Origin of the sequence: Nocardia sp. NPDC050630 (genome assembly GCF_044457245.1) — a bacterium.
Lineage (GTDB): Bacteria > Actinomycetota > Actinomycetes > Mycobacteriales > Mycobacteriaceae > Nocardia.
On sequence record NZ_JBITGN010000003.1, the window covers coordinates 328,958 to 384,862 of the forward strand.

The window sequence follows — 55,905 nt, forward strand, 5'->3', positions numbered from 1 at the left end:
CGGCGGCCCCCCCCCCCCCGCCCCGCGCCCCCCCCCCCCGGCCCCCGCCCCCCCCCCCCCCCCGGCCCCCCCCCCCCCACACCAGGGGGCCGCGAACACGCAGCGCCGCAGGCGCTGCAAATCAAACACAGTATCCTCGGAAATCGTGGATCTCGCGGTGACCAGGGCTGTGCTCGACGGCGTGTGGATCGCCTATCGGGATTCCGTGGTCGGCGATGGTGCGCCGGTGGTGCTGGTGCACGGTATGGGCGGGGACGGGCATACCTGGGATCGGTTCGCGCATACCTTGGTGCGGGCTGGGCGGCGGGTCATCATTCCCGATCTGCGCGGGCACGGGCGTAGTGCGCACACCGAGTCCTATTTGTTCGCCGAATTCGGCGAAGACGTGCTGAACCTGTGTGACCGCCTCGAGCTGGATTCGGTGGATCTGGTCGGGCATTCGCTGGGCGGTTTCGCGGTTTCCTGTGTTGCGCAGGAACGGCCCGAACTGGTGCGGCGGCTGGTCATCGAGGAGTGCCCGATGCCGTTGCGTTCCGGCGATGAAGAAGTGAAGTTGACTCGTCGCTTCCCGACCGTTCCGGAACTCTGGCATGCCACCACCAGCCTGATTCGGCATCCGCGTGCGGTGCTCGCCTTCGATCGCTCGATGACGCGGACCGCGCTCGAACAGTTCCGCAAGCCGCATCCGGAGTGGTGGGACCGGCTCGCTGACATCACCGCCCCCACCCTGGTGTTGCGCGGCGGTCCCGGCGGCATGGTCGATCCGGAGAAGCTGGCCATCTTGCGCGACACCATCCCGGACTGCGCTGTGACCGCCTTCACCTGCGGTCACAGCATCCACCGCGACCGCTACCGGGAATTCGAGGCAACCGTGCTGCCGTTCCTCGCGACGCTCCCACCCGCCGCTATCTAGAGTGAAGCGGTGCCCGCGCAAGACCGTCCGGTTCTGTTCTTCCCCGACGAGCAGTCGTTCCGCGACTGGCTCCTGACCAACCACGCATCGGTGGACGGGGTCTGGCTGCGCTTCGCCAAAAAGGGCTGCGGACGCGTTTCGCTGAACCATGCCGGCGCGCTGCGGCAGGCATTGTGCTTCGGCTGGATCGATGGGCAGGCGCGCGGTGAGGATGCGGAGTTCTGGCAGGTCGGCTTCACGCCGCGGCGCAAGCGCAGCCCATGGTCGCTGCGCAATATCGGCCTGGTCACCGAGCTGATCGAGCAGGGGTTGATGTATCCGGCCGGACAGGCCGAGATCGATCGGGCCAAGGCCGACGGCCGCTGGGACGCGGCGTTCGCCGACGGACAGACGTCGGGTTGATGACCGGATTCGAAGGGATGCTGTGTTCGGCGGCGGCCGCGGTCGATGTGCCCTTGCCCGGCACGGCGACTCGGGTGTCGGGGTGGTTGTGCGTCGAGCAGCCGGGCGCATGGGGCCGGGATGTGATCGGTGACGAAGTGCTCGGCCGAGAGATCACTGCCGAACTCGCCGCCCGCACCGTTGCCGCCAAGATTCGTCCGACGCTGATCCGGCGACCGGGCCGCAATGAATTCACCGGTGTTCGAACGGTTTTGATCGCTAGCTCGCGCCCGCAGGGTTTCTGGTGCGAACGCTTCGAGATCACCGACCTGAGGCAGCTGCTCGACCTGGACCTCGACCTGCTGAACGGCCCGCCGCCGGGAATCGGCGCGCCCGTGCGTGATTCGCTGGTCCTGGTGTGCGCGCACGGAAAACGCGATCAGTGCTGTGCGCTGTTCGGCCGTCCGATCGCGGCGAATCTGGCCGCCGACTATCCGGACCGGGTCTGGGAGTGCTCGCACACCGGCGGCCATCGCTTCGCGCCTGCCATGGTGTTGTTGCCCTCCGGCCTGACCTACGGCCGCGTCGATACCGCGGCCGCCATCGCGGCGGTCGAAGCTGTAGAACGCGGTGCGGTTTCCTTGGCTGGATTGCGAGGTCGCAGTGGTCACCATCCGGTCGAGCAGGTCGCGGAAATCGCGGTGCGCGAACAGGTTTCGGCAAGGCTCGATGATCTCACCATCAGTCTCGAAACCGATTCCACCGCAACCGGTTCCGCTCTGGCCCTGGTTACCCATCGTGACGGCCGCCGCTGGCGGGTGACAACTCGCACGGTGGAACTTCCACCGCGCCAGGCCAGTTGCGGTGCCGCACCGAAACCGGTCACCGCGGTCGTGGCCGACTGGATACGGCCTTTGACCACGGGCTGATCGTGGTCCAACGGGCTGGATCGCGCTGCGGACGTCTGGACTATCTGCCGGATGTGCCGGCCCGGATCGCGGTCGACGGTGTGCGCGTTCAATGTGGAGGGTGGTGCGCTGCCTCGTCCTCGTCCTCGTCCTCGTCCTCGTCCTCGTCCTCGGCCGAGAACGACGGACGGGACGTGGTTGCGGCGGAATCCACCGCAACCATGTCCCGTTCGCCGGCGACCTTTATCGCCCCCTGCGGGATGAAGGTCGCGGGCTTACCAGTGGGTGCCGGGCACCCAGCGGGCGGCGCGGCGCAGGGCGGTGCCCGTGACTCGGCGAGCCGTCGACTGATGACGCGGATTAGACTGCGGTACAGCGGATTCCGTTGGTTCTTCGGTATCGACCTGCTCACCCTTGGCGGCGGGAGAGTCGGGTATGGCCCGGTAGTAGCGGTGCAGAATGCGGTCACGCAGCTTCGGGGTGAGTAGTGCGCCGTATTCGGCGAAGGTACCGAGCGGGACATCGATGCGCTTGGGTCGCTCGCTCAGCGCGCGCACGATGGTGGCGGCCGCCCATTCGGGGGACTCCGACGGGCCCTGATCGCCGCTCGGGGTGATCATCGGGGTGCGCACCAGCGGCATGTGGATGGTGGTGAAGGTGACGCCGTCGGCCATGGTTTCGACCGCCGCGACCTCGGCGAACTTATCCAGCGCCGCTTTGCTCGCGAGGTAGGCGGCGAAGCGCGGCGTGGCCACCTGCACGCCCGCACTGCTGATATTGACGATGTGGCCGAACTTGCGCTCGCGCATCTGCGGCAGCAGCGCCAGGGTCAATCGCACGGCGCCGAAATAGTTGACCGCCATGGTGCGTTCGAAATCGTGCAGCCGGTCGGTGGAGCGGTGGATGGCGCGACGGATCGAGCGGCCCGCGTTGTTCACCAGCATGTCGACGTGGCCGTGCTCGTCCAGGATGGTTTTGACGGCGTGGTCGACGGAGTCGGAATCGGTTACGTCGCACTGATATCCGTAGGCGCTGCCGCCCTCGGCTCGGATCTCCTCGACCACGGCCGTGAGTTCGTCGGCGCGCCGGGCGAGCAGGAAGACGATGGCGCCCTTATCCGCCACGGCCAGCGCGGCGGCCCGGCCGATGCCAGAGGACGCGCCGGTAATGAGCACATGCCGCCCCGTCAGGTCGCGGTTGCGGCGATTGCGCCGGATCTGCCCGCGCAGGTCGGTCTCGTCAGCGGAAGCTCGGGTCATCGCTGCTCCTTTGCAGGTCGAGTTGGCATGAACTTACTCTCAAGTAAGTTTACTTGCCAAGTGCGCTCTGTTCGATTGGCGACATTCGCGGGCCATTCGTGGTTGCGCGAGCTACCTGCCTCCGGGTTCTTCGCTCACGCCGCCGTGTACAACGATCTGGCGACGGCGTTCGGACTCACCATCGACACGATCGGCCCGAGCTTCGACATCGAAGCGCTCCTCGTCGAACTCGCACGTCGAGCGTTTCGAATCGGGCCACGCCGAGGTGTTCGAACCGACCTCGAATCTATCGAACATATGTGCGATACTCTGCGCATGGCGGACGATCGGATGGCGGAAATCTTTGCCGCGGTGCGGCTCTCCGGCAGTGATCCGGAGGGGGCGCGGCGGATGCTGGCGGAACTGTGGGGCGAGCTCGGCGACGGCGGAGATCCGTTGCAGCGCTGTGTGATTGCGCATCACCTCGCCGATCTTCAGGGCACGGCCGAAGATGCGCTGCGCTGGGATCAACGCGCGCTGGCCGCGGTCTTCGGCCCTGGCGTTCCTCTCGATGAGGGGTTACGCGGATTCCTACCCTCGCTCTACCTCAACCTCGCCGACAGTCACCGCCGCGTCGGCGACTTCGATGTGGCTTACATGCAGCTGACCATCGCGCGCGGCCATCTCGATGTCCTCGCCAACGACGCCTATGGCGCCGTGATTCGCTCCAGTCTGGACAAGGTCGAGGCAGCGCTGGGCGAGAAGTCGACGGAACCGCTCCAGGTCGCCTGATTCGGCGGGCCTCTACACTTCCTTGCGGTTCGAATGTATGTTCGACCGTAGAGGAGGTGATGTGTCATGGGTTGGAGCAACGGCCCGCCTACCTGGGCGGAGCTGGAGCGGGTGCTGTCCGGGCGGCCCGGACCGACGAATCCGGACGCGATGTATCCGGGCGACGGCGGCGACAGTCCGGCGTGGTCGCGCAAGCGCGGGGATTATCGACCCGAACCGGTCGAACCGGCCGGTAGTCCGGTCGTGCCATATGCGGAGTTGCACGCGCATTCGGCCTACAGCTTCCTCGACGGTGCGAGTCAGCCGGAGGAGCTGGTGGAGGAGGCGGTGCGGCTCGGGCTGGAGGCGATCGCGCTCACCGATCACGATGGCTTCTACGGAACCGTTCGCTTCTTCGAGGCGGCCAGGGAATGGGGTATACCGACGGTCTACGGGGCCGAATTGTCACTCGGTACCCCGGAAGACGTACCGCGGCTCGGACACCTCGGCGCACCCGATTCGGCACCGCGCACCGGTTCGCCGGATCCGGCCGGTCCGCATCTGCTGGTGCTCGCCCGTGGTCAAGAGGGCTATCGCCGACTCTCCAGCCAGATCGCGGCAGCGCATATGGCCGCGGGGGAGAAGGGCATCCTCCGCTACGACCTGGACGCGCTCACCGCGGCGGCGGACGGGCACTGGCACATTCTGACCGGATGCCGTAAAGGCCATGTGCGCCAAGCCCTCGAGCGCGATCTGCGGGCGGGAGACACCCGTCTCGGGCGAGCCGAGGCCGCCCTGCGCGACCTGACGGAGCGTTTCGGCGTCGACCGGGTGAGTGTGGAACTCACCCATCACGGCATTCCGGAGGACGACGAACGCAACGCCCACCTCATTGCCCTGGCCGATCGGCTCGGCCTGCCCGTGGTGGCCACCACCGGAGCGCATTTCGCCGCACCAGCCCAGCGTCGCCGCGCCATGGCGCTCGCGGCGATCCGGGCGCGCCGGAGCCTGGACGATATCGCGGGTTGGTTGGCGCCGACCGGTGGCGCGCATCTGCGTTCGGGTGCGGAGATGGCGCAGTTGTTCGCCGCTTGTCCGCAGGCGGTGGCGAATGCGGTGACACTCGCCCGTGAATGCGCATTCGATCTGAAATTGATCGCGCCGAGCCTACCGCCGTTCGACGTGCCCGACGGCCATGACGAGGCTTCCTGGCTGCGTGAACTCACCCTCGAGGGTGCGGCTCGGCGTTATGGTCCGCCGTCGGGAAATCCCGAGGCGTATCGGCAGATCGAGCACGAACTCGCGATCATCGACGAGTTGAAGTTTCCCGGCTACTTCCTGGTGGTGCACGATATCGTCAGCTTCTGCAAGGAAAACGACATCCTCTGCCAGGGCCGGGGCTCGGCGGCGAATTCGGCCGTCTGCTACGCGATCGGCATCACCAATGTCGACCCGGTCGCCGCCGAATTGCTGTTCGAACGCTTCCTCACCCCGGAGCGCGATGGTCCGCCCGATATCGACATCGATATCGAATCCGATCGCCGGGAGGAGGCGATCCAGCACGTCTACGCCAAATACGGTCGCGAATACGCCGCTCAGGTGGCGAATGTGATCACCTACCGCGGTAAGTCCGCGGTCCGCGACGCCGCACGCGCACTCGGCTTTTCACCCGGACAGCAGGATGCCTGGAGTAAGCAGGTGAGCCGCTGGACCGGAGTAGGCGCCGAAATCGGTACGGATATTCCCGCGGAAGTACTGGAGTTGGCTGCCGAAATCGAGAGTCTGCCAAGGCATCTCGGTATTCATTCCGGCGGAATGGTGATCTGCGACCGGCCGATCGCCGATGTCTGCCCGGTCGAATGGGCGCGCATGCCCGGCCGCAGCGTACTGCAGTGGGATAAAGACGATTGCGCCGCGATAAATCTGGTCAAGTTCGACATGCTCGGTCTCGGCATGCTCTCCGCACTGCACTACATGATCGATATGGTGCGCGAGCACAAGGGGGAAACGGTTGAATTGCACACCTTGGACCTGAAGGAAACCGCTGTCTACGAGATGCTTTCGCGCGCCGATTCGGTGGGAGTTTTCCAGGTGGAGTCGCGGGCGCAGATGGCCACACTGCCCCGGCTGAAGCCGCGGCAATTCTATGACCTGGTGGTGGAGGTGGCGCTGATTCGGCCCGGCCCGATCCAGGGTGGTTCAGTGCATCCCTACATCCGTCGCCGCAACGAGGACGAGGAAGTGACCTATGACCATGACGCGCTGAAGAATTCGCTGAAGCGCACCCTCGGCGTACCGCTGTTCCAGGAACAGCTCATGCAGATGGCCATCGACGTCGCCGGTTTCACCGCTGCCGAGGCCGATCAACTGCGCCGCGCCATGGGTTCCAAACGCTCACCCGAACGCATGGAACGCCTCAAGGACAGGCTGTATCAGGGCATGCGCGATCTGCACGGCATTACCGGCGAAGTCGCCGACCGCATTTACGAGAAATTGTATGCCTTCGCGAATTTCGGCTTCCCGGAAAGCCATTCGCAGAGCTTCGCGTCGATCGTGTACTACTCGGCATGGTTCAAACTGCACTATCCGGCGGCCTTCTGCGCCGGATTGCTGCGCGCCCAGCCGATGGGTTTCTACTCACCGCAGTCGCTGGTCGCCGACGCTCGCAGGCACGGCGTTGCGGTGCACGGACCCGATATCAATGCCAGTCGCGCCGAACCCGCCCTCGAAAACCATGGTGACGAGGTGCGACTCGGGCTTGCGACCATCCGCCACATCGGCACCGATCTCGCCGAACGCATTGTCGCCGCCCGCTCTGCCGGTCCGTACACCTCCTTCCTCGACTTGACCGGCCGGGTGGAACTCTCCGTCGCGCAAGCCGAATCCCTCGCCACCGCAGGCGCTTTGGGTTGTCTCGGCATTACCCGACGCGAAGCATTGTGGGCGGCGGGCGCCGCAGCGGGTGAACGCCCCGACCGGCTTCCTGGTACCGGTGCCGCCACCGCCGCCCCCGCCCTGCCCGGCATGAGTGAACTCGAACTTGCGGCCGCCGACGTCTGGGCCACCGGTATTTCCCCGGGCAGCTATCCCACCGAATTCCTACGCCCGCAATTGGATGCGCTCGGTGTCATCCCCGCCGCGGGTTTGCTCGACGTGCCCGACGGCTCCCGCGTTCTGGTCGGCGGCGCCGTCACACATCGCCAACGCCCCGCCACCGCCGCCGGCGTCACCTTCCTCAATCTGGAAGACGAAACCGGCATGGTGAATATCGTCTGCTCGGTGGGCCTGTGGACTCGCTATCGTCGTTTGGCTCAGAGCGCTCCCGCCCTACTCGTTCGCGGCCGCGTCCAGAATGCCGCGGGCGCGGTCACCGTCGTCGCCGAGTACCTGCAGCGCATGGACCTGCGCGTCGACTCGAGATCCCGCGATTTCCGTTGAGACTCAGAACATTCCGTTCGCATTGGCGGCCTGCTCCGGAACCGGCTGGATGACATCCCAATGTTCGACCAGCTTTCCGTCGTCGAGGCGGAAGATATCCATGATCGCCAGCCCGCGATCGCCGGGCTCGCGCACACCGTGCACGTGGGCGACCACGTAATCACCCTCTGCCACAATGCGTTTCACCTCGACGCGCAGTTTCGGCGCGCCTTCCTTCAGGCTGGTGAGTCGGGCGAGTAGTCCGTCGAAACCATCGGCGATTTCCGGATTGTGCTGGATATAGCGCGCGCCGAAGAATTCGGCGGTGGCCTCGAAATCCTTGGCATTGAACGCGGCTTCGTAGAACGCGAGGACGGTCTGCTTATTCGATTCGAGCTTCGGGTCGACGGAAGTGCTGGTCATCAGTGTTTTCTCCTTTTCGGGCGCGCTGCGAGCAGTCGCCAGCGGCAACTGAACAGCTGTAGCGCTACAACTGTAGCGCTACATATGTCCGGCTACAATCCCCACATGACCTCCGATCCGACGACCCGACGCGGTCGAAATCCGCGCGGCCACGGTGGCCGACTGCGTGCGGAGATCGTCGACGCCGCGATCCGGCTGCTGGATGAACTCGGTGATGATCAAGCCCTGTCCATGCGTGCGGTCGCACGCGAAATCGGCAGCGCCGCAACGTCGGTCTACCTGCATTTCGCCGACCGGGACGCGCTGGTGCTGGCCGCACTGGAGCGCTATCACGGCGATCTGGTGCGCGCGATCGATGACGCGGAGGCCGCCATCGACGATCCTGTCGACAAGCTGCGCGCTCGCATCCGCGTCCTCGGCGACTGGGCCTATCGACACCCGGGCATGTACAAGGTGCTGCACGAGAGCACCATCCATCAGCGCGTGGACATGCCGTTCAAGCGGGAGCTGACCGAACGTACCGCCGCCGCGATCCGGCGCTGTATGGATGCCGGTCTCGTGCCCGTCGACGACCCGGTCTCGGTCATGCTGGACCTGCGCGCGGCGGTGCACGGTGCGGTATCGATGCGGCTCAACGAACCCGGCCAAACCTGGCCGCCGCTCGCCGAGCAGATCGAGCGATTTCTGGTGAAACTGGTTGGCGTCACTTCGGTATTCGGGAATGGTTCGCATCGGACTTCGTGACCGAATTCGCCGCAGCGGCTAACCTGCGTCCATGCGGAAGCTTGCTGTGCTGGTGATCGGCCTGCTTGGTTTGACGTTGCTGGTCGGCTGCGGTGATGACAACGACGACCATGCCGGTCCTGGCCGGTCGAGCATGGCGACCGTCGCGCCGATGGCGCCGCCGCCGAGTCTGCGCGAGGGCGCCCCGGCGAAGGGGGATACCGGCGGGAACACGGTCGAGGCGCGCAAGGAGGTCATCACCGGCAGCGTCGACATCACCGCGGACAATCCGATCAAGGCGGGTGCCCAGGTCACCGATCGGGTGCGCGAGGTCGGCGGCCGGGTCGATAGCCGCACCGAGCAGCCGGGGACCGATGACAACGACCCGCAGGCCACGCTCACCGTGCGGGTGCCGGCGGATAAGACCGATAAGTTCATCGACGGCCTCGGCGGCGTCGGCAGGGTCACCCGGATGAGCACCAACCGCGACGACGTCACCATGCAGTGGCAGGACCTCGACGCCAGGATCAAGGCGCTGCAGGCCTCGGTCGACCGGTTGCGCACGCTCATCGCCGGGGCGACCAACACCGCGGATCTCATTGCCGCCGAACAGGCGCTGTCGAGCCGGCAGGGCGAGCTCGACAGCCTCACCGCGCAGAAGCGGCACCTCGACGATCAGGTCGCGCTGTCCACACTCACCATCGACATCACCACCGAGGACAAGGATTCCGATGAGGGGCCGACCAATTTCTGGGACGGCATCGTCTCCGGTTGGCATTCGCTGGTGGATTGGCTGAAGGATGCGGTGATTTTCACCGGCAAGGCGATTCCGTGGCTCGGGTTCGTCGTGGTGATCGCCGCAGTGGTGTGGGGTGTGGTGCGGATGGTGCGGAGTCGGAAGCGGAGTTCGTCGGGGACGGGAGAATCAGAGGAGGGCAAGGCAGTTCCGGTTGCGGTCGGTGCCTCGACCGGTGCGAACACGACAGCGGTTGAAGGTGCGGGTGCAGGATCGAGTGCGGGCGCTGAGACCGGGGCCGGTGCAGTGGCTGGGACCAGTGCGGGCGCTGGGGCCGATGAGAGCACTGGGGCCGATGAGAGCATTGGGGCCGGTGCAGGCGCTGGGACTGGTGTGAGCGCTGGGTCTCCTGCGGGCGCTGGGACCGGTGCTGGTGCTGAGACCGGTGCGGGCACTGGGGCCGGTGACGGCGCTGGGACTGGCGTGGGCGGTGGGTCTCCTGCGGGCGCTGGGACCGGTGCTGGTACTGAGACCGGTGCGCGCGCTGGAAAGAGTCCAGGCGCGGGAACTGGTGCTGGCTCTCAAACAGGCGCAGGCACCGAGACCGGGAAAGGTACCGGGGCGGCGAAAGGCACTGGGACGACAGGAGATACAGGTGCCGACGGTCGTAAGGGCGACGATCAAACCGAACAGCCGTAGGGGCCCACTCGTGGAAACCCTCGACGACGGTACCCTGCGGCTGTACGTCCGCGCCCCCGCCGTCGAAGGCAAGGCGAACAAGGCCGCCATCGAACTCCTCGCCGACCACTATGGTGTCCCCAAATCCGCCGTCCGCCTCGCTGCGGGCGCAACCTCCCGCTTCAAACGCTTCGAACTGGACCTCTGAGCTCCCGAACCGGAAAGTCCACACCGACCTCGAGATCCCATCGCCGAATAGGGTTGAGCGACAGGGTCACACAGCGCCGGGAAATCCGGACTGGCGCCAAGCCTCGTAGACGGTGACGGCGGCGGCATTGGAGAGGTTCATCGAGCGGCGGCCGGGCAACATCGGAATGCGCAGTCGATCGGTGATGTGTGGATCGTCGAGCACCTCTGCCGGCAACCCCGTCGGTTCGGTGCCGAACAGCAGCACATCGCCCTCGCGGTACGCCACATCGGTATACCGCGTGCTCGCCTGGGTCGTGAACGCGAACACCCGCTCCGGCCGCACCGCCTCCCATGCCGCCGCGAGATTCTTGTGCACCGTCACCGAGGCCAGATCGTGGTAGTCCAATCCGGCCCGCCGCAACTTCGCCTCCGAAAGGTCGAACCCCAATGGCTCGACCAGATGCAACTCACACCCGGTCCCCGCGACAAGTCGAATCGCATTGCCGGTATTTCCGGGAATCGCGGGCTCGTGAAACATCAATCGGAACACAACGCATCAGCTTGTCATGTTCGCTCGGAGACTTGCATCCCGCCCGATCCACGGCGGCCCGGACTCGCCACGGCAACAGCGCGGACTCACCCGGGAGAACACCATCAAGAATGCAATGATCGCCGCGACCTATCTCATGCTCGCGGCCACCGGCGCCCGACGAAAGCGACGAAAGTTATTGTGCCTCAGCCGAGACCGGGTTCGAAGTGGTGACGCATAAGGTGTACGTGGGCCGATGGATGCCGCCTTGACTCGGGCAGTGGCCGCTGTGCAGACTGGGCCGACATCGCACCCGTCTCGGTTCGGCGGGCATTCCGGTTCATGGACGACATCGGGGGTAAGACCATGCGTATTCATCGTGCCGTATTGGCCTTCGTGCTGCTCAGCGCGGTGTTCACCGGCACAACGGCGTGCTCGGACGAGCCGACCGAGACCACTCGGGAAGTGGCGTCCACGACCACGGTGCCATCGGCACCGACCGTGCTCGGCCCGCTCGGCTTCGGCAAGCTGCGGATCGGTATGAGCCGAAGCGAGGCCGAGGCCACCGGAGAAATCGCGGCCTTCGACGACACCAACGATCCGCCCGGCTGCGGCCGCTATACCGCACGAGCCGGTTGGCAGGGTTTCACCAACAAGGGCGAAATAGTCGCGATCATGCCCGGCAAACTTCCCGTCCGTACGGCCGAGGGCATAGCCGTCGGCTCCACGGTGGACGAAGTACGCGCTGCCTATCCCGCGCTCGAGATCGGTTACAACTGGAGTTCGGCCGCGGTCCCCGATCAACCCGCGCGCTACGGCTTCCTCGGCATCTACCGGAACATGCCCGCCGATGCCAAGGTCACCCAGCTGATGCTTTACAACGACAGGGACACCTGCCACAACTGATGGGCTGTCGTGGCGATTTCAGCCGACGCCGAGCGTATTGATCGTGGCGGCGATGAAGACGATGGCGGTGCCGAGCAGGCCCAGCGCGGCGACATCGAACGGCTTGCTGCGCACCGCGAGCAGCCCGACCCTGGCCGTCGGCAGGCAGAGCCGGAAGGTCGCCGCGAGCAGCGCCGCACCGCCGAAGAACAGCGCGCCGCGTCGCCATCGGTCCCAGGCCACGAAGACGACCGCGAGCAGGATGACCGCCGTCACGACCAGCATGGGCAGGTGGCAGCGCAGGAACTGCGCACCCAGGCTGGTCCGGTCGGACTGCCGTTCGGCGGCAGACGAGTCAACGTCGGTCACGCTCCGATTCTTGCAGACGGCATACCGCCGCTCACACCAGTGCGACGCGGACGCGCACCCGCATGCCGAGCTTCGAGGCGCGGCTATTGTGCCGCAACATGTTTCGCGACACTCGATCAGGCATTGCCTCCGACTACTACTAGGCGTAGTTTCAGCAAGGAGAGATCCATCCGGTACAAGGGGTACGGACAATGCGAGCGCTTTCCCGGATTCGGCACTACGTGCAAGCGATGCGGCAGGCGAAGCGGAACCGATCCGACCTATTCGGCTGGCTCGCCCGCCGACCGCAGATCCTTTTCGGCACGCTGGGGTACGAGACAGCGCTGCTGTTCAGCAACAGACTGGATCCCAAGCTCAAGGAGCTGGCCGAACTGAAGACAGCCGGACTCGTGAACTGCGAGTTCTGCCTGGATATCGGCTCGGCGCTGGCGCACTCGAGTGGACTCACCGAACAACAACTGCGCGACCTGCCACGCTATCGCACCAGCGACGCCTACAGCGACCTGGAAAAACTCGTCATCTCCTTCGCCGAGGCCATGACCGCCACACCGGCTGTCGAACTAGCGGATCTGCGCAACGAATTGCTGAACCACCTGTCCAAAGGGCAGTTCGCCGAGTTGACAGCCACCATCGCCTGGGAGAACCAGCGCGCCCGGCATAACCAGGGGCTCGGCGTGCGCCCCACCGGAATGGCCGAGGGCATGGCGTGCGCCATCCCGGAGCTGGTCGCTGAAGAGCGCTGAAGTAGTGGCCTTGGCCGAGATCCTCGATGAGGCCGGGATGTGTCGGCTTCCAGGTGAGAAGTTTCCGGGTTCGAGCGACATCGGCACCTCTCGTTTGCGGGCATGATGCACGCCGAGCCCGATCTCGCGGCGAGGTCGGAAGAGTCGCTCCGCGAGGGGCGTCCTGAACAAGCCGAGTGACCTGGTAGGCAGCGGACTTTCAGCTGCTGCGACCCAATCGTGCCAATCGCATTGTTTCGGTCAGCAATTTCGATACCGCCGCGGCTTCGGTGAGAAAGCCGTCGTGGCCGTCACGGGAGTGCACGATCTCCAGGCCCTCGCAGCCCGGCAAGCCGTCGGCTAGTTCCTGTTGAGTTCGCAACGGGTACAGGCGATCCGAGTCGACGCCGCCGACCACGCAGGGTACCGGGGTGGCGGCGAGGGCGGCCGCGATGCCGCCGCGGCCGCGGCCGATATCATGTCGGTTCATAGCCTCTGTCAGCAGCACATAGGTGGCAGGATCGAAACGGCTGCAAAGCTTTTCGGCCTGGTGGTCCAGATAGCTCTGTACCGCGTAGCGGCCACCGTCGCGCGGATCCTCGTCGTCCTGTGCGTTGTTCTCGAAGCGGTGATCGAGTTCGCCCTCGGTGCGGTAGGTCAGATGTGCGATGCGTCGGGCTATGCCCATGCCGGTCATCGGTGCGCGATCGGTGTCGTGGTAATCGCCGCCCTGCCAGTCGGGATCGGCCTTGATGGCGGCGATTTGGGTTGTCTGCGTACCGATCTGGTCGGCGGTGGCGCGTGCGCCGACGGCGAGTACCAGTGCGGCCGCGACCCGTTCCGGCGCGCCGACCATCCACTCCAGCACCCGCATACCGCCCATCGAACCGCCGACGACGGCGGACAGGCGTTCGATGCCGAGCACATCGAGCAGTGCCGCTTCCGCGGTCACCTGATCACGGATGGAGATTTCCGGAAACCTCGAGCCCCAAGGCTTTCCGTCCGGCGCCAGCGTCGAGGGGCCGGTGCTGCCCATGCAGCCGCCGAGCACATTCGTCGCGATGACACACCATTCGTCGGTATCCACGGGTGCGCCCGCTCCGACCATGCCGTCCCACCAGCCGGGCAGCGGATGGATATCGTCGGGCACCCCGACCACATGCGAATCGCCGGTCAGCGCGTGCTCGACGAGCACCACATTGTCCAATGCGGGGGAGAGCTCACCCCAGCGCTGCACGGCCAGATGGACGTCCGGGATGACCGCGCCGCTTTCGAGACGCACATCCCCGATGGCAATGATGCCGAGACTCCCGTCCGGCGGTGGCAGGGCCACCACGGACGAACGCGTGGTACTGGGATCTGTCACGGTCACGACTCCGCCTCGCCAGCGCTCGGCTCCGTCGCGATCGCGGTATCGCTGATCCGTTCGTTCATGACGTCGTCCCCGTGCAACTGTGCGTCGCCGACGCTGGGTCAATCACGAGAGAACGCACGTCCCCGATGTTAACTACCCGGCTCAACCGGGCCGCGGTCCGGTAGATCGGCTGGGTGCGTGCGCCGGTGCTCTGCGCCCTCGCGACGAACCGATCGGCCGCGGACGCGATGGGGTCACTCATGTCGTGCTCCAAAGGGTTGTTCGCCGGCAAGTCTTATCGGAGTGCGGGTGACGGACAACAACTCATCGGAAAAACCTCCTGAAGTGCGCGCTTGCCCTCGACCATCGAGAGCCCGGTCATCACCCGGAGCACCCCACCGCTGCTGGAGGGTTGCCGTCCAGCAAGCCGGGGCTTCGCGCTGGCACTCATGACCTGACGGACATGGTAACCGGCGGGCGGTCGGCGACTGAAATCCGTTACCGGTTTTCCGCCGCGTCGGTCGTCTGTCCGGTACACACGCGCATGAACTCGTCGAACGATGTGGTGAAGCCGTTGCGGGCCGCCGCGGCGGCAGCGGCGGTGTCCTCCTCGTCGAAGATCGAGTTCTGACATTCCATGCTGAGGTGGCCGATCAGCTGCCACGCGCCGACGACCAATCGCACCGGTAGCGCGTCGGGCTCGGTGCCGAGTCGCTCGGCGATTACATCGGCGATCGCGGCGTTCTTATCGTCGGCCAGTTCCATGCTCTGCGCGCTGACCGTCGGACTACTGCGCAGGATCCGCTGCATCTGCTGGAAGCGCCGGAATGACAGTGGTCCGTCGACACTGTCCACCGCCTGGTCGACGACCTGCAGGAAGGCCTCGCGCAGCGATAGCAGCTCATTGCCGGTGACCGGGAGTCCGCGCAGGCATTCGGCGATCGCGAGTCCGAAATCCTTGACCGGCCCGAGAATGATGGCCTCTTTGCTGTCGAAATACCGGTTGATCGTGCGCGGGGACACATCCGCGCGGTCCGCGATTTGTTCGACCGTCGTCGCGTCGAATCCCTGTGCGTCGCACAGGTCGAGCGCCACCTCGATGATGCGCAACCGGGTCTGCTGCTTCTTGCGTTCACGCAACCCCAGACCCGCAGGCGCACTTGGCCCTGAATTCGCTGGGGCGCGCACAGCGTCCTCGGCTGCGGCGCTCGCGCCGATCGGCGTCGATGACTCGAGCATGGCCTCATATTAGCGCAATCGGGCCGGTTTGTGTCCTTAACAGTCAAATGTCGGAATGCGACATTTTTCTCTTGACGACAAATGTCTGTCGATGACAGGATGGCTGCACGAACTTCGGACTAGGAGACCAAGGTGAGCGAGACTGCGACAGCGGTGGAAGTTCCGGACAAATCAACGAGTTCGGCGCGCTGGTGGGCCCTGGGGGTGATCGCACTGGCCCAGCTCATGGTGGTTCTCGACGCCACCATCGTGACCATCTCGCTGCCCTTCGCCCAGCAGGATCTCGAGATCAGCGACGGCAATCGGCAGTGGATGCTGACCGCGTACACATTGATCTTCGGCGGTCTGCTCCTGCTCGGCGGTCGACTGGCCGACTACCTGGGGCGGCGTCGGATTTTCATCGTCGGCCTGGTCGGCTTCGCCGGGGCGTCGGCGGTGGCGGGTCTGGCGCAGAACGGCGCGGAGCTGTTCGCCGGACGGGCGCTGCAGGGCGCGTTCGCGGCACTGCTCGCGCCCGCGGCGCTGTCACTGCTCTCGGTGACCTTCACCGAGGCCAAGGAGCGCGCCACCGCATTCGGCGTCTTCGCCGGTATTTCCGCCGGTGGTGCTGCACTCGGCCTGATCGCCGGTGGCGCGCTGACCGAATACGCCTCCTGGCGCTGGTGCCTGCTGGTGAACACCCCGATCGCCCTGATCGCGCTGCTCGGCGCGCTGGCATTCGTGGTGAAGGATGTGCCGACTCCACGCACCGGCGGCTATGACGTGCCGGGCGCGGTCACCGTGACGCTCGGTCTGATCGCCATCGTGTACGGATTCAGCCGCGCCGCCGACGACGGCTGGCTGGCAGGTAGCACCCTCGGGCTGCTTGTCATCGGCGTCGCCCTGCTGATCGCCTTCGTCGCCATCGAGCGTCGTTCGTCGAACCCACTGCTGCCGCTGCATATTCCGGGTGAGATCAACCGCGGCGGCGCCTTCCTGGCCGCGCTGCTGATCCCGATCGCGATGTTCGCGATGTTCCTGTTCCTGAGCTACTACTTCCAGATCACCCTTGGTTACTCGTCGCTGAAGGCCGGTTTCGCCTTCCTGCCGTTCCCGGCGGGCATCGCGATCTCTGCCGGTGTCACCAGTGCGCTGCTGCCGAAGCTTGGCCCGCGGCCGCTGATGGTGGCCGGCGCCGTGCTCGGTCTGCTCGGTCTGGTGTGGCTGGCGCAGTTGAGCTACGGCGATGGCTACGCGCTCAGCGTGCTGCCGGCGCAGTTGCTGATCGCGCTCGGTATGGGCCCGCTGTTCGTCGGGATGCAGACCGTCGCGCTGCATCAGGTCGAGGAGGCGGACTCGGGTGTGGCCAGTGCGTTGTTGAATGCGGCACAGCAGGTCGGCGGTGCGGTCGGCACCGCACTGCTCACTACCATCTCGGTGCAGACGGCCAAGACCTTCGCGCAGGACAATCCCGCGGTCGACAATCTGATCGCCCGGGCTTCGATCCACAGCTACGACGTGGCGTTCTATGTCGGCGCCGGATTCTTCCTCGCGGCAATTCCGGTGATCGCGTTGATGATTCGGGACAAGCCGGAAAATCTGATCGAGGGATCCGAGGAAGACGCGCGGATTCCGGTCGCGGTCTGATCCTGAAATAGCGGTGTCCGGGTGTCCTATGGGATGCCCGGACATCGCTATTTCGGCAGGGTGTCGGCGCCGCGGACCTACTTGTCGGTAACTATTTCGGGCGGCTTCACATTGGGGGCTGCCCGCGCGGTGAGGTCAATGGCAGCAGTACGCTTGTCTTGTTTGCACCACACGTCTCGCCGACAACGCGGGACGTATACGTTGTCTGTTGGAACAGCTGGGGTCCGCTCACAAGCGTGTTTGCCTGGCCGTGCAATGAGGGCACCATCCTAGGAGGACACGAAGATCCATGTCCAAGATCAAGGTTGAAGGCACCGTCGTCGAACTCGACGGCGACGAGATGACCCGGATCATCTGGCAGTTCATCAAGGACAAGCTGATCCACCCGTATCTCGATGTGAACCTCGAGTACTACGACCTCGGCATCGAATATCGGGACAAGACCGACGACCAGGTCACGATCGACGCCGCGAACGCCATCAAAGAACACGGTGTCGGCGTCAAGTGCGCCACGATCACCCCGGATGAGGCCAGGGTCGAGGAATTCGGCCTGAAGAAGATGTGGCGCTCGCCCAACGGCACCATTCGCAACATCCTCGGCGGAACCATCTTCCGCGCACCGATCATCATCTCGAATGTGCCGCGTCTGGTCCCCGGCTGGACCAAGCCCATCATCATCGGCCGTCACGCGTTCGGCGATCAATACCGCGCCACCGACTTCAAGGTATTCCAGGGCGGCACCGTCACCCTCACCTTCACCCCCGACGACGGCAGCGAGCCGATCGTGCACGAGGTCGTGAAGATGCCCGAGGACGGCGGCGTCGTCATGGGTATGTACAACTTCAAGAAGTCCATCGAAGACTTCGCGCGGGCCTCGTTCAACTACGGCCTGCAGCAGAACTACCCGGTCTACATGTCGACCAAGAACACCATCCTCAAGGCCTACGACGGCATGTTCAAGGACACCTTCCAGGAAGTGTTCGAGGCAGAGTTCAAGACCCAGTTCGACGCGGCGGGCCTCACCTATGAGCACCGTCTGATCGACGATATGGTCGCCTCCTCCATGAAGTGGGAGGGCGGCTACGTCTGGGCGTGCAAGAACTACGACGGCGACGTGCAGTCCGACACCGTGGCCCAGGGCTTCGGCTCGCTCGGTCTGATGACCTCGGTGCTGCTCACCCCGGACGGCCGCACCTGTGAGGCCGAGGCCGCGCACGGCACCGTCACCCGACACTACCGCCAGCACCAGCAGGGCAAGCCGACCTCGACCAACCCGATCGCGTCGATCTTCGCCTGGACCCGCGGCCTCGAGCACCGCGGCAAGTTGGACAACACCCCCGAGGTGATCGGCTTCGCGCAGACGCTCGAGGATGTCGTCATCAAGACCGTCGAGGGCGGCCAGATGACCAAGGACCTGGCGCTGCTCGTCGGCGGCGATCAGGGCTACCTGACCACCGAGGAGTTCCTCGGTGCGCTCGATGCCAACCTGGCCCGCGCCCTGCGCTGAGCTCCCCGCCTCTCCGCGCCTTTTGCCGGTCGTTGGGTGCCGCTAGGTGCCGTCGCGGGCGGCGGAAGAGCGCGGGGTCGGCATGGTGTACCCGGTGAGTTACCAGTGTGCTCACAACCGCACCGCCGCTGGTCATGTGGTGCCGACAGCCCCGGGCGTTCTCGAGAATTCGGCCGACGTGCGGGTAGGGCGGTGCTGAATGACGCGGGTGTTGGTCTCGTCCGGTCGGGCCGGGGCCAGCAAGGAGGGCGGGGTGCACGGCTGAGACGGGAGCATGGGTCCGGCGTGCGCCCTCTGTCGCGGCCGGTCGTCGGTGAGGTGGGCGGGCTTCCATACGTCGGCGGACACAGTTGAGGGGCGGCACTGCTTGGCGGTGCCACCCCTCAATTCAGTTCGATACGGCGGCGCTGGAAGTACCCGGCGCGCTGCCGTCATGCTCGCGGGCCACGCCGATACCCGCCCGACCCTGACACCGGAAATCCTGAGCGCGTTCAAGCCGGACCAGCAAGGCCTACACCCGACTGTGAGAAGTCGACATCAGGCAGCCAATTCAGCTGTTGCTCAATTTGTTTGGATGGTTCGGGTCAGCCAGGGCGGGGACCGCGCCGTGTAGGTCGGGCCCGGCAATCTCACCGGTCCACGCTTGATACAAACTACCGCAGGCACGATCGTCCTCGTCGCGGGCGGGCCTGATCATCGCGATCGGCGCCTTCCTCGACGGCCTCGAGGGGTTCCGGGATGGCACGGAGGGCCGGGAGGTGAAACCCCTCCCGGCCCCTCGCTACAGCACCTTTCGCTGTCTACCGGTACACAATGCCGGAAACGGTGAATTGCCCAGGCTAGGCAGTTCCACCCCCACCTGTTTCTGGAGAGCCCTCGGGGACCTCCCCGCCACCGCCGGGTCCTTGCTCACCTGGTCCTTGCTCGCCGGGTCCTTCTTCGCCCGGTCCTTGCTCACCTGGTCCACCCTGCTCGCCCGGTCCACCCCCACCCGGTCCACCCGGAGCACCGCCACCGGGAATCGGAATGGGGATGGGAATCGGGATGGGGATGGGGACGGGGAGAACTCCGACACCGCCACCGCCACCGAGACCGCCACCGAGACCGCCACCGCCACCGCCACCGAGACCGCCACCGGGAATAATAACTCCGCCGCCGCCGCCGGGGGGGATGGGGATGGGGATGGTTGTCACCGGCGTTGTCGGCGGTGCTGTCGTCGTTGTCGTTGTCGGCGGTGCAGTTGTTGTTGTCGTTGTCGGCGGTGCTGTAGTCGTGGACGTCGGTGGGATAGTGCAGTTGGGTCGGGTGATCCTGTTGTTGTCCAGGGTGACCGAGCCGTTTCGCGCCAAGAGGCGTCCCTCCACGATGGTTCCGGTCTGCGCCGAGATCGAGGTCAACGCCATGATGGTTCCGACGAAGGTGGTGTTGGTGCCCAGTGTCGCGGAGCTACCCACCTGCCAGAAGACATTGCACGGTGAGGCCCCGTTGATGAGGGCGACCGTGCTGTTCGATGCCGTGATCAACGTAGATCCCGCTTGGAAGATCCAGACCGAGTTGGGATCATTTTGCCCATCGAGGGTGACTGTCCCGGTTAGGCCCATGGGGCCCGCCGTGTTGTACACCCCCGCGACCAGTGTTTGGCCGCCGAGATCAGGGGGAGCGGCGGTGGCGGGACCGCGACCCGCAGCATCGTTATATGCCGTAGTCAGATCCGTTTGCGCTTGCAACGCCACCGCGTCGGCAGCGTGGAAGGTTCCCGTTCCGGGGGTAATAAGTCCCGGCGGAAATCCGGTAATCGCACTCCCCGGGCTGACCCCCACATCACCGGCGATGATCGTAGGCCCCGTGTTGGTGACCGTCTGGCCCGCCAGTACCGCAAAGGACGCGGCCGTTCCCAACCCGACAGGGGGCTGGGCCGCTGACGCTATCCCATTGAAGATCAGCAGGACTGTGGCGGTCACAACCGTCACCGCAGCGATGATCAATCGTCCGACCGGACGCGCCCGGGGCGAGTTGGACGCCAATGTCACTGGTTTCCCTTCGCCGTTGAACGGCACACGTGTGAATGTCACTGTGTGTCTTCGATGCAACTCGGGTACGTGGATGGGTGGGTCATGATTTGCTCATCGATGTTCTAGCAGCGTCCAAACCGCCCCGACCACGTCAATAAGTCGAAGCCAGAAATTAACCCATCCAGGGTCGCGCGACTTACGAAGTACCTTTCGATGCCGATGTAGCGGAGCGTGGGCGATGCTCGCGTCAGTTTGCTTGCTACTGAATCGGTGTCACGGTCGAGTCTCGCCACGGGAGTATCAGCGGTTCGCGAAAACGGTGCGCGATCTCTCTTCTGGCGGGCGACCACGCAAGCGCCCTCGAGGCCCGTCCTCGGGGGCACCACCAATCACCAAACAGGAAGAGGTTAAACAAACATGGGCGGTCTCGTCAGCGGTCTGCTGCCGATCGTGGGCAACCTTCTCACCGGCGTCGTCAGCGTTCTGGTCCACGCGCTGCTCTGACACGAATGTGTGGTTGCGGTCCGACTCCCGACATCTCGAAACAGTCGGTCGGGGGTCGGGCCGCAAACAATTCACTACGCCCCATACATACGTGATCAACCGATCGAGAGGCTGTTCGAATGATCCTCCAGCCCGTAATCAACGTCATCACAGGACTTCTCGCCGTCGTGGGAGACACATTCCATTTTCTGACCGGCGGCCTGCTCTAGGGGGCAATGACAATCCGGCGGGATGAACGTGAAGTACGGCAAGTCCAAGTAGAAGCTCGAGTCTGTGAGAGGTCGGATCGTAGTGTCGAGGAAGATAGCTCGAGCACTCGCCGTAACCGGCGTGTGTGCAGTCGTCGCAACGACCGGCGCCGTCGTCGCCGAACCCGCTACCGCTGCTCCGGAATTCGATCCGACCGACTGCCCGGCCCTGTACACCCTCGGGGTTCAGGGCACAGGGCAGTCCTCTTTCAGCGCATCGCCCACCGTCGACACCGGCTTGCTGTCGGGCGTTTTCGCGCCATTGCTGGCCAGCATTTCGAAGCCCGGAGCGATCGATCGCGCATACGTGCCCTATCCCGCGGCGTTCGGCGGGATCGTGCCCGGCGCTGCCACGTCGCCGTACGCACAATCCGTCTCCGCCGGACTCGACGAGTTGCGCAGCATGGCCCGCGCGATCAGCACTAGATGCGAGAACACCAGCCTGGCTTTGCTGGGGTATTCACAAGGGGCGCACGTTGTTTCGCTGTTCCTGCGGGAAGTGGGGCTCGGATACGGGGTGGTGGCACCGGACAAGATAGCCGGCGCCGCACTCTTCGGCGACCCGACCCGTGACTCGGGGGCACCAGTGTTCCCCGGCGCGCCGGGACAGCGCACCCCCGCCCCCGCGCCCGGCATCGACCGAACAGCATTAGCGGGGCTGCCACCAGTTGCGCAGGCGATGCCAGCGGGCGGTGGTATCGGGCCGCAACAAGACATCGCGGCAGACTTCGGCGCGCTCACCGGACGCGTGGCCTCGCTATGCATCGCAGAAGACCTCGCCTGCGATGCGCCCACGGGCACACCAATACTGCATGCGTTGACGAACATCATCGGCCAGGCACTGCTCTCCCCACTCGACCCAATCACCGCACTGTCCTCGATCATTCAAGCCGTTGTCGCGACAACCGTGAAGACCGCCGCCGCCGTGGTCAGCCAGGACGTGGATGGCAATACGGTCGAAACCCTGACGCTGACGTCCGAACGGACGCTCAGTCAGCGCCTTGCCGAAGCCTCGGACCCGCGGGTACCGGTTTATGGTCCCGACGCGCAGGCAGCATTGCTCAAAGTGGCTACAGTCACGCTCAATATTTTGCTCGCCGTAGTAGGCGTGACACTCGAACCGAGCGAAGTCGCCGAAATCCTCAGCGTGGGCGAGAATCAACCTTTGGACAGCATTGCCCTCCTTACGGAAAAAGTTACTGGACCGCGATTCCCATCGGAGCCGATCGAACCCGTCGGGAACCTGGTGACACAAGCGTTCGACGCGGTGGCCTTTGCCGTCGCAGACAACGCCGCGCTCCTCGAGCCCGCAACGTGGGCGAGATATCAGGATGTTGTCGCACGCCACGGCGCCTACGCATGGGAATCCGTCACCGAAACCGGCCAAACGCCAACCCAATTCGTCGCGGACTGGTTTGCAGCGCTGGCACGCGGTCTCGCCACTCGGACAGGCTCCGCTGCCAACGCCAAGGCTTCCGCCGCACCGAGTGTTCCCAGTCAGCCTATTGATCCACATCAGGCCGTAGCACCAGACGATGCATCTCCACCGGCCGTCCAGGCCTCCGAACCAGCTACGGCCGAATCCACGCTCCTACATCGCGCACCGCGAAAAGACATGTCGGCATCCGTTACCGCTGACCCTGATATCACAATGTGGGATTGCCTCCTGATGCTCCTGACGTTCCTGGTTTCGTGGCGACTGCTTCGATATCGGCTCGCCGCTGGAGATGCCGTCGGTGTCCGATCCAACTTTCTTGCCGGGTCCACGAACTCAGCATCGAACAACGCCAGCTGGGGTTGGAGCGCGCCGCCGATAGTCGTTGCAGTCGGAGCCATATCGCTTGTCGCGGTGTCGGCGCGCGAACTCCTGTACCTGTAGGGATACCGATAAATCGCCATTTTGCAGCGGCTGTGGGTTGGTGATGGCGCAGAGTGGCCGCAGCACGGGAAGATCAACACAGTCTTCCGCTCCCGCGACAGTCTGGCGCGCAGTATTCGCGGTCGAGCCGCCCTCATCGACCAAGGTGATGCTGGGGCCGGGTCTGTCATGGTGTGCCAGCGGGCGGCGGAGTGATGCCCACGAGCGCGGTGTAGACCACCACGTTGGACTGATAGCTTCTTATGGTGTGGTCGAATTCGCCGCCACACGTCACCAGTTGCAGCGCGCTGTATCCGCGCGAGTCGTAGACCTCATGGCGTGGGAACTCCGACTTGAGATAGGTGGCTACCCTCTCGACGAGGAAGTGAGCAACCGATCGGTCCGCTCTTGTCACGTCGACCTCGTCCCCGGCGCGCAGTGACGATAGTCGATAGAAGACCGCGGGTCCGGTGTAGGAGTCCACGTGTCCCAGGATGACCGCGGAGCCCATGTCTCCCGGTGGGGGGCCGTATCGGTACCAGCCCGCTACCTGAAAGTCCGTCGGAAGTTCTACGGTGCGATCAGGATTGAGGCCGAGCTCGGAGAGTGGTCCATCCACTGCGATAGCTGGGATGTGTAGTTCCACAGGGAGCGATTCTGGGAGCGCGGCCGGGACCACGGTACCGAATGCGGTCACGGCGGCATGGTGGGCCGGGACCGGATTTCCAGCTGGGCACAATCGAGCGATCGGACTCAGTGCCGCGAGAAGTAGCAGAATGCTCGCCGCTATCCGCAGGTGCCTCGACGACACCGGCGAACTGCGTCTTGGACTGCGCGGAGTGCGGGCTCGTGCTTCGGTCATTCCGGGGTCGCCCCGACCACATCCACCACCGGGTCCACCTGGATAGCTGAGGCCTTGCGGCGGGAGTTCCGGAATCGGTGGGCTGGGACCGCCGGGTAACCCTGGAATGACCGACGCAGCACGAAATGACGAGCTCATAGGAACTCCTCGACAGATAGAATTTATCCCTATGCCTCACATGCAATGGTGAATGCGACCGGATCGGTTCTATCGCCTCGGCAACCAGCGAAGTGCTTATGGCACTCGACACGTGTTACTAGGATTTTACGCTTCAAGGCCGTAGATCCTAATTAAACTTTAGGTTCGGGCGGTAGGGCCGAGACTGAAGGTGATGCATCTATTAGTCTGCCGTAGTAGCCACGGGTGGGAATCAGGAGAAACCGGCGGGGCTCTCTCTGTCGGACTCGGCATTAGATCAGGCGACCGGTTGGTTTTAGGAGGTCGAGTGGATCGTTTCACTGCCGTCGGGTTAATCGCGTAACTCTTACGCACAACGACCACGAGACCTGACCTCGAGAGGCAGGAGCCGTGGCCCTGGCGTGGGGGAACTCACGCTTGCCTGGGAAGCGCGGGCGGTCGTCGGACGGTTACATGATGTTGTGACCAGTCCCGTAACAACGCAGAGTTCCGCACGTGCCGAGGGCGAGCGGACGGACTGGCATATTCCGGCGATGCTCGCGCTTGCCCTCGGTGGATTCGGAATCGGCACAACCGAATTCGTCACCATGGGTTTGCTGCCCGATATCGCGAGCGCCATGCACGTGTCCGAGCCGACGGCAGGTCATGCCGTATCGGCCTATGCGCTCGGCGTTGTCGTCGGCGCTCCGCTGATCGCCGCACTGGCCGCACGGGCGCCGCGCAAACGTCTGCTCGTCGCCTTGATGGTGGCATTCACCATCGGAAATGCGGCGACCGTCATTGCGCCCACCTTCGCACTCCTGGTCGTCGCGCGGTTCGTTTCTGGCCTGCCGCACGGCGCATATTTCGGCGTCGCCTCATTGGCCGCCGCGACGCTGGCACCAATAGGACAGCGCGCCAAGGCGGTTGCCGCGGTTATGCTGGGATTGAGCGCCGCCAATGTTGTCGGCGTTCCCAGTGCGACCTGGCTGGGCCAGCATCTCGGCTGGCGCGATGCCTTCGTGGTGGTGGCGGTGATCGGTATCGCCACCGTCGCGGCGCTGATCCGATTTGTGCCGGAGCTGCACGGCATCCGGATCACCAACCCGATGACCGAACTCGGCGCACTGCGTCGCTCACAGGTGCTGCTGACCCTGCTGGTCGGCGCGATCGGCTTCGGCGGCATGTTCGCCGTGTACACCTACGTCACCACCACGCTGACCGATGTGGCCGGTCTGCGGCTCGGACTGGTGCCGTTCGTGCTCATGCTCTTCGGGCTCGGGATGGTCGCAGGCAATATCGTCGGCGGCATTCTGGCCGATCGCGGTGTCGATCGGGCAATCTATGGCTCGATGATCGCCATGGTCGTCATCCTCGCGGGATTCGTTGCCGCTGCGCACAATCCATACACGGCGGCTATCGGCGTGTTCCTGATCGGCGCATCGGGTGCGGCGCTCGCGCCCGGTCTGCAGACCCGCTTGATGGATGTGGCCGCCGACGCCCAGACCCTCGCCGCGGCGCTGAATCATGCGGCCCTCAATCTCGCCAATGCGGCCGGCGCGTGGTTGGGTGGACTCGTCATCGCGGCGAGTCTGGGCTACACCGCGCCCGCGGCCGTCGGTGCTGGTCTGGCCGTGTTCGGCGTTCTGTTGTTCACCGTGACTGTCTGGGCCGGTCGCCGCTCAGTGGCTTAGCTGCTGGGTTCGAGCGCGACGACCGGAATCACCCGATCGGTTTTGGTCTCGTATTCGGCGAATCCCGGCATGACCTCGACCATGGCCGCGTAGAGCCGATCGCGTTCCGGGCCTGCGGTGATCGGGGTGGCTGTCGCCTCGATGGTGTCGGTGCCGATCTCGAGCGTGACCTTCGGGTTCGCCAGCAGATTGTGATACCAGTCCGGGTTATCGGGTGCACCGGCCTTGGACGCGATGATCACGAAACGGTCGCCGTCGCGGATATAGGCCGCCGGATTCGTGCGCGGCAGTCCGGTCTTGGCGCCGGTCGTGGTGAGCAGCAGCAGATCCTTGCCTTCGAACGGTCCGCCGACCTTGCCCGCATTCGCACGGAACTCCGCGATGATGTTCTGGTTCCAATCGTTGGCCATCTGGACTCCTCGGATCGAGAGATCGGGTCGAGGTAATCGTCGCCGATATATGGTCCGATCAGATCACCTTTTTGAAGAATCCGCGCAGGTCGGCGAGTAACAAATCGGGGGCTTCGTGGGCCGCCCAGTGCCCGCCTCGGTCGTATTCGTGCCATTGCACGAGGTTGCGATGGTCGCGTTCAGCGAATTTGCGCGGCGGTTTGAAGTCGAAACCGAAGGAGGCCAGCCCGATCGGCACGGTGGTCGGCTGCTTCGCCTGGGGTGCGCGATCGTGCTCGAAGTAGAACCGGGCCGCGGGCGCCGAGGTATTGGTGAACCAGTAGATTGCCACATTGGTGAGCAATTCGTCGGTGCTCATCGCGTTCACCAGCGCCTGGCCGCTCCAGGCGAGTTGGCCGACGGGGGAATCCGACAGTGCGTGGCCGAGGGTCTGTGGCTGCGCTTGCTGGGCGGCATTGTGGATGGCGTGCGCGCGGAATTTCTGCCCGAAGTACACCAGGATGAGCTCGTATTCGCTGAGTCCGTCCAGCTCGCCCGGCTCGCGCCTGGGAAAGGAATAGAGCTGGGTCACGTGCACGCCGACGACTCGGTCCGGGGCGAATCGGCCCAGCTCGGGTGCCACGATGGCGCCGCAGTCGTTGCCGTGCACACCGTAGCGATCGTAGCCGAGGCGGTTCATCAGCTCGTCGAATGCAGCCGCCATGCGTGTCGGGCGCCAACCGGCGGTGTGGGTCGGTCCCGAGAAGGCGAAGCCAGGGTAGGACGGGATCACCACGTGGAAGGCGTCGCTCGGATCGCCGCCGTGTGCGCGTGGATCGGTCAATTCGCCTACCAGGCCGAGGAATTCGGTGAACGAACTCGGCCAACCGTGCGCGAGTAGCAGTGGCATCGCGTCGGGCTCGGGCGAGGTGACGTGCACGAAATGGATGGTTTGCCCGTCTATTTCGGTCGTGTATTGCGGAAATGCATTGAGCCGCCGCTCTTGTGCGCGCCAGTCGAAACTATCGCGCCAATATTCGTGCAGCGGACGGACGAATGACAGCGGAACGCCGTACTCCCAGCCGGGCCGCACCGGCACGCCCGGGTATACCCGGCCCGCGATCTCCCGAGCGGGCAGTTCCGCGACGTACCTGGTGTGGGTCAGACGGTACGCCAGGTCAGCCAGGTCGGCCTGCGGGATCGCGATGCGGAAGGGCTTGATCTCGGACACGGACTCAGCCTGCGAGAGTCGCGCGGCCGGAACAACGCCGAATCCGACTGTCTTTCGATCACTTTCGCTTATCGGCTGCCATGTGCAGCAGCCGGTCTACCAGCGTATCGACGTAATCGTCGGTGAGCGCGCCGGTGCCGAAAAGGGTGCGGGTGTAGAGCGGGGCCAGGATGATGTCGACCACCTCCAACACCTCGGGGGCCGCTTCGCCGCGCGCGGTGGCCCGATCCAGCATGGCCTGGACCTGGTTCGCCCGTTCAGTGAGGAATCGATCGCGCGTCTGTTCGCCCGCCGTGCCGGTGTCGAGCAGCGCGAGAATCGTGCGCAGCAGCGCCAATCCGTCCGTCCCGCTGACATCGCGGGCCGCCTTGACGGCATAGGCGCGTAGATCGCCCTCGAGCGAACCGGTATTCGGCATCGCCGACTCGGTCCCGAGCCGATCGACGGTCACCTCCATGGCCAGCGCTTCGAGATTGCCCCAGCGCCGGTAGATGCTGGTATCGGCGACGCCGGCGCGCGCCGCGACATCGGCGACGGTGAAGTTGCCGTAGCCGCGTTCGGCGACCAGTTCGGTGACCGCCTGGTGTACCGCCGCACGCACGCGAGCGCTGCGACCTCCGGGACGGCGGGCGCGGGCTTGTTCATCCATGCCCCCATCCTAACGCAGTGCTGACTTGCGTTTGTGGCCGCCACTCGTTATCGTGAGCTTAACGCCGTTACGAACTGCGTTTAGGAGCTGACATGGAACCGATCTTCTTTCCCGACAACCACTCGTTCTGGTACGAGACGCTGCGCATCTTCGGTCACATCGCTTATGGCGGAGCGGATTTCGGCGAGGTCGCGGTCACTGCCCAGCGGATCGTCCCCGACGATTACGACAGCTGGTACGACGAGTGGCTGGCAACGGCCGATCGGGTAGCGGCCGCGGCGCGGACGGCGCATCGGGTCAGCGCCCGCGACGGCTATCTGCGTGCGTCGAACTACTACCGCGCCGCGGAATTCTTCCTGCACGGCAATGCCGCCGACCCGCGCATCCGGCATGCCTACGATGCGTCGGTCGAATGCTTCCGCGCCGCAATCGAACTCGCGGACCAAGTGATCGAGCCGGTGCTGATTCCGTACGAAGGCACCACCCTGCCGGGCTACTTCTACCGCGCGGACGACTCGGGTGAACAGCGTCCAACGGTGGTGATGCACAACGGGTTCGATGGCACCGTCGAGGAAATGCACTTCTTCGGCGCGGCAGCGGCCGTTGAGCGCGGCTACCACGTGCTCAGCTTCGATGGTCCGGGGCAGCCGGGCGTCAGACACCACCAAGGGTTGGCCTTCCGTCCGGATTGGGAGAACGTCGTCGGCCCCGTGCTCGACTACATTGCGGCGCGACCCGAAGTGGATACCGACCGGATCGCGCTGCTCGGGGTCAGCATGGGTGGTGTCCTCGCGCCGCGCGCCGCCGCCTTCGACCAGCGGGTCGCGGCCCTGATCGCCGTCGACGGCATCTACGACCTCGGCGACATCTCCACCGCGGGTCTGCCCGGTGAACGTGCGGAACTCGAGCGCAGGCTCCGCGCTGCGGACGATCCGGAGCTCGATGCCGCGCTCGAGGCGGCGATGGCAGCGAATCCCGTTATGCGCTGGGCGATTTCGCACGGCATGTACGCCATGGGCGTCAGCACGCCGCGTGCTTTCGCCGCCAGCTACCTCGACTACCACGTCCGCGAGGGCATCGCGGAGAAGATCGCCTGTCCCACGTTGGTGTGCGCGGGTGCCGATGACGGGTTCTTCAAAGCTCAGCCCGAACGCCTTTTCGCGCATCTGACCTGCCCGAAGACGCTGCTCGAGTTCACCGCCGAGCAGGGCGCCGATGCCCATTGCCAGTCCGGCGCACAACGTTTCGCATTCGCTCGCATCTACGACTGGCTCGACGACACCTTCGACCGGGCCTAACCCGTTGCTGCTCGATACTTCCAGGAGACCTGACATGAACACGATCGACCGCATCGACCGAGCCATCGATATGACCGGCGGCATCGTCGAAGGCATCGCCGCAGAACAGCTGACCGCGCCGACGCCGTGCCGGGAATGGGACCTGCGCGAACTGCTCAATCACCTGGTGGGCGGCATGAATATCTTTGCCGCGCAACTGCAGGGCCTGACCCCCGTCCGCGACCACCACGACGACTGGCTCGGCGCCGATCCGCAGGGCGCCTACGCCGAGGCGGCCGAGCTCGACCGCACGGCCTGGCATCGTCCCGACGCACTCGAGCAGAAGGTGCGTCTCGGCTTCGGCGAGGTGCCCGGCCCGATGGCGGCGGTGATCCACCTGACCGAACTCGTCGTGCACGGTGTCGATCTGGCGGTCGCCACCGGACAGATGCACTCGGTCGACGAGCAGCTGTGCGCGGAGCTGCTGGCGATCATGCGTGAAATGGGCATCGAAAACTTCCGCGTACCAGGGATGTTCGGTCCGGAGGTTGCGGCGCCCCGCGATGCTCCCGCGCACCGGCGGCTGCTCGCCTACGTTGGCCGAGCCTGAGCCCCGTGGCCCGTCGCATCGTTGCGGCGGGCCTTTGCCGTGCCGTCTGCCTTCGTCGCGTCAGCCTGTCTTCGACCGCGTCGCCATCAGCTCGGACGCGTCCGACCGCGGCGTCAGTTCTGCTCCAGTGGCCCCAGCTCACGAACAACGTTCGCCAGCGCGCGAATCTGCTCGGTTTCACCGCCGCTGCGCCAGATCAGCGCCCACCGGACCAGGTGTGAATCGCTGATCGGCACGTAGCGGATACCGGGGCGGTTGTAGTAGCGGGCGACGTGGCTCATGCCCATGGTGAAGGCGCTGCGGGTGCTGGCGACCGTCAGGATGTCTTCCACCGTCGAGACGGTGGAAACGCGTTCGATAGAGCGGCCCCCGGGTGTGTAGAAGGGGCTGATGGCATCTTCCCAGTAGTCGGGCATCGGTTTGCTCGGCGCCAGCACGCCGCGATCGCCGAAAACTTCCAGAGATAAGTGCTTTTCGTCCGCGAGCTCGTGGTCGTCGCCCATCATGGCCACCATGGGTTCGGTCGAGATGATCGGCCCGACGGTCAAATCAGGTTCCTCGACCGGTAACCACGCGATGACGATGTCGGCCTCGCCGCGTCGCAATGGGTCGAACTGTTCGACGAATTCGATATTGCGGATCTGTAGTTCCCACTGTGGGTGCCGGGTTCGGAAGAGTTCCCAAAATGGCCGGTAGTCATATGAATTGAAGCCGATCATCGCGATACGAAGCACCCGAGCCGCGCCCTGCGCGGTCGTCCGCGCGTTCTCGATCGCCTGGGTCAGACCGTGGTAGGCGGGGCGCAGATCGGTGAGCAGCTGCTTGCCGAGCGCGGTCAGTTGGATATTGCGCGGGTTGCCGCGGTCGATGAGACGCCCCCCGATACGACGTTCCTGATTCTTGATCGACTGGCTGATCCGAGCCTGGGAAAGATACAGCCGTTCCGCGGTCCGCCCGAAGTGCAACTCCTCGGCCAGCGCCAGAAAGATCTCGATATCTCTCAGTTCCATCGTGGTGCTCCTGATCGGTTACGCCAGCCAATCAGACCATTTTTCGACGGAACGCGCTCACCGTGCTCAGTCGCCTACGGCGGAGATCCGCGCGGCACCGGGACGCGCCGTGAAGCGTCGCCGCTCGAAGTCCCAAAAGCGGTAGATCGGCCACTGCACCGTGTGCGTGAGCCACGCGCCGACGATGAAGGCGCGATGGCGGGACTGCCAGGCCGTGCGCCGGATGGCCATATTCGCACCCTGCAGATTGCCGACCCGGCCGCCGAACTTGCCGCGCCGATCCTGCAGGTAGATACCGAGTTTCAGGAGGAAGCCGACGGGTGAGTCGTGGTAGGTGGTGATGCCGGTGAGCGCGGCCGTATCGGGATGTTCGATGAAGTGACCTCTGATGACCTCGCCCCAGTCCGGATCGACCAGCGTATCGGCGTCGGTCCGGGCAATGAGCCGAATCCGGCGGCCCGTGATCACTTTTGCTTATCGGTCCACGCGGCGATGAACATACAGATCTGTATGTAAGTGTAGAATCGCCGGAATGACCAGGTCCGAAGCGCCCAAGCAGCAGCGCCGCACGCAGGAGCAGCGCAGTAGTGAGATGCGCACGCGTCTGCTCGATGCCACCATCGACTGCCTGGTTGAATACGGATACGCCGGGACCACGACGCCGCGGGTAGCCGAACGGGCCGGGGTCACCCGCGGTGCCCAAGTGCATCACTTCGGGTCCAAGACCGATCTGGTGGTCGCGGCGATCAGCCATCTGGCGCAGTTGCGCGCGGAGACCGCGATGCGGGAGATGTCCAGGGTGCAGGGCGGCGGCGATCCGGTCGGGGCGGCCTTGGACTTCCTGTGGGAGCTACATCAGGGGCCACTGTTCATCGCTACCGCTGAGCTGTGGGTGGCGGGTCGGACTGATCCGGTTCTCGCCTCGGCGATGGAGAAGGTCGAGCCGTTCGTCAATAATGCCGTGCTGATGGCGGTCGCTCGATTCGTCCCGGATGAGATGCGGCGCAAGGAAGCTCGCGATTTCGTCTACACCGCGATGGACGCATTGCGCGGAATCCTGGTTTCCAACTTCATAGATCCGGATTCCGAACGGGCGCACCGACGTTGGCGGCGAGCTTCGGTGCATCTGCGAGAGATCGCCACGGCCGCATTGGCCGCGCATCCATTGTCGCGGCCCGCCGAATAGAACCCTCTCAGCGTTGGCGCGCCGGAACGGCGGACGCGTTGGCGAGATCGTCGGCAGATACTTGTCGACCGCAATATCTGTTGCGACGGTGACGATCCACGCGATTGCGCAATCGGCGTAGAAGCCGACGATGTTGTTCGGTAATGCCGCGCGCGCAGGGCAGAGACAAGGCTGAGGATCTGCGTGATCGCGCCGAAGAGCGCCCGGCAGCCGATGCGGGCGCGCACCGCGGGATCGTCGCTGGCGACGGCCGCGCGGTGCTCTTCGGGCCGAGCATCGGCCGGGGCTGGTGGGCGGCCCATGCCTCTGCGCGCCTGGACAACTCGCCGTTGACCCTTGGCGCAATATTCAGCGCGCGCCGAATGGTGCTGATACTCGTCCTGAGCAGGGAGTTCTCACGTTTCATGAGCCGAATTGCCTCGAGCTCTTGCAGGCTTACATACAGCTCTGTATGTTTGTTTCTGTTCGATCCGGACGGGTTCGAACACTGCGGGCCGCGTCTTCGGCCCGGCGCATGGTCACACCGGGTCAGGTACTAAGTGAGGAGTTCGATGGCGAACAAGGTCTACGTCGTTGGCGTCGGCATGACGAAGTTCGAAAAGCCGGGCCGCCGAAAGAACAAGGACGGCAGCGCTTGGGACTACCCGGATATGGCGCGGGAATCGGGCACCAAGGCCCTGGCTGATGCCGGGGTCGACTATCGCGAAGTCGAACAGGCCTATGTCGGTTATGTTTACGGCGAATCCACCTCCGGACAGCGCGCGGTCTACGAACTCGGGATGACCGGCATTCCGGTGGTCAACGTCAATAACAACTGCTCGACCGGCTCCACGGCGCTTTTCCTTGCGGCGCAGGCTATTCGGGGTGGCCTGGCCGATTGCACCCTGGCATTGGGTTTCGAGAAGATGCAGCCGGGCTCGCTCGGTTCCACCTGGGACGATCGCGAACAGCCGATGGCCAAACACGTCATGGCACTCGCGGAGATCTCCGAGGTGCTTTTTCCGGTGGCGCCGTGGATGTTCGGTGCGGCCGGGCGCGAGCATATGAAGCAATACGGCACCACCGCGCAGCATTTCGCGAAGATCGGCTACAAGAATCACAAGCATTCGGTGAACAACCCGTATTCGCAGTTCCAGGACGCGTATTCGCTCGATGACATCCTGGGCTCGCGGATGATCTACGACCCGCTCACCAAGCTGCAGTGTTCGCCGACCTCGGACGGTTCGGGTGCGGTCGTGCTGGCCAGCGAGGAATTCGTGAACTCGCACGACCTCGCCGCACAGGCGGTGGAGATCGTCGGCCAGGCGATGACCACCGACTTCGCCTCCACCTTCGACAACACCGCCAAGAATCTCATCGGCTACGACATGAATGCTCGAGCCGCACAGAAGGTTTACCAGCAGGCGGGCCTCGGTCCGGAGGACTTCCAGGTCATCGAGCTGCACGATTGCTTCTCCGCCAACGAACTGCTGCTCTACGAGGCCCTCGGGCTCTGCGGCGAGGGCGAGGCCGGAAAGCTCATCGACGACAACCAGACCACCTACGGCGGCAAGTGGGTGGTGAATCCCTCCGGCGGGTTGATTTCCAAGGGACATCCTTTGGGCGCAACGGGTTTGGCGCAGTGCTCCGAACTCACCTGGCAGCTGCGCGGGACCGCCGACAAGCGTCAGGTCGACAACGTCACCGCCGCGCTGCAGCACAATATCGGCCTCGGCGGCGCCGCGGTCGTCACGGCCTACCAGCGAGCCGACCGCTGATCTCTGCTCGGCGAAAGCCGGATGCAGCAACAATATTCACTCGACGAGGAGTACTCATGGGCCATATCGAAGCCACCAAGGACGTCAACGCCACCCCGGATGCGTTGTGGGCTGTCGTCTCCGATCCGCAGACCTGGGACAAGTGGTTCACCATTCACGAGCGCTTCATGGAGGAGCCGCCCGCCACCTTGGCCGAGGGGGCCAAACTGGTTGCGAAGATCGTCATGCTCGGCATGGCGAACAAGTTGGAATGGACCGTCGTCGCGGTCGAGCAGCCGAACAAACTCACCCTCGGCGGCACCGGAATGGCCGGGGTGAAGACCGAGTTCACCTTCGATATCCAGCCCAAGGGCGATGGTGGCAGCACCATCCTGGTCTCGGGTGACTTCGAGGGCGCGCTGATCAAGGGCGCGCTCGGCAAGGCGGTCGAGAAGGACGGTCTGAAGCAGTTGGACCGATCGCTCGAACAGCTCGACGCGCTGGCCTCGGCCTGAAAAGGGGTCGGTAATGACAGCTGCTGCGGCCCGGCCGGTGGAGTTCGACGACAGCGGACTCGAAACCTGGTGTGACAATGAGCGTTTCGAAGTGACCAGGGAGCGGATCGCAGAATACGCCGCCGCGACCAATGATCCGATCGAGGTGCATCTGTCGGGCGAGGTGGCCGCACCGATCTTCGGCATCGTCCCGGTCTTCGAGGCCATGATGATGCCGGTGATCGATGTCGCGCCGATGGATATATTCGGCCGAGTCGTGCACGGAGAGCAGGATTTCCACTTCCACCGCGCGATCCTGCCGGGGGACGAACTGGTCTCGCGGGCCAAGGCGATCGGCTACGCCAGCCGTTCCAATGGCAGCACCATCACCATTCTCATCGAATGCCGTACCGAGGCAGGGGAATTGGTGAACGAGCAGTATCTGACGGCCTTCTTCCGCAATATCGACGCGGGTAAGACGGTCGGTGTCGCCGCTCCGGCGCACAAGTTCGACGAGAACCTTCGGTCACAGGATCCGATCGCGGTCGTGCCGCAGCATGTCGATCTCGATCAGACCTACCGCTATTCGCCCGCGTCCGGCGATCCGGTGCCGCTGCATCTGGACGAGCAGGTCGCCAAGGATGCCGGTCTGCCCGGGATCATCGCGCACGGTCTGTGCACCATGGCCTTCGCATCGTGGGCCGTGCTCACCGAGGTCGCGGGCTCGGATGTCCACCGGCTGAAGCGATTCGCGGTGCGCTTCGCCAAGATGGTCTTCCCCGGTGACGACCTGCAGACCCGGATCTGGCGGATCGGCTCGGAAAACGGCGTCACCACGTACGCCTTCGAGACCGTCCGTGGCGAAGACGTCGTCCTGAGCGACGGTCTCGCCGAAGTCGCCGACCAACTACTGAACAACTGAGGAGCCATCTAGATGGGTGCATTGGAAGGACGGGTCGCCGTCGTCACCGGCGCAGGTCGCGGCATCGGACGTGAGCATGCGCTGCTGTTCGCACGCGAAGGTGCGGCCGTCGTCGTGAACGACCTCGGTGGCAGCAATGCCGGTGAGGGTTCCGACGTCGGTCCGGCCCAGCAGGTCGTGAACGAGATCATCGCGGCGGGCGGCAAGGCCGTTGCGAACACCGACAACATCGCGACCTGGCAGGGTGCCGCTAACGTTGTCGCCCAGGCGATTTCGGAGCTCGGCGGTCTCGATATCGTGGTCAACAATGCGGGCATCCTGCGCGATGCCTTCATCGCGGGCATGGACGAGGCGCAGTGGGACGGGGTGATCGCCGTACACCTCAAGGGCCACGCCGCGGTGCTGCATCACGCGGCGGCGTACTGGAAGGCGCAGAGCAAAGCAGGCAACCAGCCGAACGCTGCGGTAATCAATACCGCCTCGGCCTCCGGAACGACCATCCCGAATGCGGGCCAGGCCAACTATGGCGCGGCCAAGGCGGCAATCGCCGCGCTGACCCTGGTCGCTGCCGACGAGCTCGCGCGCTACGGCGTCCGGGTCAATGCCATCGCGCCGATCGCGCGCACCCGGCTCACCCTGGCCACCCCCGGCATGGGCGAGATGATGGCCGCCGAAGCCTCGGCGGTCGAGGACGGCGATTTCGACGCCTTCAGCCCGGCCAATATTTCTCCGCTGGTCGCCTATCTGGCATCGGAAAAGTGCCCGATCACCGGCAAGGTTTTCGCGGTTCAGGGCGGTGCCATATCCGAGCTGGCAGGCTGGCACGACGTGAAGACGATCGAGACCGACGGGCCGTGGCTCATCGACGATATCGCCGCTCGGCTGCCTTGATCTCGCGGGAACGTTAGGAGACGACGATGTTCGAATGGTCCGAGACCGACGAGATGATCCGCGAGGCGGTGCGCAACTTCATCGATAAGGAGGTCCGCCCGCAGCTCGACGCACTGGAGAGCGGTGAGCTCACCCCCTACCCGATCATTCGGAAGTTGTTCAGCGACTTCGGAATAGATGCGCTGGGTGGGGAGGCGGTGCAGCGACTGCTCGCCAAGGAGCGCGAGAAGGCGGAGGCGCTGGCCGCGGGCGAGCCGCTGCCGGAGAAGTCCGAAAAGCCATCCGGCGGTAGCCCGTTCGCCGGTCAGGAGTCGCTGATGGCGGTACTGATCGGGGAGTTGTCCGGCGTCTGCATGGGGCTGGTCACCGCGATGGGTGTCAGCATCGGTCTCGGCGCCACCACCATCCTGTCGCGTGGCACGCTCGCGCAGAAGCAGCGCTGGCTTCCCGATATCGTCACCATGAAAAAGGTTGCGGCATGGGCGATTACCGAACCCGACTCCGGTTCGGACGCGTTCGGCGGCATGAAGACCTATGTCAAGCGCGACGGTGAGGACTACATCCTCAACGGTCAGAAGACCTTCATCACGAATGGCCCGTTCGCCGACGTGATGATCGTCTACGCGAAGCTCGACGAGGGTGACGGCGGCGATAAGCGCGAGCGCAAGGTGCTCACCTTCGTGCTCGACAAGGGGATGGATGGCCTCACCCAGGGCAAGCCGTTCAAGAAGATGGGCCTGCACGCCTCGCCGACCGGTGAATTGTTCTTCGACAATGTGCGCCTGGGCCGCGACCGGCTGCTCGGTGAGACCGAGGAGCACAAGGGCGGCGACGGCCGGGAGAGCGCCCGCTCCAGCTTCACCGCCGAACGCATCGGTGTCGGTTTCATGGCGTTGGGCATCATCAACGAATGTCACCGGCTCTGCCTGGACTATGCCAAGAGCCGCAAGCTGTGGGGTCAGGAGATCGGCCGCTTCCAGTTGGTGCAGCTCAAGCTGGCCAAGATGGAGATTGCCCGGATCAACGTGCAGAACATGGTCTTCAACACCCTCGAGCGCGGTAAGGCGGGTAAGCCGCCGACGCTCGCCGAGGCATCGGCCATGAAGCTCTACGCCTCCGAGGCTGCCACCGAGGTGGCCATGGACGCGGTCCAACTGTTCGGCGGCAACGGTTACATGACCGAGTACCGAGTCGAGCAACTCGCCCGTGACGCCAAGTCCTTGATGATCTATGCGGGCAGCAATGAAATCCAGGTGACCCACATAGCCAAGGGCCTGCTCGCCCAGTAGCGCGAACTTCGCGGTCGGCACAGCACATAGGTGACGGCGCACGGCATGTGCTGGGTTTTCACACCGCGCGCAAGTGAGTGCGGCTGGCGTAGATATGTTCGGCTATTAGCGTCGCGATGCGGTCCGGAGCTTCGAGCATGGGGACGTGCCCGACGCCGTTGACCAGGATGCGGTCGGCGGAGTCGGGCAGTTCCCGCAGGAAGCGGCGGGCGTATACGCGGTTGGGGATGATCCGGTCGTATTCGGCCATCAGCAGGCGCACCGGGGTCGGAAGGTTCGACAGGTCTTCCAGCGCGGGAGCGCGCACGGTGCCCAGGATCAACGGGAGCAGGACCTGGCAGTGCAGTGCGGCGTTGATCACGGCGGCGATATCGCGGCGCGAGACGGCCGCCGCGTTCTTGCTCAGCAGCATGAGGGCGAAGCGTTGCGCGATCGGATTGTTGATCGCGAATCCGCCGAGCCGCTTACCGACCTGGACGATCGGCACCAGCGAGAGGAATTTCGCACCGACGCGGAACTGGATGAGCGAGGGCGACTGCCAACCGCCCGCCGGTGCGATCGCGGTCAGGGTGCGGGCCCGGCCGCGTCGGGCCAGTTCGAAGCCGACCCAGGCGCCGAGCGAATTGCCCGCGATATGGCAGGTACGCCAACCGAGTTCATCGAGTTGATCCTCGATCCGGTCGGCGAGGGTATGGACATCGGTCGACCAGCCGTCGATCGGTTCACCACCCCAGTGGCCGGCAAAGGCGGGGGCGAATACCTCGCAATGCGCGGAAAGCCGCAGCGCGACCTGTTCCCAACAGTGCGGCGAAAGCATGAACCCGTGCAGCAGCAGAACCGGATCACCGGATCCGATATGCAGCGCTTTGATGGGGGCGGGAGAGTTGGTGGTGCCTGACTTCATCGTCATTCACCCCTTCCTGGACTGCGATGTCCCGGGGGAGTTCGTCTGACCAGCATTGTACGGTCGTTTGGTGCCTTATATCATCTCGTCGATCAATGTGAACGGGGTCCGTGCGGCGACGGGCAAGACGGGCAAGGGGATGCTCGAGTGGCTGGCGGTCACCGAAGCCGACATCATCTGCCTGCAGGAGACCCGGGCAACCGATGAGCAGACCCGCGCCGCGCTCGCGCCCGCACTGGATGCGGGCTGGTATCTGACGCATGCGGAACCGGGAGCGAAGGGGCGGGCCGGAGTCGGCATTCTGTCCCGGCGCGAACCGCGTGCCGTGCGCATCGGACTCGGCGGCTGGCAGGACGGAACCTGGCATCCCAGCGCTGAATTCGCCGGTACCGGACGCTATGTCGAGGCCGAATTCGATGAATTGACCGTGGCCAGCGTGTACGTGCATACCGGCGAGGCCGATACGCCGATGCAGGACGAGAAGTACCGCTTCCTCGACGAGATCGGCACCCATATGCGGGCCCAGACCAGCGATTTCGTGATCTGCGGCGACTGGAATGTCGCGCATACCGAACTCGATATCAAGAACTGGAAGGGCAACCTGAAGAATTCTGGCTTCCTGCCGCAGGAGCGGGCCTGGATCGACGGCATGCTCGCCGCCGGATATGTGGACGTGGTGCGCAACCTGCATCCCGGCGTCGCGGGCCCGTACAGCTGGTGGTCCTACCGCGGCCGCGCCTACGACAACGACGCGGGCTGGCGCATCGACTACCACCTGGCCCGCGGCGAGGTGGCGGGCCGGGCGAAGCAGGCGGTGGTGGAACGCGCCGCCACCTACGCCGAGCGCTGGTCCGACCACGCGCCCGTCACGGTGCAGTACCGATAAAGTTCGCGGTATGGCAGTGCTGGAGATCGGGATCGCATGAATATTTCATCGAAGCGGGTTCGCGCCTTCGCCGCATTAGGTGTGGCTCTGCTGGCCTTGGTGATCGCACTGCTCGCCTCGCGTGGCGGGGACAGCAAGCCGAGCGCGGCCTCGGTGACCTCCACCACGCGCAGCGCCAGCGTGGCGGTTCCGGCGCGCGGCCCGGATGTCACCACCACATCCACAGTCCGAGCCCCCGGCGTTCCGGATCGCGCCTACGCGACCCTGACCGAAATCGACGCGGGCCGCTGGCCGGATTCAGCGAACGCGTCCGGCACCAAGGGTGGTGACCGCTGGATGAATCGCGGCGGCACCCTGCCCGCCAAGGATTCGGCGGGCAAAGCCATCACCTACCAGGAATGGGATGTGAACCCGAAGCAGCCCAACCGTTCCCGCGACGCCGAACGCATCGTCACCGGCAGCGACGGTTCGGCCTGGTACACCGGTGACCACTACGAGACCTTCACGAGGATGCGCTGATGACAGTTCCGTTATCGCAGTTCCTTGCCCGTCCCGAGGTCCAGCGGTCCACCGACGCCGCGGCCTCGGCGCCGTCCGCCGTGGTGGGTGCCCTCCCCGTCGACGCGCCAACGCTCAGCGGCGTGCGCTACGACGCACCCGTCGACTACGCGGTACGCGAACTGCGGGGGCCCAAAATGCAAACCACCGCAGGTGTTTTCGACGAATTCGCGGCCGCCTTCCAATTCCCGTATTACTTCGGCGCGAATAAGGACGCCTTCGACGAATGTCTGCGCGATCTCGATGATTTCGTCGGCCCCGCCGCCGGATATGTTGCCGTAATCCGCGATTCGGCCGAGCTACTGATCGATGAACTGGAAGAACGCGCATGGTTCATCGAAGCCATGCGCGAGGCCGCCGAATACTGGTCCACCAAGGGCCTGGCCTTCCGGGTCGTGCTCCAAGGCGAACCATCCGACCCGGAAATCGTCCGCCTGAGCCCGTAGCGCCGAACACAGTCGAATGGTGGCTGTCGGTCTCGCGGGGAACAACCATTCATGCCGGTCTGGCTCAGGTGAGGCGGCTGGCGAGGTCATCGGCGAGGAGTACGAAGACGTCGGTGGTGTGATCGATCAGTTCTTGGCGGGTGAGCGGGAGGTCGTTCTGTAGCCAGGCGGTGAGGGTCTGGACCAGGCCGCCGACCAGGTAGGTGGCGCGAAAGTCGATGGTGGGATCGGGATTCGGGTCGGTGATGCCGTAGAAGTCGATGCCCTCGGCGGCGACGATGCGGGCGAATACCCGCACCGTCTGGTTCGTGCGGGCGCGCAGTTCCGGCGTCGCCATGCCCGCGACCAGTGCGACGTGCGCCTTGCGCGGATCGTCGGTGAGCAGGTGAATCCCTGCCGAGATCGCGGCATGCGCCTTGGCTCGGGTATCGGCCGGTGCGGTCTGCAGCGCACCGATGATCGCCCCGGCCAGTTCCTCCGCGATCCGATCGATGAGCGCGGCCAGCACCGCATCGCGGCTGTCGAAGCTTTCGTAGTAGTAGCGCTCATTGAGTCCAGCCTGTGCGCACAGTCCGGAAACGGTGAGCTTGGCGATGCCCTGGGTGCCGATGATCTCCAGTGCGGCATCGAGCAGTGCCGTGCGTCGCTGGGCGCGGCGTTCGTCGGCGGAGACGCCGCCGTAGGCACGTTTCGTCGGGCCACTCATCGCGCGAGCACCGCCCGCCACGGAATCGCTTCGCGATGAACTCATACCGCGATTCTGGCATGGCTGCGGTCCCGGTCGACCAGATCGTGGTAGCGGAGGACGCCGTCAATCTGGTTGAGAATGTTGCCAGATTGCGAAATCTGGTGGATTCTGTTGTCAGATGCTGTGCATTCCAATGCCAGGGATGACGGGGCAAACGCGCCCCACGGCACGCGCTCAACGAGGAGGCAGCGATGTCCGAGCCCGGCTATTTCGCCGATCATTCGATGGCCCGACGCGTCATGAGCAAACGCGCGGTTGGCCTCACCTACGGTCAGCGTGCCCTGGTGATCGGGGCGGTCAATCCGCTGCTGTACGTCGGAACCGCCGAGAACACCGAGCATCGGATGACTCCGTACACGCGACTCGCGTTGACCGGCAAGCTTTTCGAGGCCGTCTTCCTCGGCAGCAAGGACGAGGCGGATCGCGCGCTCGCCTTCACTGCCAAAAAGCATGCGAAGGTCGTCGGTGAACTACCCGAGGAAGCGGGCCCGCAGCATCCGGCGGGCACCGGCTACTCCGCATTCGACCCGCATCTGATGTACATGACCATGGCCTTCGCCTTCGACTCGGCCGAAGTGATGCACGATCTGCTGGTCCGCCCGCTGACCGACGGCGAACGCGAGGGCCTGTACCAGGACTACGTCCGCTGGGGCGAGCTGTTCGGCATGCCGCGCGAGGCCGCGCCCAGCAGCTACCCGCTGTTCCGCAGATCCTTCGACGACTATCTGGCCTCGGACGAGCTGTTCCTCACCGATGAGGCCCGGTTGGTCGGTTCGTATCTGGCCGGTCAGCGTGTGCCCTATCGGCAGCGCGGGCCGATCCGCCAGGTCGTCGACGCGTTCTACCTGCTGGTGCAGGGCAGTCTGCCGCCGCGGATCCGCGATATGTACGGGATGCGCTGGGGGCTGCCCGAGCAACTCGCCTACCGCGCGCTCGCGCAGGGCGTGCGCACCGCGCATATCGCACCGCCGCTGGTACCGCCGGTGCTGCGCGGGACGCTGGCCGGTCCGAGCGCGCCGGTCTACAAGCTGCTGTCCAAGCGGGAACGCGAACTGCACAGCACCGGCCGCCCGAGTATGCCCGGTGTCGACCCACGCAACTGGGCGGCGCGAAATTCCGCGTGACCGCGGCGTGAGCGACGGGCCCGGAGGCGGTAGCGGAGCGTAGCCACGGAGGGACCCGCGAACGCCGCAGATCGGACACCGCGGGGTGAGCGACGGGCCCGGAGGCGGTAGCGGAGCGTAACCACGGAGGGACCCGCGAAATTCCGCGTGACAGCCATGCGAAGATCGGGATATGTCCAGTCCTGCTCAGACGAACCCGGCCGCTGAACGCAAACAGCGGGTGCTGTCCGGGATCCAGCCCACCAGCGCATCCTTCCATCTCGGCAACTACCTTGGGGCGCTGCAGTACTGGGTGACCATGCAGGACGACTACGACGCCCTCTACTTCATTCCGGATATGCACGCGATCACCGTGTCGCAGGATCCGAAGGAACTGCGCCGGCGCACCAAGGCCGCGGCCGCGCAGCTGCTCGCGCTCGGCATCGACCCCAAGCGCTCCACCCTGTTCGTGCAGAGCCAGGTGCCCGAGCATGCCGAGCTGACCTGGGTGCTCAGCTGCATCACCGGATTCGGCGAGGCCAGCCGGATGACCCAGTTCAAGGACAAGTCGGTCAAACAGGGCGCGGAGAACGCCAGCGTCGGACTGTTCACCTATCCGGTCCTGATGGCCGCGGACATCCTGCTCTACCGTGCGCATCAGGTGCCAGTTGGTGAGGATCAGCGCCAGCATCTGGAGCTGACCCGAAATCTGGCTCAGCGCTTCAACACTCGGTTCAAGAAGACCTTCGTGGTGCCGGAGGCGCATATCGTCAAGGGCACCGCGAAGATCTACGACCTGCAGGATCCGACCTCGAAGATGAGCAAGTCGGCCTCCACCGACGCCGGTCTGATCAACCTGCTCGACGATCCGAAGATCACCGCCAAGAAGATTCGCTCCGCGGTCACCGATACCGAGCGCGAAATCCGCTACGACCCGGAAGCCAAGGCCGGTGTGAGCAACCTGCTGGTGATCCTGAGTTCGCTGAGCGGCACCCCGATCGTCACGCTGGAACGCGACTATGACGGTAAGGGGTACGGCGATCTGAAGTCCGATGTCGCCGACGCGCTGGTCGAATTTGTCACCCCGCTGCGGGCGAAGGTGGAAGAGTATTTAGGGGATCAGGGCGAACTCGACCGCATCCTCGACGCAGGTGCCGAGCGGGCGCGCGAGATTGCCGGCAACACTCTGGCACAGGTCTACGACCGGGTGGGGTTTTTGGCTCGCTAGCTGGGGAATACCGCTAGCGACCGCTCGTCGACCAGCACCGCGCGGTCTCTGTTGAAGGGGCGTGACAGATGCAGGTGATCGACAACATCAAGGCGGCGCTCGAACGTCGGATTCAGTCGCGGCCATGGCTGGATCACCTCATCCGCGCGGGCGGAAACTATCAACGGCAACGCGGTAATTACTACGCGGCAGGGATCACGTATTTCACAGTGCTGTCGCTGTTTCCGATGTTGATGGTCGCCTTCGCGATCGCGGGCTCCGTACTGTCGGGCGACCCGGACATGCTCACCGAAGTGCGGAACAAGATCATCGAGAACATTCCGGGATCACTGGGCGGCCAGCTCAATGATCTGATCGATCAGGCCATCCGATCGCGCGGCACGGTCGGTACGCTCGGTCTGCTCGTCGGTGTCTACACCGGACTCGGCTGGATGGCGAATCTGCGGGCGGCACTGACCGAACAGTGGGAACAGAAGACCCCGGAAGGCAATTGGTTCCTCAATAAACTCTCCGACCTCGGCGCACTGATCGGTCTCGGCCTGGCCTTCGTGGTCTCGATCGGCCTGTCCACGCTGGCGTCGAGCACCCTCGGCGCGCGACTGCTGAGCACGTTCCGTCTGTCGGAGTTGCCCGGTGCGCGGCTGATCCTGGTCCTCATTTCGATACTGCTCGGCTTCCTCGCATCGTGGGCGGTGTTCGTCTGGATGATCGCACGCCTGCCCCGCGAGCCGGTCACCCTGCGAAGTGCCGCCCGAGCCGCGGCGATCGCCGCAGTGGTCTTCGAGCTCTTCAAATACGTCGCGTCGTTCTACCTGCAGATGGTGCTGCACAGCCCCGCGGGCGCGGTATTCGGATCGATCATCGGCCTAATGGTGTTCAGCTACACCACCTATCGCATCATCCTGTTCGCAACCGCCTGGGCCGCAACGGCATCGGAAAACGAGATCGAAGCCGAAATCCCCCCACCCGCCCCCGCCGTAATCAAGCCCCGTGTGAGCGCGCCGGGCCTTTCCATGGGCACCAGCGCCGCCTCCTTTGGCGCGGGCGCCCTTGCGGCATTGGTCCTTTCGGGCCTGCGCCGCCGCTGAGTCGCAGTGGTGTGAGTCGCTGACCCGGATTGATCAGTATGGCAACCGTGTCACTCGCAAGAGGTCGTTCGGTTCGCCAGCTGGACAGCTCCTGAGGCCAACAACGCGACACAAACCCAGTCCCAACGGGTTTGCGGCTGAGAACTTGTGCCCGATAGAGTTTCGCTGTACGTCGAAGACGATCCATGTGTCGATCGGGGTTGGGGAGCAATGGACGAGTACACCGAGCGTCGGGCAGCGCACCTCAAACGATTGAACGCCGCGGTCTCCGAGGTGCGCGGGAGCTCGCGATCGGCGGACGGTGGCGTGTATGTCGAAGCCGATGCTCGCGGCACGATCACGGCTCTGTTCATCGAGCCGTATGCGCTGGAAGCGGGTGCTCGACGGCTCGAGCGGCTGATCGCGGATCAGCACCGGATCGCGTATGGAAATGCTCAGGCTGAGGCCGAACGTATCTATACAGAGCTCAGTCAGGATGCGCCGACGCGGCGAAGGTAGCGGCAGTGGTCCGCGAATACATTCTCTCGGTGAGTCTGTCGTACGCAACTTGCGAGCCGCGGCAAGTGAAATCGAAAGTGTGGTGAATCCGTGTTCGAGGTCGACCCGGTGAGGATGCGTAAGCTGGCGGCTGATGTGAGGGTCCACTCGGACACCATCGCTGGTAAGGCGCCGGTCGCGAAAGACAGTCGTGATGATGCGCGGGACAAGCTGCAGGGTTCTTCAACAGGGGTTCGCATCCAGGAGACGCTTGAAGCGCTGGACCGTGTAGTGGACTTTCATGTCGGCCGGATGCGAGAGCTTGCTGGTGTAGTCGAGCAACAGGCCACGGCCTTCGAGCAACTGGATGAAGCCAACGCGACCCGTTTGCGTCAGGTAGGGGAGCGGTGAGCGGGCTTCACGAGGATCATCCCCTCACAGTGCCTCAGGTACTGGGTTGGAATCTCGGCCCGGCCCGTGATGTGGCATCAATCGTGAAGCGCGTGTCAGGTGAGATCGATTCGGAAATGGCTGACGCGGGTCGCAAGATAGCGCAGTCATATGAATATTTCGAGGGCAAGTCAGGCGATAGCGTGCGCGAGCGCGGCGAGCAGGACAAGAAGGATGGATTCGCGACCGTCGATGTCTACGAGGAGATGGCGAAGTCGATCAACTCCATCTGCGAGACCATCGAAGGGAAGATCGGAGAGATCCGTGGGTGGCTCGAAGAGGTCGAGGATTCGGACTGGGATCTATTCTGTGAACCAGACGGCGAAGTGCTTTCACACCAATCGAATTGGGAGACGATGAAGGAGCATTGGTGGTCTCCCGCCACTGCTGTCGCCAACAAGGAGTTGGAGGAGTTTCGGCTGACCCAGGCGATTCGTCAAGCGCTGACCCGGATTCAGGAGGCCGATCTCACCGGGTCGGAGAACCTTGGACGGCTACTGGAGAAGTTGGCCGATTCAGTAAAGCAAGGCGTGTCTGGTACTCCGTCCGATCCGACCCTCGCAAAGGTACTCACGGATTACCAAACCGAAACGTCGAGTTCCAAGCCGGTGATTTGGCCCTCGGATGGCGCCCTGCTCGACGTCATTCGTATGGCGATACCAGATTTCAAGGCCACTCTGATGACCGAGGAGGAGTCCAGGGCTCTCGATAACCTCTACTCCAAGAAGGGTCTATCTGGTCTCAAGGATTTCTTCGATATCACCTCGCTGGCGGAGGACGAAGCCAAAAAGCGGTACCCGACCTCATACCTGGACGGGCACGGTGACGCATTCCGACATACATACTGGAATGCATTGATGACGCAAAAGTTCGGCGAGGATTGGACTCAGACCTACACCACTAGCCATGAAAAGATCGGTGGGAACCCGCCGCATCGCGAGGCTATGGATCTGTACAACAACGAACAAGGGCGAAAGATCGGCCTGGCGAACTCGAGCGCATCTGCCGAAGAGTTGGCGCAGAAGGTCAAGGAACACATCGACAATGGGCAAGCCATCGTCCTCGGCAACCCCGTCGACCCGGCCACCGGCCTCCGGAGTCGGCCGACAATCACCTGGAGCAACACCGTGAGCGAGAGCGATACCGGCCAGCCTGCCGGAGTTGAGATTCCGTTGCCGGGGAAGAAATGATCATATGACCAAAGTGAAGTACGTACTGCTGATCTCCGTTGCCCTGTCGGCGTTGAGTGCATGCACCACCTCCACCGATCGACCGGACGATCAGACCTGCACTGGCACATTCGATTTCAGCTCTCCACAAGCCGAGCCGCTTGGATCGAGCAAGCGTTTCGACGCCGCACTGCGCGAGGTGGCAAAGGGTACGGATGGAGCCACGCTGATCGAGATAACCCGTGCTGCGGGTTGGGCTGATAGCTGGGAGCGGTTGGTGGAGGTGCGTGTGTCCACCAAAGTGGCCGACCTCAACAAGAACGCGAACACACCAGGTCAGTGTTGGAAGCATCTCCCCACAATGGATTACCGGGAAGGACCGGAGCAGGGCTACTACCTGTTCGTCGACAAAGGCAAGCCGGTGCAGGTCGTCTCTTGGAGCGGCGATCGGAAGCCCCTCGAAGTACGCGACCGCGGGGCTCTGACCGCTGAATCGGTGCTGGTGCCTCGGCCAGGGCGCGACAGGCTGGAGCCGGCGTCATAGAAGCCATGTTGGTGGGGCTATTCGGCTGCGCTACGTGGTCGAGTTCCGAATCGGACGGTGTCCGGTCAATACCGAACACCGAACGGTGAGCGGAATCTAGGCAGAAGACTCTACGACGACCGCCAACGACCAGTAGTCAGCTGACAGGACCGAGCGCTCGAGCGTGCTGTATCGAATCGCTGTTGCTCGAGGTATGAGGTTGATTGGCTTCGCAACGTCGTCGAATTCCGCTTCGACGTATATCGAGGTGCTCATGTCCGTCGGACAGTAAGCAGGACGACGCCTCAGCACAGACGACTGGCTCGCTACGAGACCGGTAGGCCGTCAGCGGGTGAACCCGCCATGGGTAGTCGCGGCGTGAAGGCGACCTTTCGGCTGGGGTGAACACGAGTGCGGGGTCGGAGGGGTTCTTCGAATTGCGAACGCCGACACGGTTGTTCGGAAGGATGCGACTTCGACGCAGCTCGAAGTGGGCGCCGTTGCGGCTGCTGCTGAACCACGTCGCGTCCGAGGATGCGCAATAGGGTGCCCCTCCGAGATCAGTGGTCGAACTCTCCGCGGTTTGTCGCGGCGGTGAAGGCTGACCATTCGGCTGGGGTGAATACGAGTGCGGGGCCGGAGGGGTCTTCGAATCGCGAACGCCGACATGGTTGTTCGGGAGGAAGGCGACTTCGACGCAGTTCGAGTGGGCACCACTGTGGCTGCTCTTGAACCACTTCGTGTCCGAGTGGTTTCGCCATGTGGTGCCCCTCTGAGGTCAGTGGTCGAAGTCTCCGCGGTTTGTCGCGGCGGTGAAGGCTGACCATTCGGCTGGGGTGAATACGAGTGCGGGGCCGGAAGGGTTTTTCGAATCGCGAACGCCGACATGGTTGTTCGGGAGAAAGGCGACTTCGACGCAGTCTGAGCTGGCACCGCTGTGGCTGCTCTTGAACCAGCCAGCACCGGTCAGATCAATGTTCACGCGTACTCCTTCGCCATTCGCATGAGTAGAGCACGGCTGTCGATGGGATCCATCGCACTTCGCCGGAGGCCCTCGTAGGCATCATGGTACCGGCGGACGGTGGCTGGTTTCGCAAGATACAAGCCCCCTGTGAAATTCTCTGTGAAGACTATGGGCGGCTCGATCGCCTGCCCCTGCTTATCCGTGCCGAACTCGAGGATGACGAATGGACCGGTTGCGTCCCCCAAGGGGAATCCCGCGCTGAACGGGAGGATCTGCAACCGTACGTTGGAGCGGGTGCTCATGTCGGCGAGGTGTCTCAGCTGGGTCGCCATCACTTTCGGGCCACCAACCACCCCTCGCAGGACCGACTCTCGCAGCATGACGTCGAGTGTCGCCGGATGGTGCTTGCGGGTGATTCTCGTTTGCCGCCGCATCCGCAACTGCACCCGACGCGCGTGTTCCTCAGGGCCGTCGTCGGGATAGCCCGACCGCAGGAGCACGCTGGCGTATGCCGGTGTCTGTAACAACCCCGGCACGAGTTCGGGCTGATAGGTGGTCAGCCGCTGCGCGGAAGCCTCCAGCCCGACAAAGAAGTCGAAGTTCGCTGGCATCACGTCGCCATATTCGAGCCACCAGCTCAGCTCATTGCCCTGTACCGCAAGCCCTTTCATCGCGGCAGTGTGGTCAGGATCGAACTCGTAGATCTTGCACAGCGCCTCGAGATCCACATCGCGCAGATGCGCCACCGTGCCCTTCTCGATCCGCTGTAAGGTACTGCCGCTGCGGTCGATCAGCCGGGCTGCCTGCTGGAGCGTGAGTCCGCACCCCTCCCGTCCATCCCGCAGATACTTCCCCAGCTGCCGCCGTGCCAGCGTCGATCCGTCCTCCGACATGCCCGCCTCCCTTCAGGTTTCACCGTTGGCACCAGCAGAGCACACCGTCATCCCATGCGGAGGGCACATCACGAATGATCATGCGATGAGGGCATAACCCCAGGAAGGATTGCATCCAACAGGTCATTCGCAAACCAGATCACAATCGGCACATACCTGTTCAGCGGGACCACTTGACCCGCTACAAGCCCGGGCATCCCCACACGGCTTGGTTGGGGTGCGGGCGCTGAGTACGGCAGGAGTGTCCGAACCTGCAGGATCGAAATCAATCGAGACACACTTTGCGTCCCAAGGGAACCGATTCATGGTTTCACGCGTCCAGTACATTGAGCGAACGGACAGCGAGGGAGGGATAGCCGTGGAAGTGGGGCAATCGGCCGCGAATGCGCTGTATCAACAGGCCACTGGGGGAACATTTCGGATGGAGACCGACGCCGCACGTCGGTGCGCCGAGGTCTATACGAGGTTCGTCGAGACGACGCTCGAACCACAGATCAAGCGATCAACCAACCTGCATTCCTTGGAGGGGTTCGGCGGATTCGAGTCCGCCAAGCAGCTTCAAGACGGATTTTCCGGCAAGGCGGTGAAGATGACAGAAGCTCTTAACGGGATGAAAGAGGCGGCGCTGAAGATGGCGGCGGCATACCTACGAGCCGGTCAGTTGGTGGACGAGGCCGACGCCATGAATGCGCGGTCGATCAGCACCGCCACCTCAGAGGTGCAATCGTCATGACTGGAATCCGCATTGCCCTGCTAGCGGTGGCGGCCGCCGCGCTGGCAGCGAGCTGTTCATCCGACAACCACGCGACACCGGCCGACACAGATCACACCACGATGTCGTCCTCAGCAACGCAATCGGCTCGGCCGACATTGACGAACCCCAAGCTCCAGCCGCCTACGCAGGACAACAAATACACCGCAAGCACTGGCCGCCCCAAGGTGGTTTTCGATCCCTGCACCTGGATCAGTGATGAGACAATCCGACGAGCCGGATTCGATCCGGTTACCCGTGAGCGACTTGACGATCTGATCGCGGAGTATTCATTCTTGACGTGCACTTTTTCGTCACCGCAACGCACAATGCGGCTGAACTCCGGGAACGCTACCTGGGAAGAAGACGTCGCAAAGGTCGGCTCTTACAGCGAGCCGATCACTATAAACGGTCGCCAAGCCCTGTTGGTTCGTGATCCCCAAGTGCGTCGCGGCTGCCAGGTCGATATCCGAACCAAGGTGGGGTTCTTGCAAATGGCAGTCGATCTCACCGACCGCGCCCCCCAAACCCTCAACCCCTGCGACGGCATAACCGACATCGCCTCCACCATCGAACCGGAGATCGGCAAGGACAACTAACCATGACCGGCCCTCTCGACATCAACAATGTTCCCTCAGCCCTCGGTGCATTCGATTCGAGCCGCAAGCCCGACACCACTCAGCCGAGCACACTTGCGCGCGGTCAGCAGCAGGGGGCGCAGCAGTACGAGACGAAACTGTCTGCTGTCGGCCAGGATCCGGCGTACATCACTCGGATGGAGCAGTTCGAGGGCATCACGCATGAGGAGATCTACACTCACGCGCAGCAGATGAGTCCGGGCATCATGCATCATCAGGCCGATACCTGGATCAGCATCGCAACCGCGCTGAGCGGTGGACTGTTCGGCGCGAATCTTGCGATTCAGAAGGCATTGGCCTCGGGTATCGAGGGGGCCATGGCCGATGCGGCTCTCGCTGCGGCGCAGACGTTTTATCGGCAGGCCAGTGATGTCGAGCAGGTGATCAATGCTTGCGGGCACCGGATAAAGGGTGTGGCGTCAGCCGCCGAGGTGGTGAAGATGACGGTGCCGCCGCCATCCGCGGCGGACGGGAGCAGGGGTTCGGCGACCACGCTGGATCCCGCACAGGTCATCATTTCCGCGGTCGGCGCGGGACTGGTCGGGGCCGGTGACAGCCAGGAAGTCGCCTATCAGCGCGGTATCGAGGCGCTGCATCGCACGGCGATCGACACCATGAACAACAATTACAAACCGTCCTACGGTCCCGCCGGCTCCGGTGTCCCAACATTCGTGCCGGTCACGTCGCCGGGCGGAGGCAACGGCGTTAGCGGGCCGGGCGTAAGTAGCGGGGGCGGCAATGGCGGCACCACTGGATCGGGCACCGGGAACACTGGCGGTAGCAACGGCGAGTCGAACGGATCGGGCACACCGGGGAGCGATCAGGGCACGGTGAACCCCACGGGCCTCGACTCGAATTCCACTACCGGACAACAGACGCAGTCTCCGACGACAGCCGCGAGCACTACCGCCACCTCGCCCGCCGCGACAACTACCACCCAGACGACCTCCGGACAGCCGGGCAGCTTCGGTACCTCTGGACCGGGTGGCACATCCGGACCCGGCAGCAGCACCACGCCGAGTCCAGGGCGCAGTGTCACCGGCGTGCCGACGACCGGAAATTCCCGCGCGGCAACGGTTTCCACTGCGGCGACCAGCGCGGCCAGCAGCGGCCGCAACGGTATGTCGGGCATGTCCTCGCCCGGTGCGGGACGTAAATCGGGGGAGGACGAGTCGAGCCGCAAGGTCCCCGACTACCTGATCGGCCAGTACGAAGAACTGGTCGGCCCCGACGATCCCGCGGTTCCGCAGGCAATCGGGTCCGATGCGCCTGCGGCCCACCCGAGCGGTGAGCGCGGGTGAAGTTCGAGTTCACGCCCGATGAGTTCATGCACATCTGGCGCGAGACGCGGTCGGATCGCTACCCCTTTCCGTTGCGCCTGATCGCCTCGGTGCGCTGGGAAGACGAATTCGACCAGCTCACCCGCGAATTGGACCGCCGCATGCCGCTGCACGCCAACCCGGACCTCTCGGCGGCCTTGCGTGTGGCCGCCGATCCGCGAATCGCATTGACGCTGACCGGAACTCGGCGACGCCCGCTGCGCGCGTTCGGCGCGATCGACGCCGACATCGGCGTCACCCTGGTGCAACGGCCGGGCCCCACCCCCGATTTCGGCGGCAATGTAGTGCTCGAGGTCGGCACCGCCGCGATCGCGGCCGCCGTATTCACGGCAGTGCTCGGCGACGTGCCGCCGGGACGTCATCCGGCCGTGGCCGAAGATGCCCAACGCCTGGTCGACGACCTCGAATCCTGGACCGGCCTCAAAGAGGCAGCGTCCGACCGCATCTACCGCCTGCTGCGCGCCCCGCGCTCCGGTTCCGGAACCGTGGAAATCCTTCGCGGCCTACGTGATTCCCACCCCGCCCCACCTGAATACCTGAACTGGTTCGACATCGAAGGCGACGGCCGCTACCACTACCGCCACCAATACAACGAATTCCACATCACCCCCTGCGATCAGTCCGCAATCCGCCGCGAAATCACCCGCCTGGCACAACCGCGCCCCTGATCCGCCGCTCCAGCGCCGACGGTCGCTTCCGGGTTCGATTGCCAGATGCTGGTTGCCAAAGAATCTGGGCAGCTTGAGCAAGGCCGTCAGTTCGAGACTTTTCGCACGTCTGCGCATAAGCGGACGCTCGATCTAGGCAGTCTGCCGGGGCCGGTCGACGGGGAACAGCGACGCTGATATCAGGATGGCTTGGCGCGGGGTCTCCGCTCGAGCGAAGCGGTGGCAAATGCCGAGGGTGCATCTGCGGGTCTGCGCGATGTCCGTCTCGGCCGTCCCGGATGGCCGAGACGACCGATTCTTATTGCGTGCCAGGCTCTTTGTCGAGCGAAGGAGCATAGCGCGGATCTTGTTCTATCGCTGCCCGGAAGCGGGAGTGAGCTTGGACGAAGGCGAACCTTTCATCATAGATGGGGCGGTACGTCACCCGCTGGGCACTCTTGCCGAACAGGTGGATGACCACCACCAGCCCCAGCGGAATCGAACCCGGGAAGAGTGCGAGTATCAGCGGGATGAGCAGGGGATCGACATGCGCCACACTGACTATCACCACAGCGACGAGATTGGCGACCATCAGCCATAGCAGCGAGCGGGCGGCCCAGCGGTATCGCCCGGAGGTGCGGACGCATCGGTCACAGACGGGCCACTCGCCGACGAGGATCGTCGAAACAGGTGCGACCGGCACCACGCCTCCGGTGAACAAGTTCTTGCCGAGGTCTCGTTCTCTGGCTGTGCGATGAAACCGAGGATGTAGATCCATGTCGTAGAAGCTGGCCCGCACGTGGTTTCGCGACACCGCCGGAAGACCGTGCCCGGGACACAAATCGGGCAGAGGTTGCGCAATTTCCAGTTCGAGTGGTTCGACGCGTAGCCGCCGGGGCGTTTTCCGCCAGAGCGAACCGGTATTCGGCAAAGGGGCCTGACACCGACGCAGCCGGATCGTCACGTCGTCCTCGTGCGTGTACGGCCGCTGATACACCGGTGGATTCGGTGGTAGTGGGGTCGCCTCGAAGCCGTCACCGCTGTTGGGGCGGTAATAGTCACCGGCCAGGCGAGGTAGCCTCACTCGAGCCATCCGCGTTGGTTGCGGTCCTGAAAGTACAGATCGTCGTCGTCCAGGTCGTCGGGTGTGACGATCCGATCGCGGTTGGGCTTCCGAGTTCCTGGAATCACATGGCTCGCAGGGCGGTTACCGCTGCTTCCGACCTCGGAGGCCGCCGTCGACGGTGTTCCCTGGGGAGCGCTGGTCGGCGATTGCTCGGGCGACGAACTCGGGGATGGCTCTGCGGGGGGCGAAGTTTCGGGATCCTGGTTCCGGTAGCTTTCGAGGATCGCGTTTCCCAGTTCGGCCTTTCGCTGGATTTCCTCGGGCGATGTCGCCGCGAAATCCTCTAGCGCCTTGGGGATGACCGCGTCGCCGAGACGCGCGAACGACTCGCTGTGCACGAGATCGCGGATGGTGCCCTTCCCTTGCAGGATCTCCTGCATTTGCGCCTTCAGATCCGGGGCGAGGCCCGGGCTGCCGACAATGATGTTCAGAGCCTTCGCAAGGTGACGTGACATGCCGACATCGCCGCCGGCGAGATCCAGCATCGGTTCCTCGCGATTCATCAGTTCACCCCGGGATGGTCGTAGGTTCCGCCGAGACTGGGGATCTGGAATTCCATCGCGGTCCCGATGAACGCCGTGATCGTGCCGAGCGCTGCTTGTGCGGCAGCCAGCAAGGCTCCAAGGTTCTTGATTTGTTTCACAACATTGAGTGTCATCGCGAGGAGGATGGCATTGCAGACGACCTCGAGTGCGGCTGCGGCGGAGGCGCCGACGCCGGTCGCTGCAGCAGCAGCTGCGGCGGCTTGCGTCAGAACCCACTGAACCGCACGGTCGCCGAGTTCCAGTATTCCCGCTTGGACGGTCTGCGCGATGCCGAACGAAGCCCACGCGAACGCGGCGGTCGCGTTGGCGATCTGTGTCAGTGGCTCGACCTGCCCGTCGAGGGCCGTCGTCAGTTTTGAGAAGTAATCGGCCGCGCTGGTGGCCGCGTTGCCCTGCCACGATGATTCGACATTTTTCATCGCTGCGTCGATCGCGTCACCGTAGGCGGTGTTATATGCGGCCAGATTCTCTACCGCTTTCGCGGACTCGAGCAGCTCTTGCCAATCTCCTCCAAAATACTTCTGTACATCTTCGATCGGGTTCCATCCGGTCAACGAGACGATGACGTTCAAGTAGTAGGTAACGCTGTACGCGTTTCCGAGGACGAAGTCGACCAGAGTTCCTCCGGTCGACAACCAGGCCTCTACCTGCGGTTCGACGAGCTTCGCGGTCGGATCGGATGCGGTAGTAGTGTCGGTCATTTGCTGGCCTTTGTCGGGTAGGTCTTGTCGAGCGCTTCGGCCCGTGCTTTGTCGACCGTTCGGTACATGTTCGCGGCGTTCTTCAACTCCGTGGCGGATTCGCTTGTCATGGAGCCCAGCCGTGTGTAATTCACCGCCAGTTCGTCACAGGCTTCTTGAAGTACGCCGATGAGAGGTTTCAGGGCCAAACCGGCATTGCTTTTCAGGTCGAGATGCTTCTTGGCATACTCGACTGCCTTCGCGCTTCCCACCGCGATTTCCGCCAGCTGGTCTGCCGCCTTATCGATATCGTCTGGGGCGACCTTGAATTCGTAGGTCATTCTTTGACTTTCTGTGGATGTGGCGATAACCGCGCGTGCCGACGCAATCCCGTTCGTTTCCGGCTGAGGCGGCATGTCGGGCGCGCGTCTACTTGGCCGATCGGTGCGAGAACTCGACCTGGCGGTAGGGAGGTGAGTACCCTGGCCGGATTCCGGTGCCAGGGTGCACTTCTCGGGGCAGTTAGGGTAGCGGCCGTCGGCAGTAGAGCGTGGAAGCCGTGGATTTCGGCGCAGAGCCCTACCACCTCGCGTGCCGACCCACCAACCGCCGAGTCGCCAGTCCACCCTGCCATCGCAGTCACCCCCTAGTGAATCGCCGTAAGAATACTTCACGAAGAGCATCCGGCCCAGGTTCCGGACGAGGCCCACCACCCGCAGCGCAGCGGGGTGAATTGGCGGAGAACTGTCGCGGCACAAGGCCGTTGGCGGTGGAAAGTCGTTCGGCAGGTAGGTGTTCGGTGGATAGGGAGATGGGGGCTGTTGGGTGCCAGCCGGTTCGCAACTGCAGGGGGCCGCGCTAGCTCGCGGCACCGGTGTCAGCGTGGGTGGGGCGGAAAATGGTGTGGCGGCTGGTTGTCGTGCGGGCGGTAGCCCTGCGGCGGAATGTAATTCGGCGAGTAGGCGGGTCCGGAAGCCGGTTGCGGCTGGTAGCCGTTGGGGGCGGCCGGATTCGGGGGATATTGCGGTGGATACTGTTGGGCGTCTGCCGGATGCGGGGTCGGCTGCTGGTTTCGAGGCGGGTTCGTCGGTGCGGGACCGTAAAGCGGGTTCGCGTTCGGCGGTGGCCGATAGCCGGGATAGGTTCGCGGATCA

57 protein-coding genes, 3 pseudogenes and 1 riboswitch (1 of these 61 running past the window's edge) are annotated in these 55,905 nt (G+C 64.3%); of the genes and pseudogenes, 36 read left to right on the top strand and 24 right to left on the bottom strand.

The annotated features are described in order from the left end of the window. Positions 1–145: 145 nt before the first annotated feature. The 3 genes from ACIBG0_RS11685 to ACIBG0_RS11695 are packed head-to-tail and all read left to right on the top strand — an operon-like array spanning position 146 to position 2,223. The gene (locus ACIBG0_RS11685; RefSeq protein WP_397031651.1) at positions 146–913 is read left to right on the top strand and encodes an alpha/beta fold hydrolase; all 768 of its coding nucleotides are present in this window, start codon (positions 146–148) and stop codon (positions 911–913) included. 9 nt (positions 914–922) lie between these two features. After that, the gene (locus ACIBG0_RS11690; protein WP_397031652.1) at positions 923–1,315 is read left to right on the top strand and encodes a YdeI family protein; all 393 of its coding nucleotides are present in this window, start codon (positions 923–925) and stop codon (positions 1,313–1,315) included. Then, positions 1,315–2,223 (top strand): sucrase ferredoxin, encoded by a 909-nt coding sequence (locus tag ACIBG0_RS11695; protein WP_397031653.1) that lies wholly within the window; start codon positions 1,315–1,317, stop codon positions 2,221–2,223. The genes ACIBG0_RS11690 and ACIBG0_RS11695 overlap by 1 nt, the downstream gene beginning before the upstream one ends. 254 nt (positions 2,224–2,477) lie before the next feature. Here the strand turns inward: ACIBG0_RS11695 and ACIBG0_RS11700 are convergent. After that, positions 2,478–3,416: pseudogene (locus tag ACIBG0_RS11700) on the bottom strand (SDR family NAD(P)-dependent oxidoreductase); the annotation flags it as partial. A gap of 105 nt (positions 3,417–3,521) precedes the next feature. Between ACIBG0_RS11700 and ACIBG0_RS11705 the strand changes: the two are divergent. Continuing rightward, positions 3,522–4,232: a hypothetical protein gene (locus ACIBG0_RS11705; protein ID WP_397031654.1), complete on the top strand. Its 711-nt coding sequence runs from the start codon at positions 3,522–3,524 to the stop codon at positions 4,230–4,232. 66 nt (positions 4,233–4,298) lie between these two features. Then, positions 4,299–7,649: an error-prone DNA polymerase gene (locus ACIBG0_RS11710; RefSeq protein ID WP_397031656.1), complete on the top strand. Its 3,351-nt coding sequence runs from the start codon at positions 4,299–4,301 to the stop codon at positions 7,647–7,649. Between the two features lie 3 nt (positions 7,650–7,652). On the opposite strand, the gene ACIBG0_RS11715 is transcribed toward ACIBG0_RS11710, so the two are convergent. Next, positions 7,653–8,051 (bottom strand): nuclear transport factor 2 family protein, encoded by a 399-nt coding sequence (locus ACIBG0_RS11715; protein ID WP_397031657.1) that lies wholly within the window; start codon positions 8,049–8,051, stop codon positions 7,653–7,655. 105 nt (positions 8,052–8,156) lie between these two features. On the opposite strand from ACIBG0_RS11715, the gene ACIBG0_RS11720 reads away from it, so the two are divergent. The 3 genes from ACIBG0_RS11720 to ACIBG0_RS11730 are packed head-to-tail and all read left to right on the top strand — an operon-like array spanning position 8,157 to position 10,396. Next, positions 8,157–8,795: a TetR/AcrR family transcriptional regulator gene (locus ACIBG0_RS11720; protein ID WP_397031658.1), complete on the top strand. Its 639-nt coding sequence runs from the start codon at positions 8,157–8,159 to the stop codon at positions 8,793–8,795. Between the two features lie 31 nt (positions 8,796–8,826). Then, the gene (locus ACIBG0_RS11725) at positions 8,827–10,209 is read left to right on the top strand and encodes a DUF4349 domain-containing protein (protein WP_397031659.1); all 1,383 of its coding nucleotides are present in this window, start codon (positions 8,827–8,829) and stop codon (positions 10,207–10,209) included. Continuing rightward, on the top strand, positions 10,166–10,396 hold the full coding sequence (locus ACIBG0_RS11730; protein ID WP_397031660.1) for a DUF167 domain-containing protein: 231 nt from the start codon (positions 10,166–10,168) through the stop codon (positions 10,394–10,396). Before ACIBG0_RS11725 ends, ACIBG0_RS11730 begins: the two co-directional genes overlap by 44 nt. 66 nt (positions 10,397–10,462) lie before the next feature. Here ACIBG0_RS11730 and ACIBG0_RS11735 read toward each other — a convergent pair whose 3' ends face one another. Further along, positions 10,463–10,927, bottom strand: coding sequence for a tRNA (cytidine(34)-2'-O)-methyltransferase (locus ACIBG0_RS11735; protein ID WP_397031661.1), 465 nt, complete (start codon positions 10,925–10,927; stop codon positions 10,463–10,465). A 321-nt stretch (positions 10,928–11,248) separates the two neighbouring features. Here ACIBG0_RS11735 and ACIBG0_RS11740 point away from each other — a divergent pair, with 321 nt between their 5' ends. Beyond that, positions 11,249–11,812 carry a hypothetical protein gene (locus ACIBG0_RS11740; protein WP_397031663.1) on the top strand — a complete coding sequence of 188 codons (564 nt, stop codon included), beginning with the start codon at positions 11,249–11,251 and terminating at the stop codon, positions 11,810–11,812. Positions 11,813–11,830: 18 nt separating this feature from the next. On the opposite strand, the gene ACIBG0_RS11745 is transcribed toward ACIBG0_RS11740, so the two are convergent. Beyond that, positions 11,831–12,076, bottom strand: coding sequence for a DUF3017 domain-containing protein (locus tag ACIBG0_RS11745; protein ID WP_397031995.1), 246 nt, complete (start codon positions 12,074–12,076; stop codon positions 11,831–11,833). A 275-nt stretch (positions 12,077–12,351) separates the two neighbouring features. Here ACIBG0_RS11745 and ACIBG0_RS11750 point away from each other — a divergent pair, with 275 nt between their 5' ends. Beyond that, the gene (locus ACIBG0_RS11750) at positions 12,352–12,903 is read left to right on the top strand and encodes a carboxymuconolactone decarboxylase family protein (RefSeq protein WP_397031665.1); all 552 of its coding nucleotides are present in this window, start codon (positions 12,352–12,354) and stop codon (positions 12,901–12,903) included. A 199-nt stretch (positions 12,904–13,102) separates the two neighbouring features. Here the strand turns inward: ACIBG0_RS11750 and ACIBG0_RS11755 are convergent, their stop codons facing one another. Together ACIBG0_RS11755 and ACIBG0_RS11760 are read right to left on the bottom strand one after the other, a co-directional pair. Then, positions 13,103–14,254, bottom strand: a complete 1,152-nt coding sequence (locus ACIBG0_RS11755; RefSeq protein ID WP_397031667.1) for a homoserine O-acetyltransferase — start codon at positions 14,252–14,254, stop codon at positions 13,103–13,105. A gap of 326 nt (positions 14,255–14,580) precedes the next feature. After that, positions 14,581–14,691: riboswitch (SAM riboswitch) on the bottom strand. Positions 14,692–14,734: 43 nt separating this feature from the next. Then, entirely contained in the window at positions 14,735–15,475 is a 741-nt protein-coding gene (locus ACIBG0_RS11760) for a TetR family transcriptional regulator (protein ID WP_397031669.1), read from the bottom strand. A 132-nt stretch (positions 15,476–15,607) separates the two neighbouring features. On the opposite strand from ACIBG0_RS11760, the gene ACIBG0_RS11765 reads away from it, so the two are divergent. Further along, positions 15,608–17,101, top strand: coding sequence for an MFS transporter (locus ACIBG0_RS11765; RefSeq protein ID WP_397031670.1), 1,494 nt, complete (start codon positions 15,608–15,610; stop codon positions 17,099–17,101). Between the two features lie 289 nt (positions 17,102–17,390). Further along, the gene (locus ACIBG0_RS11770) at positions 17,391–18,608 is read left to right on the top strand and encodes an NADP-dependent isocitrate dehydrogenase (protein WP_387293878.1); all 1,218 of its coding nucleotides are present in this window, start codon (positions 17,391–17,393) and stop codon (positions 18,606–18,608) included. An 839-nt stretch (positions 18,609–19,447) separates the two neighbouring features. Here ACIBG0_RS11770 and ACIBG0_RS11775 read toward each other — a convergent pair. Continuing rightward, entirely contained in the window at positions 19,448–20,680 is a 1,233-nt protein-coding gene (locus tag ACIBG0_RS11775) for an ice-binding family protein (protein WP_397031672.1), read from the bottom strand. 999 nt (positions 20,681–21,679) lie between these two features. On the opposite strand from ACIBG0_RS11775, the gene ACIBG0_RS11780 reads away from it, so the two are divergent. Then, positions 21,680–23,251: a cutinase family protein gene (locus ACIBG0_RS11780; protein WP_397031997.1), complete on the top strand. Its 1,572-nt coding sequence runs from the start codon at positions 21,680–21,682 to the stop codon at positions 23,249–23,251. Between the two features lie 166 nt (positions 23,252–23,417). On the opposite strand, the gene ACIBG0_RS11785 is transcribed toward ACIBG0_RS11780, so the two are convergent. Further along, complete coding sequence (locus tag ACIBG0_RS11785; protein ID WP_397031673.1) at positions 23,418–23,927, bottom strand: class F sortase; 510 nt, start codon at positions 23,925–23,927, stop codon at positions 23,418–23,420. An 836-nt stretch (positions 23,928–24,763) separates the two neighbouring features. On the opposite strand from ACIBG0_RS11785, the gene ACIBG0_RS11790 reads away from it, so the two are divergent. After that, entirely contained in the window at positions 24,764–25,903 is a 1,140-nt protein-coding gene (locus tag ACIBG0_RS11790) for an MFS transporter (protein WP_397031998.1), read from the top strand. Here the strand turns inward: ACIBG0_RS11790 and ACIBG0_RS11795 are convergent. The 3 genes from ACIBG0_RS11795 to ACIBG0_RS11805 are packed head-to-tail and all read right to left on the bottom strand — an operon-like array spanning position 25,900 to position 28,172. Further along, positions 25,900–26,313: a nitroreductase family deazaflavin-dependent oxidoreductase gene (locus tag ACIBG0_RS11795; protein ID WP_397031674.1), complete on the bottom strand. Its 414-nt coding sequence runs from the start codon at positions 26,311–26,313 to the stop codon at positions 25,900–25,902. The genes ACIBG0_RS11790 and ACIBG0_RS11795 overlap by 4 nt on opposite strands. 58 nt (positions 26,314–26,371) lie before the next feature. After that, positions 26,372–27,523 (bottom strand): epoxide hydrolase family protein, encoded by a 1,152-nt coding sequence (locus tag ACIBG0_RS11800; RefSeq protein ID WP_397031675.1) that lies wholly within the window; start codon positions 27,521–27,523, stop codon positions 26,372–26,374. Positions 27,524–27,581: 58 nt separating this feature from the next. Next, a complete protein-coding gene (locus ACIBG0_RS11805) occupies positions 27,582–28,172 on the bottom strand; it encodes a TetR/AcrR family transcriptional regulator (RefSeq protein WP_397031677.1) in 591 nt (196 codons plus the stop codon). Positions 28,173–28,264: 92 nt separating this feature from the next. On the opposite strand from ACIBG0_RS11805, the gene ACIBG0_RS11810 reads away from it, so the two are divergent. Continuing rightward, positions 28,265–29,470 (top strand): alpha/beta hydrolase family protein, encoded by a 1,206-nt coding sequence (locus ACIBG0_RS11810; protein WP_397031679.1) that lies wholly within the window; start codon positions 28,265–28,267, stop codon positions 29,468–29,470. A gap of 34 nt (positions 29,471–29,504) precedes the next feature. Next, the gene (locus tag ACIBG0_RS11815; protein WP_397031681.1) at positions 29,505–30,059 is read left to right on the top strand and encodes a TIGR03086 family metal-binding protein; all 555 of its coding nucleotides are present in this window, start codon (positions 29,505–29,507) and stop codon (positions 30,057–30,059) included. 113 nt (positions 30,060–30,172) lie between these two features. Here the strand turns inward: ACIBG0_RS11815 and ACIBG0_RS11820 are convergent, their stop codons facing one another. Beyond that, on the bottom strand, positions 30,173–31,069 hold the full coding sequence (locus ACIBG0_RS11820) for a LysR family transcriptional regulator (protein ID WP_397031683.1): 897 nt from the start codon (positions 31,067–31,069) through the stop codon (positions 30,173–30,175). Between the two features lie 66 nt (positions 31,070–31,135). Then, positions 31,136–31,537 (bottom strand): hypothetical protein, encoded by a 402-nt coding sequence (locus ACIBG0_RS11825; RefSeq protein ID WP_397031685.1) that lies wholly within the window; start codon positions 31,535–31,537, stop codon positions 31,136–31,138. A 64-nt stretch (positions 31,538–31,601) separates the two neighbouring features. On the opposite strand from ACIBG0_RS11825, the gene ACIBG0_RS11830 reads away from it, so the two are divergent. The 6 genes from ACIBG0_RS11830 (at position 31,602) to ACIBG0_RS11855 (ending at position 37,587) form a co-directional block, all read left to right on the top strand. Then, a complete protein-coding gene (locus tag ACIBG0_RS11830; protein WP_397031687.1) occupies positions 31,602–32,255 on the top strand; it encodes a TetR/AcrR family transcriptional regulator in 654 nt (217 codons plus the stop codon). 551 nt (positions 32,256–32,806) lie between these two features. Further along, a complete protein-coding gene (locus ACIBG0_RS11835; RefSeq protein ID WP_397031689.1) occupies positions 32,807–34,012 on the top strand; it encodes a lipid-transfer protein in 1,206 nt (401 codons plus the stop codon). 56 nt (positions 34,013–34,068) lie between these two features. Next, positions 34,069–34,506, top strand: a complete 438-nt coding sequence (locus ACIBG0_RS11840; RefSeq protein WP_397031691.1) for an SRPBCC family protein — start codon at positions 34,069–34,071, stop codon at positions 34,504–34,506. Positions 34,507–34,519: 13 nt separating this feature from the next. Next, the gene (locus ACIBG0_RS11845; RefSeq protein WP_397031692.1) at positions 34,520–35,407 is read left to right on the top strand and encodes a MaoC/PaaZ C-terminal domain-containing protein; all 888 of its coding nucleotides are present in this window, start codon (positions 34,520–34,522) and stop codon (positions 35,405–35,407) included. Between the two features lie 12 nt (positions 35,408–35,419). Then, positions 35,420–36,298 carry an SDR family oxidoreductase gene (locus ACIBG0_RS11850; RefSeq protein ID WP_397031694.1) on the top strand — a complete coding sequence of 293 codons (879 nt, stop codon included), beginning with the start codon at positions 35,420–35,422 and terminating at the stop codon, positions 36,296–36,298. A 26-nt stretch (positions 36,299–36,324) separates the two neighbouring features. Next, positions 36,325–37,587 carry an acyl-CoA dehydrogenase family protein gene (locus tag ACIBG0_RS11855; protein WP_397031696.1) on the top strand — a complete coding sequence of 421 codons (1,263 nt, stop codon included), beginning with the start codon at positions 36,325–36,327 and terminating at the stop codon, positions 37,585–37,587. 58 nt (positions 37,588–37,645) lie between these two features. Here ACIBG0_RS11855 and ACIBG0_RS11860 read toward each other — a convergent pair whose 3' ends face one another. Next, complete coding sequence (locus ACIBG0_RS11860) at positions 37,646–38,497, bottom strand: alpha/beta fold hydrolase (protein WP_397031697.1); 852 nt, start codon at positions 38,495–38,497, stop codon at positions 37,646–37,648. A gap of 64 nt (positions 38,498–38,561) precedes the next feature. Between ACIBG0_RS11860 and ACIBG0_RS11865 the strand changes: the two genes are divergently transcribed. Genes ACIBG0_RS11865 through ACIBG0_RS11875 form a run of 3 tightly spaced genes read left to right on the top strand, consistent with a single transcriptional unit; the run spans position 38,562 to position 40,381 of the window. Next, the gene (locus ACIBG0_RS11865) at positions 38,562–39,377 is read left to right on the top strand and encodes an exodeoxyribonuclease III (protein ID WP_397031700.1); all 816 of its coding nucleotides are present in this window, start codon (positions 38,562–38,564) and stop codon (positions 39,375–39,377) included. A gap of 36 nt (positions 39,378–39,413) precedes the next feature. After that, a complete protein-coding gene (locus ACIBG0_RS11870; RefSeq protein WP_397031701.1) occupies positions 39,414–39,896 on the top strand; it encodes a ribonuclease domain-containing protein in 483 nt (160 codons plus the stop codon). Next, the gene (locus ACIBG0_RS11875; RefSeq protein WP_397031702.1) at positions 39,896–40,381 is read left to right on the top strand and encodes a barstar family protein; all 486 of its coding nucleotides are present in this window, start codon (positions 39,896–39,898) and stop codon (positions 40,379–40,381) included. The genes ACIBG0_RS11870 and ACIBG0_RS11875 overlap by 1 nt, the downstream gene beginning before the upstream one ends. A 64-nt stretch (positions 40,382–40,445) precedes the next feature. On the opposite strand, the gene ACIBG0_RS11880 is transcribed toward ACIBG0_RS11875, so the two are convergent. Further along, a complete protein-coding gene (locus tag ACIBG0_RS11880; RefSeq protein ID WP_397031704.1) occupies positions 40,446–41,132 on the bottom strand; it encodes a TetR/AcrR family transcriptional regulator in 687 nt (228 codons plus the stop codon). A gap of 188 nt (positions 41,133–41,320) precedes the next feature. Here ACIBG0_RS11880 and ACIBG0_RS11885 point away from each other — a divergent pair, with 188 nt between their 5' ends. The 7 genes from ACIBG0_RS11885 to ACIBG0_RS11915 all read left to right on the top strand — a co-directional run bounded on the left by ACIBG0_RS11885 (position 41,321) and on the right by ACIBG0_RS11915 (position 47,188). Further along, positions 41,321–42,253, top strand: coding sequence for an oxygenase MpaB family protein (locus ACIBG0_RS11885; protein WP_397031706.1), 933 nt, complete (start codon positions 41,321–41,323; stop codon positions 42,251–42,253). A gap of 172 nt (positions 42,254–42,425) precedes the next feature. Next, positions 42,426–43,460 carry a tryptophan--tRNA ligase gene (gene trpS / locus ACIBG0_RS11890; protein WP_397031708.1) on the top strand — a complete coding sequence of 345 codons (1,035 nt, stop codon included), beginning with the start codon at positions 42,426–42,428 and terminating at the stop codon, positions 43,458–43,460. Between the two features lie 68 nt (positions 43,461–43,528). Further along, entirely contained in the window at positions 43,529–44,548 is a 1,020-nt protein-coding gene (gene yhjD, locus ACIBG0_RS11895) for an inner membrane protein YhjD (protein ID WP_397031710.1), read from the top strand. Positions 44,549–44,758: 210 nt separating this feature from the next. Continuing rightward, positions 44,759–45,046 carry a YbaB/EbfC family nucleoid-associated protein gene (locus tag ACIBG0_RS11900; RefSeq protein WP_397031712.1) on the top strand — a complete coding sequence of 96 codons (288 nt, stop codon included), beginning with the start codon at positions 44,759–44,761 and terminating at the stop codon, positions 45,044–45,046. A gap of 90 nt (positions 45,047–45,136) precedes the next feature. Then, positions 45,137–45,436 carry a hypothetical protein gene (locus ACIBG0_RS11905; RefSeq protein WP_396957504.1) on the top strand — a complete coding sequence of 100 codons (300 nt, stop codon included), beginning with the start codon at positions 45,137–45,139 and terminating at the stop codon, positions 45,434–45,436. A 29-nt stretch (positions 45,437–45,465) separates the two neighbouring features. After that, entirely contained in the window at positions 45,466–46,665 is a 1,200-nt protein-coding gene (locus ACIBG0_RS11910) for a DUF6973 domain-containing protein (protein WP_397031714.1), read from the top strand. A 4-nt stretch (positions 46,666–46,669) separates the two neighbouring features. Continuing rightward, on the top strand, positions 46,670–47,188 hold the full coding sequence (locus ACIBG0_RS11915) for a hypothetical protein (RefSeq protein ID WP_397031716.1): 519 nt from the start codon (positions 46,670–46,672) through the stop codon (positions 47,186–47,188). Between the two features lie 136 nt (positions 47,189–47,324). Here the strand turns inward: ACIBG0_RS11915 and ACIBG0_RS11920 are convergent. The 4 genes and pseudogenes from ACIBG0_RS11920 to ACIBG0_RS11935 form a co-directional block, all read right to left on the bottom strand. Then, positions 47,325–47,681: pseudogene (locus ACIBG0_RS11920) on the bottom strand (DUF397 domain-containing protein); the annotation flags it as partial. Between the two features lie 46 nt (positions 47,682–47,727). Beyond that, positions 47,728–47,894: pseudogene (locus tag ACIBG0_RS11925) on the bottom strand (DUF397 domain-containing protein); the annotation flags it as partial. 51 nt (positions 47,895–47,945) lie between these two features. Further along, positions 47,946–48,149 carry a DUF397 domain-containing protein gene (locus ACIBG0_RS11930; protein WP_397031718.1) on the bottom strand — a complete coding sequence of 68 codons (204 nt, stop codon included), beginning with the start codon at positions 48,147–48,149 and terminating at the stop codon, positions 47,946–47,948. Continuing rightward, a complete protein-coding gene (locus ACIBG0_RS11935) occupies positions 48,146–49,024 on the bottom strand; it encodes a helix-turn-helix domain-containing protein (RefSeq protein ID WP_397031720.1) in 879 nt (292 codons plus the stop codon). Before ACIBG0_RS11935 ends, ACIBG0_RS11930 begins: the two co-directional genes overlap by 4 nt. 304 nt (positions 49,025–49,328) lie before the next feature. On the opposite strand from ACIBG0_RS11935, the gene ACIBG0_RS11940 reads away from it, so the two are divergent. The 4 genes from ACIBG0_RS11940 to ACIBG0_RS11955 are packed head-to-tail and all read left to right on the top strand — an operon-like array spanning position 49,329 to position 52,421. Continuing rightward, positions 49,329–49,757, top strand: a complete 429-nt coding sequence (locus tag ACIBG0_RS11940; RefSeq protein ID WP_397031722.1) for a hypothetical protein — start codon at positions 49,329–49,331, stop codon at positions 49,755–49,757. Next, complete coding sequence (locus ACIBG0_RS11945; protein WP_397031724.1) at positions 49,754–50,374, top strand: DUF3558 domain-containing protein; 621 nt, start codon at positions 49,754–49,756, stop codon at positions 50,372–50,374. The genes ACIBG0_RS11940 and ACIBG0_RS11945 overlap by 4 nt, the downstream gene beginning before the upstream one ends. Before the next feature lie 2 nt (positions 50,375–50,376). Beyond that, the gene (locus ACIBG0_RS11950) at positions 50,377–51,714 is read left to right on the top strand and encodes a hypothetical protein (RefSeq protein ID WP_397031726.1); all 1,338 of its coding nucleotides are present in this window, start codon (positions 50,377–50,379) and stop codon (positions 51,712–51,714) included. Beyond that, on the top strand, positions 51,711–52,421 hold the full coding sequence (locus ACIBG0_RS11955) for an ESX secretion-associated protein EspG (RefSeq protein ID WP_397031728.1): 711 nt from the start codon (positions 51,711–51,713) through the stop codon (positions 52,419–52,421). The genes ACIBG0_RS11950 and ACIBG0_RS11955 overlap by 4 nt, the downstream gene beginning before the upstream one ends. A 298-nt stretch (positions 52,422–52,719) precedes the next feature. Here ACIBG0_RS11955 and ACIBG0_RS11960 read toward each other — a convergent pair whose 3' ends face one another. From ACIBG0_RS11960 to ACIBG0_RS11980, 5 genes are all read right to left on the bottom strand, one after another. Then, positions 52,720–53,364: a hypothetical protein gene (locus ACIBG0_RS11960; RefSeq protein ID WP_397031730.1), complete on the bottom strand. Its 645-nt coding sequence runs from the start codon at positions 53,362–53,364 to the stop codon at positions 52,720–52,722. Between the two features lie 116 nt (positions 53,365–53,480). Then, positions 53,481–54,029 (bottom strand): hypothetical protein, encoded by a 549-nt coding sequence (locus ACIBG0_RS11965; RefSeq protein WP_397031732.1) that lies wholly within the window; start codon positions 54,027–54,029, stop codon positions 53,481–53,483. Next, positions 54,029–54,706: a hypothetical protein gene (locus tag ACIBG0_RS11970; RefSeq protein ID WP_397031734.1), complete on the bottom strand. Its 678-nt coding sequence runs from the start codon at positions 54,704–54,706 to the stop codon at positions 54,029–54,031. Before ACIBG0_RS11970 ends, ACIBG0_RS11965 begins: the two co-directional genes overlap by 1 nt. Before the next feature lie 62 nt (positions 54,707–54,768). Continuing rightward, the gene (locus ACIBG0_RS11975) at positions 54,769–55,092 is read right to left on the bottom strand and encodes a type VII secretion target (RefSeq protein WP_397031736.1); all 324 of its coding nucleotides are present in this window, start codon (positions 55,090–55,092) and stop codon (positions 54,769–54,771) included. A gap of 517 nt (positions 55,093–55,609) precedes the next feature. Further along, on the bottom strand, positions 55,610–55,905 hold the 3' end of the coding sequence (locus tag ACIBG0_RS11980; RefSeq protein ID WP_397031738.1) for a hypothetical protein. 511 nt of this gene lie beyond the right edge of the window; the window shows 296 of its 807 coding nt (coding positions 512–807); its start codon lies off the right edge, out of view — the gene reads right to left on this strand; its stop codon occupies positions 55,610–55,612.

Coding starts and splice junctions, on each gene's coding strand:
- ACIBG0_RS11835 (WP_397031689.1), top strand. CDS start 32,807: ATGGCGAACAAGGTCTACGTCGTTGGCGTCGGCATGACGAAGTTCGAA.
- ACIBG0_RS11975 (WP_397031736.1), bottom strand. CDS start 55,092: ATGACCTACGAATTCAAGGTCGCCCCAGACGATATCGATAAGGCGGCA.
- ACIBG0_RS11770 (WP_387293878.1), top strand. CDS start 17,391: ATGTCCAAGATCAAGGTTGAAGGCACCGTCGTCGAACTCGACGGCGAC.
- ACIBG0_RS11965 (WP_397031732.1), bottom strand. CDS start 54,029: ATGAATCGCGAGGAACCGATGCTGGATCTCGCCGGCGGCGATGTCGGC.
- ACIBG0_RS11795 (WP_397031674.1), bottom strand. CDS start 26,313: ATGGCCAACGATTGGAACCAGAACATCATCGCGGAGTTCCGTGCGAAT.
- ACIBG0_RS11875 (WP_397031702.1), top strand. CDS start 39,896: ATGACAGTTCCGTTATCGCAGTTCCTTGCCCGTCCCGAGGTCCAGCGG.
- ACIBG0_RS11695 (WP_397031653.1), top strand. CDS start 1,315: ATGACCGGATTCGAAGGGATGCTGTGTTCGGCGGCGGCCGCGGTCGAT.
- ACIBG0_RS11820 (WP_397031683.1), bottom strand. CDS start 31,069: ATGGAACTGAGAGATATCGAGATCTTTCTGGCGCTGGCCGAGGAGTTG.
- ACIBG0_RS11710 (WP_397031656.1), top strand. CDS start 4,299: ATGGGTTGGAGCAACGGCCCGCCTACCTGGGCGGAGCTGGAGCGGGTG.
- ACIBG0_RS11885 (WP_397031706.1), top strand. CDS start 41,321: ATGTCCGAGCCCGGCTATTTCGCCGATCATTCGATGGCCCGACGCGTC.
- ACIBG0_RS11945 (WP_397031724.1), top strand. CDS start 49,754: ATGACTGGAATCCGCATTGCCCTGCTAGCGGTGGCGGCCGCCGCGCTG.
- ACIBG0_RS11845 (WP_397031692.1), top strand. CDS start 34,520: ATGACAGCTGCTGCGGCCCGGCCGGTGGAGTTCGACGACAGCGGACTC.
- ACIBG0_RS11940 (WP_397031722.1), top strand. CDS start 49,329: ATGGTTTCACGCGTCCAGTACATTGAGCGAACGGACAGCGAGGGAGGG.
- ACIBG0_RS11715 (WP_397031657.1), bottom strand. CDS start 8,051: ATGACCAGCACTTCCGTCGACCCGAAGCTCGAATCGAATAAGCAGACC.
- ACIBG0_RS11950 (WP_397031726.1), top strand. CDS start 50,377: ATGACCGGCCCTCTCGACATCAACAATGTTCCCTCAGCCCTCGGTGCA.
- ACIBG0_RS11915 (WP_397031716.1), top strand. CDS start 46,670: ATGACCAAAGTGAAGTACGTACTGCTGATCTCCGTTGCCCTGTCGGCG.
- ACIBG0_RS11840 (WP_397031691.1), top strand. CDS start 34,069: ATGGGCCATATCGAAGCCACCAAGGACGTCAACGCCACCCCGGATGCG.
- ACIBG0_RS11870 (WP_397031701.1), top strand. CDS start 39,414: ATGAATATTTCATCGAAGCGGGTTCGCGCCTTCGCCGCATTAGGTGTG.
- ACIBG0_RS11810 (WP_397031679.1), top strand. CDS start 28,265: ATGGAACCGATCTTCTTTCCCGACAACCACTCGTTCTGGTACGAGACG.
- ACIBG0_RS11900 (WP_397031712.1), top strand. CDS start 44,759: ATGGACGAGTACACCGAGCGTCGGGCAGCGCACCTCAAACGATTGAAC.
- ACIBG0_RS11830 (WP_397031687.1), top strand. CDS start 31,602: ATGACCAGGTCCGAAGCGCCCAAGCAGCAGCGCCGCACGCAGGAGCAG.
- ACIBG0_RS11860 (WP_397031697.1), bottom strand. CDS start 38,497: ATGACGATGAAGTCAGGCACCACCAACTCTCCCGCCCCCATCAAAGCG.
- ACIBG0_RS11720 (WP_397031658.1), top strand. CDS start 8,157: ATGACCTCCGATCCGACGACCCGACGCGGTCGAAATCCGCGCGGCCAC.
- ACIBG0_RS11790 (WP_397031998.1), top strand. CDS start 24,764: ATGCTCGCGCTTGCCCTCGGTGGATTCGGAATCGGCACAACCGAATTC.
- yhjD (WP_397031710.1), top strand. CDS start 43,529: ATGCAGGTGATCGACAACATCAAGGCGGCGCTCGAACGTCGGATTCAG.
- ACIBG0_RS11805 (WP_397031677.1), bottom strand. CDS start 28,172: ATGGATGAACAAGCCCGCGCCCGCCGTCCCGGAGGTCGCAGCGCTCGC.
- ACIBG0_RS11855 (WP_397031696.1), top strand. CDS start 36,325: ATGTTCGAATGGTCCGAGACCGACGAGATGATCCGCGAGGCGGTGCGC.
- ACIBG0_RS11815 (WP_397031681.1), top strand. CDS start 29,505: ATGAACACGATCGACCGCATCGACCGAGCCATCGATATGACCGGCGGC.
- ACIBG0_RS11880 (WP_397031704.1), bottom strand. CDS start 41,132: ATGAGTTCATCGCGAAGCGATTCCGTGGCGGGCGGTGCTCGCGCGATG.
- ACIBG0_RS11760 (WP_397031669.1), bottom strand. CDS start 15,475: ATGCTCGAGTCATCGACGCCGATCGGCGCGAGCGCCGCAGCCGAGGAC.
- ACIBG0_RS11850 (WP_397031694.1), top strand. CDS start 35,420: ATGGGTGCATTGGAAGGACGGGTCGCCGTCGTCACCGGCGCAGGTCGC.
- ACIBG0_RS11725 (WP_397031659.1), top strand. CDS start 8,827: ATGCGGAAGCTTGCTGTGCTGGTGATCGGCCTGCTTGGTTTGACGTTG.
- ACIBG0_RS11740 (WP_397031663.1), top strand. CDS start 11,249: ATGGACGACATCGGGGGTAAGACCATGCGTATTCATCGTGCCGTATTG.
- ACIBG0_RS11750 (WP_397031665.1), top strand. CDS start 12,352: ATGCGAGCGCTTTCCCGGATTCGGCACTACGTGCAAGCGATGCGGCAG.
- trpS (WP_397031708.1), top strand. CDS start 42,426: ATGTCCAGTCCTGCTCAGACGAACCCGGCCGCTGAACGCAAACAGCGG.
- ACIBG0_RS11935 (WP_397031720.1), bottom strand. CDS start 49,024: ATGTCGGAGGACGGATCGACGCTGGCACGGCGGCAGCTGGGGAAGTAT.
- ACIBG0_RS11745 (WP_397031995.1), bottom strand. CDS start 12,076: ATGCTGGTCGTGACGGCGGTCATCCTGCTCGCGGTCGTCTTCGTGGCC.